The following is a 57,671-nucleotide window of genomic DNA, read 5'->3' as shown; positions in this document are numbered from 1 at the left end:
CGTTCCATCCGGCAGAGCTGGCTTTTGGCGCCCGCGGACGTTTCTTTGCACGCTGCATTGCAGTAGATGGTGCCGCTTCTGTAGAAGTATTGAAAGCAGCAGCTAACCATAAAGGCGCTTCTGTTGTAGAAGTTCTGCAAAACTGCGTGATCTTCAACGACGGAACTCACGCCAGTGTTGCTACCAAAGAAGGACGCGCCAAGAACGCTATCTACTTGGAACATGGCAAACCGATGTTATTTGGTGAAAACAAGGAGTTCGGATTGATGCAGGAAGGCTTCGGGCTGAAGGTAGTGAAACTGGGTGAGAACGGTATCACAGAAAAGGATATCCTTATCCACGACGCACACTGCCAAGATAATACGCTTCAACTGAAGCTAGCTTTGATGGAAGGTCCCGACTTCCCGATTGCACTCGGTGTAATCCGTGATGTGGACGCCCCGACGTACAATGATGCAGTTACAGAACAAATCGAAGAAATCAAAAGCAAGAAGAAATATCACAATTTCCAGGAGCTGTTGATGACTAATGAGACTTGGGAAGTGAAGTAATTCACTGCTCATCAATAATATAAAAGCTGGAGGAAGGATAAAACAATCACTTTCTCCAGCTTTCATTATAAATACACCTCAAGTTTGCTTAAAGGTCATCTTCAGTCATCCCACAGCATACTGGGCGTCACCCCACAAGCCGTGGTTTGTTTCATGCCATGAAACCATTTGTTTCTCACCGAGAAACGAAATGTTTCAAGCAGGGAAACAAAGTGTTTCACGCCGAGAAACAAACAGTTCCAAACAGGGTTGGAACTAAACGACTGCAATGAAATCAAAAGCGCTCCATTATCTCCATACGCATACGCCCGTTATGGTAAGGACATTTCCAAAATCCAGCTTTATCATCCTCACGGTTGACAGTCCCAACAGCCGAAAGGCTCCAGTACCATTCACCGAAGCAAGCCGAGCCATGTACTTGAGTTACTCAAGCCTCCTACATCATTTCACTGAGTTTGAAGTATGATTAAAACATCTCATTAAATCTATAAAAGTTTGAAGTATAATTAAAACTTTTCCGTATATTCGCAAGAGTTTAAAGTATAATTAAAACTTTCAGGCGTATGAACTTCCCTCGAATCCTCAAAAAAAGAAAAGGTTATATTGACCGAATAAAACCTTTTATGCAAAAATCTGTAGTCAAGGTGTTAACAGGGCAACGCCGTGTAGGCAAAAGTTTCCTCCTTTACCAGCTTATTGAAGAAATTCTAGGAGAAGAGCCGGATGCGAATATTATCTATATCAATCTTGAAGATTTTGCATTCAGTTCTCTACAAACAGCAGAAGATTTACACTCGTACATCATTTCTCATAGCAAAGAAAAAGCTAAGAATTATATCTTTATCGATGAAATACAAGATATTCCCGGGTTTGAAAAAGTCATCCGTTCGCTCCTGCTCAATGAAGATAATGATATATACATTACAGGTAGTAACGCCAAGATGCTTTCAGGAGAACTCGCCACTTATTTAAGTGGCAGATATATCGAATTCAAAATATATAGTCTCTCCTATTCTGAGTTTCTTGAATTCCACGGATTAACTGAAAGTGAAACGAGTTACGAATTATATAGCCGTTATGGCGGACTTCCCTATTTATTAAATCTCCCTCTCGAAGATGAAACGGTCAATGAATATTTGAAGAGTGTATATTCCACGATTGTATTTCGTGATGTTGTCAGTAGATACAAGTTACGCAATACTTTGTTCCTTGAGAAACTGATTCAATTTTTATCCGAAAACATAGGCAATCTCTTTTCGGCAAAGAATATCAGTGATTATTTAAAATCACAACATACCACCATATCAGTTAACCAAATACAAAGCTATACGGAATATTTAAACAATGCTTTCCTGATCCACCGGGTAGAGCGGTATGATTTGATTGGGAAACGCGTATTTGAGATAGGAGAGAAATATTATTTCGAAAATATGGGAATCCGGAACATTGTTGTCGGATATCGCATTACAGACAAAGCCAAAATATTGGAAAATCTAGTGTATAACCACCTTTTATACAAAGGTTACGATATTAAGGTTGGCTATTACGGAGATAAGGAAATTGACTTTATCGGAGAAAAGAATGGAGAAAAACTATATATACAGGTCGCTTTAAAAATAGATAGCGACAAGACAGCAGAAAGAGAATTTGGAAACCTGCTAAAGATACAGGACAACTATCCCAAAATAGTGGTAACAAAAGATACATTCAGCGGAAACAGCTACGAGGGTATACGCCATTGTCCCATACGCCAGTTCTTAATGGAGTAAACCATACGATATACGAAAAATAAATGCAGTACACCATCGGGTTACCACGAGCAATCAAATCGCCTTTGGTGTGCTGCATTTACATTTGAATCAAGTCATCTATAATACCACGGAGTTTGCTGCAAGACAGGTGGCAATGTCCATTGTTAGTTAGTAATAGACAGCTCGGTTACCTTATACGGATGCTTTACTGCTGCATGGGCAGCTTTCTGAGCAACAGCTTTCCTCGCCTCATCCAACCCTTCCGGGGCATAAGGATTCCCGACTACATTGTGTTTGAAGATGCGTTCGAACCAGGTACAGGCAGCGGTATAACGTCCAATCTTCACATCCAGATGATAGCCGTCCCTGTTCAGATGGTCGCCGATGAAAGAGGTGCGCGCATTTTGTATGGCAGTGCCCGAAGGGATGACAATCTTTATCTTATTCGCCTTAGCCGCTTTCTTCACTGCATCGGCAATAGCCTGATACATGGTGAGTTGATTGCAGTTGTAGTTTTTAAATCCACTATGCTTGGAAGTAGACGCATACGCCCAGGTTTGATGCAACATCAGCTTTGTTTTCTTTGGAAGGCGTGCTTTTACATATTCTATAAGTTCCGGCAGAGAGGCTTCATACGTCTCATACATTCCCGAAAAAGGACTTGCCTGTTGCAGGCTGACGTAATCCCAGTCTTCATCTGCCAGCACCGCTTCCAAAGACATCTTGCCCTTTTCCCGTTTCTTTCCATCCGTACCGATTTTCCGGTAGGCATAGGCAGGAGCATTGTCACGGGCATTTTTCACATGACGTTCCAGGGAACAGCCGCCGATAAACATATTGCCGATGATGGTTGAAATGCCTTCAGCTTCGGCAAGTTCATGCAGATATTGCTCCACGGCATCCTGGGAGAAACTGTTGCCGATAGCAAGTATCCTGACCGTTTTTTGCTGCGCATACACTCCTCCGGCAAGAAGGAGCAGTATGCACATACAAATCACTACATTTCTATATTGCTTCATTATAATCAAATATAACTAAACTTATCGGTTATTTCTCTTTTTCATGTAATAATCTCTCATCAGATACCACGCTTTCTTACGCATACCCTGGTCAGATATGAGTCCTTTGCGATTCCAGCCATCTTGATTGGTGGGGTGGAAACGGAACGGCGAACGGAAGTCGAACAGAATCCAGGGCGATACGCCACGCAGGTTCGGGATATTGTCGAACATACGGATATTGTCTCTATACAAGCGTGCCTGGTATTCTTCACTCCAGGAGCTGACTACGTTCTCATCACCGGACTGACCGTACAATGCTTCGCCGCCAAATTCCGAAATTATCAATGGTTTGTCCGTCACTACTTCCCATATAGCGTCTTTCGGTTCCACAGGCCACGGATGATACCAGCCCATATATTTATTGATAGCTACGACGTCCAGTTGGGAAGTAAAAGAATCCTCCATTACAAAACGCTGTTTTTCGCTATTGAAGTGCACAAGGTCGAAAGCGGCAACATACAGGCGGGTAGTGTCCAGCTGCTTTCCCGTTTCGAGCAGGGAAGTAAGGAATTCATTCCGTTCTTTGGAAGGCTGTGTTTCATTGGCAACACCCCAATAACCTACCGCGCAGCGGTTTTGATCGCGCTTAATCATTTCAGAAAGCATCCTCTGCGCTTTCTTACGGGTATCATCGTCTGTAAAGTCAATACCTTGCCAAATAGGAATCTCCTGCCAGAGAAGGAAGCCCATCTTTTCCGCCAGGCGTACCGTGTACTCATTCTGCGGATAATGAGCCAGGCGAATCATGTTCACGCCAAGCGCTTTCGCTTCATTCAGCAACATGGCTGCATCGGCTTCCGAGAAAGCACGCCCCATACGTTGCGGGATTTCTTCGTGGAAAGAGATACAACACATAAATGTCGGCTTCCCGTTCAGGTAGATATCAGTTCCTTTCACGGTGATATTGCGGAAGCCTATTTGCTCTTCCACGCGGTCGGCACTTGAAGATATAGTCACGCCATAGAGTTTCGGTTCTTCCGGCGACCAGCGTTGCAGCTTCTTCGCATTCAACACGGTTTCCGCCTTTCCTTCTGCATCGGTGGTGAGCTCCGCGTTGATTTTGAGTTCGGGGATGGCAACTGTTACTTTCTCACCTGCTTTTTTATCAGAAAGACGCACACGGGCAATTATCCGGTCGGGAGCATTTTTATCCAGTTGGGTAAAATAATCTTCTATAAATGTCCGGGGAGTTTTCACCAACAGCACATCTCTTGTGATGCCGCCATAGTTCCACCAATCGAATGCCATAGCGGGAATGGCGTCTTTGGTACGGCGGTTGTTCACTTCTACCGCCAGGAAGTTGTCGCCGTCTTTCAACAGGTCTGTCACTTCCACTTGGAAAGGAGTAAAACCGCCTTCGTGCTCTGCTATCTCTTTTCCGTTCAGGTAGACTTTGCAACGATAGCTGACAGCACCGAAATAAAGAAACTGGCGTTTGTCTGCCAAGCGTTTGGCATCAAAGTGACGAGCATACCATACAGTGCCTTCGTAATACTTCAATTCGGGCGATTGAGAGTTCCAGTCTCCCGGAACATTAAGACGCAACCCGCCTTCAAACGCGTATTCATAGAAATCGATATTTCCTTCCGGTTGCCGGTTCTCATAGATTTTCATCCGTTGCCCCTGGTCGTACAGGTCGATGATAGCATTCCATTTACCATTCAGCGAATGGATGTTGCGACCATATACATTCGTTATCAGCTCCTGTGCCGCAACGCTTCCAGCAAAAACGATTAGCAACAATAGACATAGACTTAATTTCTCACCTGTTTTCATTTAAGTATGTTGTTATAATTAGTGTATATAATAAGTTCAGGCACGGATTATACGGATTTCACGGTTTTTAGAATAGAATAGGTAAAACAACAGTGTTAATCCGTGTAATCCGTGCTATTTCGATTTATTTTTCAGGAAATTCATTACCCAGTTCCAGGCTGCGCTCCACTGTTCGGCATAGGCATAATGAGCAGTCGTCTCAGCTACAAACAGCTCTTTCGGAGCATTAATCACGTTGTAAGCGGAGTAAGTGGTGGTAGGCGGACAGACCATATCATTATAACCAAAAGTACAGAATCCCGGAACTTTGACCTGCCGGGCAAAGTTCACCACATCAAAATACTGAATGGTTTTCATCTTTTCTGGCGTCCGGTTCTTCGCATCCTTAAACAAATGCGGCCAACCGCCTGCACGACCGTGGGTATAACCCGCCATATCACACAAGGCTGGATAGAAAGAAACCAATCCCTTGACACGGTCATCGAGTCCGGCAATCACGATGGAAAGCGCACCGCCCTGGCTTCCTCCAAAGGTCGCCAGATTACCGTTAAATTCGGGAAGTGTGTAAATGAAATCAATGGCTCTCACACAGCCTGTATAAACCCGTTTGTAATAGTACTTGTCCCGATTGTCCATATTGAACGAGTGGTAATTCTTCAAAGCTCCGTTATAAAGCCGGTGATACACATCTCCCGTCAGGTTGACCGGAATGCCGTGGATACCGATTTCCAGAATGATAAAACCTTTTCCGGCACGTTCGGCTTCTCCGTTATAGGCACGGATACCTGCCCCCGGCACTTTCAGAATCGCCGGATATTTCCCGGAAGCCTTCGGAACACAAAGGATGCCGTACATACGGGACGCATAGTCATTGTTCGCGAAGGAAACATGATATACGTTCACCTTATCTGTGCATCTTTCCGGCAGTAAAGTCATTATCGGTTCCAATGCCCACTTTTCTGCGGCTTCTTTGGTGCTTTTCCAAAATTCCAGAAAGTCGGCGGGCAACGGAGTGGTCGGTTGCAATTTCTCAGGAGAGAAGCCAGCGGTAGCCACGCCTTCATACTCACGCCCTTGGCAAGTGACGAAAGCGCGGCAACGCAGGAACCCTTCTTTTTTCATAGTCCCTGCGTTAATTTCAAGCTTTTCATTCTTCAAAGGCTGTTTGCCTGTCTGATGAGGTTTCATCATGTCTTCCGAAATCTCATAGCGCACTTCCAGATTATCCTGCGGGATATTGCATTTCAATACCGCCACTTTGAATTTCACTTTTTCTCCCGGTTTATACAGCCAATTGGTGTGGTCGGGAGTGACCTGCACTTGAACCAGTCTTTCCTGTGGCTGCCCCCATGCAACTATCTGCATGGAGACAAATGCTATCAGGAGAAGAAGAAAACGTACACTTTTTATCATAGTTCCCTATTTTATTTCATTTGTCATTGCTATATTAATATTCCATTTATCAGCTATTAATACCCATTGTCTCAACTATTAATACCTATCCGCCCAGCTATTAATATCTGACAACTCAACTATTAACATCCAACAGCAGAGATATTAATGCTCCTCTCCACACATCATAACACTCTGCGAATCAGAAGTTAACACATCATTCGTGATTAGCGTAAAATACAGATAGCCGCCTTTTTATGGTTTTACTTCGTATTGATAGAGTGTGAAAGAGTTCTTGTCATTTAGCTCGAAACTTACTCTACCCTGTGCGCCGACTTTTGCGGCAAACTTTTTGCCACTTCCCATTACAGGGGTAAAAGTAACTTTCTTACCCTCAGGAAGCCAAGTGTCAATAGTCCCCCTAGCTTGCTCATTATCTTCGCGGTAAACTACAAGATAGCCTTGCGTGCCGGAAACAGTCGATTGGAATCCTGTCCACGAGCGTCCCGAAGGTTCTTCACCAATAGGCAGTATGACGCCTTGATGAAACCGGAGTTGCAAAGGTTGGTATTTCTTGAGCAGAGATGCCGTAATATAAGCCTCTTCGGGCAGGTTCGAAGCCTCCATCCAAGCCAACGGCTGTGCCGCCAAGGTGATGGCAAAGAGGTAATCGAAACTGTAACGGGCGGGGGCAAAAGGATCGGCAGCGTCATACTTGTCGGCATTGCGCCATTTATTAAGGAACTCTATCTGCATCTTCTCCGCCGGTACATAGCGAGACAGCATCCAGAGGTTGCGCAAGGTGCGATAAGGGTAATAGTTGCCCCAATCGGTATAGCGGTTTTCCAGAAAGATGTTGCCGTACTCGTTCATATAGTGATACCCGCCGCGACGACCGGCAGTGGCATCGAGGTTGAAAATCACTTCATAGTTGGTTTGCTCCAACACGGTATCAAACAGTCGGCGTAGATTCTGTTCGGCTGTCTTGGTAGGTATCTGCAGACCGTCTATCTTAAAACAGCAGATGCCGTACTTCTTATAAAGTCCGATAATGGCTTGCGCATCTTTTTGCCAATCGGCAAAATCATTCTGTATGCTGGGATTGAACCATAATCCGATGCGAATACCCAATTTCTTGCCTTTCTCTACAATAGGTTTCAGCCCATGAGGGAACTTTGTGGGGTTGGGCGTCCAGTAATCGCCACTTTTCCAGATATCCTTAAAACTACCTCCGGCAGTCTTCGAGTTAGGGCTTTTTCCGCTCTGCCAGCCATCGTCCAGTTGAAAGAGGGTAATGCCCATGCGTGCGGCACGGTCTAGTTCTGCCAGACAGAAAGCCTCATCTATTTTGGCATCCTGGCTACGGTCGCCCCAGGTATTGAGCATAATCATCTCATCCTGTGCGGCGGTGTGGTGGCGCAGTTGTTTCTGATAGAGGCGCAGGGCAGTAAGCGCTTCTTGCTCGCCACCGGTATAGATGCCGGTAACGCATCCATAAACGCGGGTCCAGCTATCCGGCTTTACATCATGAGACGCAATGCCCAGCCCCACTACCATAAAATCACTAAAGTCCGCCACGAAGTCAGAACCCGGATAATGTAATTGGGTACTGCTGCTAGGAGCCTCTTTCAAAAAAAAGAAGCCTTGACGCGTAACTACGTCATGAGCAAAAAGCAAATTACCACGATACGTATTGCGACGGTAAGGAAGCCAGGTACGCCCGGTCACCAGATTGTCGTTCCAATCGGTGTAGTCGAAAAACTCGATTGTGCGGGCACTCCAATGATTGCCGGATAGTTGCAACCTGTCGAGCGTGGGAGTTTTCACCCCCGTAGCCATATCGGCCGTGTGCTCTATATTTTTGCGGTCGGCGTTAGAGCGGTTATCCTCCTTATTCTGATAAAGTTCCACTTGCCCTTTCAGATAGGTATCGCAAGCAATGGCGGGACAGTCTGCATAAATGCGATAGCGACGCTCTATATTCAGCGAACCGATAGTGCAAGCCACGGTAGCCTGCAGATAACTGGCGTGGATGCCGTTCGTCGGTATCTCGTTCACGGTGAATGTGGCGTCCGTAGGGATACCTTTCACAATCGAGAAATCGGGTTGTTTGCCCTGTGCCGGAATGGTTTTTCCGTGTTGCTTGTCAGTAAGGCTGATGGTAACAGGCGCACCGTTATTCCACAGCATGGCGCGTTCCATATAGTTATTGCCTATACGTAGCGTGTCACCTTTCAGAAAAGCGTAATACTGTTCTCCTCCCCAAAGCGGCAAGGTACATATTGCCGATAGAAATATCGTGATAATATTTTTTTTGCTCATAGTTTGTCTACGGTTTGATGTAAGCTCCCGGAACTTCCAACAATTTGTTGGGTTCGTTGAAGCGTTGGTTATCGGGCACATCGCGTTTGCCCAGACCCGCTTGCATAAGTTGCTTCAGTTCCGGCAGGTGATGATGATAGATGTCGCGCGGCTCTACACTATGCTTGTGGCAGAGTCCGGCTGCCATACCTACTACTTCACCCATCATGCCGGTAGTACGCATCACACGTACCGTACCCAAAGCTACATGGGTGCAGCTCATATTGCGGCCTGCCATAAAGAGGTTGTCCACATTACGCGAATAGAGACAGCGATAGGGAACGGCATAAGGATGAATCCAACGATGCACCGTAGCCGACTTGAATTCATTGCCGGGAAAACGTACACTGTTCACGCTGTCGGGGAAGTGAAGGTCGATGCTCCAAGTTGTGGTAAACGAAGCATCCTCGTGCGCCACATTCTTGTCTATATCGTCCTGTGACAGTACGTAGTCGCCCAAGAGACGGCGTGATTCACGTTTGCCTGAAACATACGCCACCCAGTCGAGGGAACGGTTGACATACTTCTTATGGTCTTTATAGTGATTCTTCAGATAGCTCCAGTTGGAATATATCACCAAAAGTCCATAGTCGCGTACACGTTCAGCTTCGCTAACTTGATTACGGTTCATACCCGTTTCCCATTTCCACTCGCCCATGGTTACAGGCTCACAGTTTTCAGCGTCAAAGCGCACGCCATATTCAAAATGAGGGAATGAGGTTTTCTTCTTCATATCCTTACTATACCATTGTATAGAAGCCCCCATCACCAATGAGTCGGGTTGCTCGGGAGCAAGGCTCTCGCCATATTCATCGCGACCTTCACGCCCCATAGCCCAATCGGCACCGGCTAAATAGCCTATGGTAGCATCACCTGTGCAGTCGCTAAAGAGAGGAGCGGTAAGTTCAGTTTGTTCGCCCGTCTCGATGTGCTGGATAGTGACTGACGCAATGCGGTCTCCTTGCATCTTCACGGCTACTGCACGCTGAGAAGCATAAAGGGTAATGTTCTTTTCGGCATCTATAAAGTCTTCCTTCTTCCGGTCTTCATAGTAGTCGCCCGGTTGGGCATTGCCGGAACGCTCATGGCCAAACTCACGTATCATACGACCCAATCCCTGATTAGGTCCCATTTCGATGATACCACCGAGATGTACACGAATCTCCGACGAGTTATTGCCGCCCAATACAGGACGGTCGTTCACTAGTGCTACCTTACAACCTAATCGGGCAGCAGATGCGGCAGCACACATTCCGGCTATTCCCCCTCCTACTACCACAAAGTCGTATTGATGAGCGGGCACCGTCTGTTGTTGTCGCAGGCGGGTACGAAGTGCGGCTGTCTCTGCCGCATCCCAGGTAGCGGGCTGCGTGTTCGCATCGGTCGTAAGGTAAATGGCATCGCAACGACCATCGAAACCGGTGAGGTCTTTCAGCGCAAGGGTGGTAGTCCCTGCTTTCAATACTGTCTTTCCGGCAAATTGCCATTGCCAGGAATTACCTGTATGTCCTAATGTAGCTTTCAGCAATTTGCCGCCTAAAGCCAGGCGGAACTTTCCGGGGCCCTCGGCATCGGTCCAAGGTGAAGTCCAGTTGTAAGTACGGGCATATACGTAGTAAGTGCCCGCCTGGGGAATGTTGATTTCTGCCGTAGCATCCGCCACTGGGATGCCCATGCCATGTGCCATGAGATAGGGCGAACCCATTTGATCCATGAACTGCTGGTCGAGCACCCAGCCGCCTCGCTGGCTGAAGCTTTCTGCTTCGATGAGCAGTTCTTCGGCTACAGCCACAAGGCTACAGACTACGGCTATGCATGTCAATAAAATTTTTTTCATCACAGTACAGCGTTTTTATGATTATTGTCTACTATCTTCACAGAGGGAACAGATTATCTCGCCATTTTGTAAATTTCATTGCCTGCCATCAAAAAAGCACCAACTCCATAAACCTCCGTCATGTCACGAGTCACTTTCTTCGGGTCGGCACCGATTTGCTGCACATAACCCAGTTTCCCATTCGGTTCCACAGCCGAGACTAATGCATTCCAGCCTTTTATCATTACAGGAAGATAAATTTCCTTATCCAATAAACCTTCGTTTATTCCATAAGCAATGGAATAGACAATGAAAGTAGTGCAACTCGTTTCCGGTGATGGATAAGAGGCAGGATCCAAAAGACTGGCATGCCAGAAACCGTCCGGATGTTGTAATCCGGCAATACGTGTAGCCAATTTTACAAATAATTCCTCATAGAATTTGCGGTTCTTATCTTTCTTGGGCAGTTCCTTTAATATTTCAACCAGACCACCAAGCACCCAACCGTTGCCACGTCCCCAAAAGACTTTCTTACCATTGGCTTCGCGCTTATCAAAATAACGCCAGTCACGGTAGAACAAGTTTTCTTCTTTATCGAACAAGTAATCATAAGTCGCTTTATACTCACGATTCATAAATTTGATATACTTTTTCTCTCCGGTCAGCATATACAGTTTGGCATATACAGGGGGAGCCATAAAGAGAGCGTCACACCAAGTCCAACGTTCCAAGGTCTTTAAGTCTCCCTCCACCAGCTTGAAACTGCCTTCGGACGGATGATTGACAATCCATTCCGTACGGGCGAGCGTAGGGATAATCATTGCTTCGTCTTTGTACTTGCGGTATAAATCCAGAAAGGACTGTGATACAGCGATGTCATCAGCATGGTAAAACCGTTTATCCGGCTGCCAGCAATTCCGTCGGCCTATACGGGTAAGCCACTTATAATATGTATCATCATTATCTTCTTTTTCAGCTAATTCCGCCCAATCCACCATGCCGACATAAAGAGCGCCTTGCGGCCAGTTCAAGTCGTCATGTTCAGGAGCAGGGTGTGGATTGGCAATCTGCCAATCCGCCACCTTTCGCATGATAGACTTTATTTCTGCTTTTTGAAAAGGAATCTCTGTTGCCATTATAAAAACGGAACATAACAGAGACGCTCCCAATAAAAGTGTTTTTTTCATTATATATTTATTTGTTTATCATTCGGTCATTACAGTTCAACTGTAGCCTTTAAAGGCAATTGACTGGAAGCAGGACCGACTAAGATCTCAAAGTCTCCTTTTTCCACTACAAAGCGGTGTTGATTCATATCGTAAAAAGAGAATGCATCCTCATCCAGCACAACAGAAACCCGCTTCTTCTCCCCTTTCTTCAAGAATACCTTTTCATATCCTTTCAGTTCTTTCAACGGACGGGGAACAAAAGACTGTACATCATGCACATACACCTGTGCCACTTCCGAAGCATCCATCTTACCTGTATTCTCTATATCAAAGCTAACGGTAACCTGATGCTCACCCGTTTTCTTCGCAGCCATATTACTATAAACGAAAGTAGTATAGGACAAACCGTAGCCAAACGGATAGAAAGGTTCTTTTCCCGAACGGTCGTATCCACGATAACCGACAAAGACACCTTCGGAATAGTCTACACGCTTAATCTCCGCCTTTAAGTTCTCGTAATAACTGCCGTGCACCGGATTATCTTCCCATTTCCGCTCGATAGAAATCGGTAGCTTTCCGCTTGGAGAAATCTTACCGGTCAGGATTTCAGCTATCGCCTGGCCGCCTTCCTGCCCCGGATACCAGGCCATAAGAATCGCTTTTGCGGCATCATACCAGTTGGTGAAATCCACACCGCCACCGGCATTCAGTACAACCACAACATTGGGATGCATAGACGCAATCTTCTTGATAAACAATTCCTGATAGCGAAGCAAGGCAAACGGACGGTCAAAGCCTTCGCCTTCGGTATTACTATTGAAACCTGTGCAGAACACAACATTATCCACCTTTGCCAATCCTTGACGAAGTTTCGCCTCATTAAGGCTATAAGCATTAAAACGAATGATGGCCGAAGAAATATTATCAAAGAATTCAATCCGGAAACGGTACTCCTTACCACCCTCAACCGGCAGTTCCACTTCACGGCTAGAGTAGGAATGATTTCCCCAATCTCCTGTAATATGCTTGTCATTCACAAACAGACGATAACCGTCATCACCACCGATATGAAGTTTCAACTGACCGTCAGTTTGTGGCATGTAGCAGGCTGTCCAACGGACAGAGAATCCATCTGTCGGAAAGCCGTCCAAAGGTGCCCCATATCCCCAGTCATAATCAACAGAGGATTCCGTGCGTATTACTTCAGGCTGTCCCGAAAGGGTCTTGTTTTTAAAGTATTCAGCCTTGAAGCCTTTCATCTGACGATTAGCATCAGTATAAAACTCATGGACAATATCTTCATAAATCACATCATCCGTCAATAGTAACAGATTATTTTTCTTCAATTCTTTCAAGCCTTGAGCCACTGAGACGGTAGAAAAAGGAGTGACAAACCCACTGCCACCACCGGTAGGAATCAAATTTGCATTAGGCCCCATCACGGCTGTCTTCCCTTTCAGCGGGAGCAAGTTTCCTTCATTCTTCAACAGGACTACACCCTCGCGCGCCAGTTCTAAAGCTGTCTGGCGGGAGAAAGGATTATCCTCTGCGATGTTGCTGTCTTTCTGTTCCTTATCCAGCATACCATAAGCAATCAGAGTTTGCAGGATGTGTTGTACTTTCAGGTTGATGGTTTCTTCTGTCACTGTGCCAGTCTTGATAGCAGGCAACAGATTCTCCAAATTCATAAAACGTCCTTTCGGCATTTCGAGGTCAAGTCCGGCGTTAGCAGCGCCTACGGCGGAATATACAGAAGTCCAGTCCGACATCAGAATACCTTTGAAGCCCCAAAGATTGCGCAAGACATCAATATTCAGCCATTTATGTTCGGTGGCATGGACACCGTTCAACAGATTGTAGCTGTTCATTACGGCACCGACATTGGCTTCCTGTACAGCTTTCCGGAAAGCCGGGAAATAGATTTCCTGCAAAGTACGCTCGTCTATGTCAGAGCTGGCATGGTGGCGGCTCCATTCCTGGTTGTTGGCAGCAAAGTGTTTGATGGTGGCAATGACTCCTTCCGATTGCACGCCGAGGATATATTGTTTCGCCGTTTCACCTGTCAAGTAAGGGTCTTCACCGAAGTATTCAAAGTTACGGCCGCACAATGGAGCACGATAGATATTCACGCCCGGCCCCAACAGGATATTAACTCCTCTTGCCTTGGCATCCTGTCCCAAGCCTTGCCCTAACTTATAAAGTAATTCCCGGTTCCAAGTAGAAGCGGAAAGTATTCCGGAAGGATATAAAGTGCTCTTGGGAGCATGATTACGAATTCCCTGCGGCCCGTCAGCCAACTTGATTTCAGGTATTCCCAAACGGGGAATGGCACGCAGAGAAAAACTGGTATATCCGGAGATATACTCTATTTTCTCTTGCAAAGTCATTTTTGATACAATGTCCTTCGCACGTTGTTCGGCTTGGGGAGTGATTGTTTGTGCACAGGTTAATATGCTCCATGCAAGCATACATAAACCTATGCCTCCTATTTTCTTTTTCATGGTGATTCTGTGTTAATATAATATGTGTAAAAAACCAACTTAGCTATCAGCTCTTCACACACTTTTGTTCTTTACATTTTTAGTCTATCAGTTCTATTTTAACGGTCTGTCCTTGTACCAGAATATGATATTCGCCGGCTTCAAGGAAGCGTTTACCATCCTCATTGACAAAACCGAAATCACGTTCCAGATCGATGTCGAAACGGAAAGTCTTCGTTTCGCCGGCTTTGATAAGTTGTTTCTCAAAGTGTTTCAGTTCTTTCACCGGACGGGTGATAGAGCAATAAGGATCGGAGATAAACCAATGAACAGTCTCTGCTCCGTCGCGAGAACCGGTGTTGGTGACGGTCACTTCTGCTGACAGTTTATCGCCACGCTTCACTTTAGTAGCAGAAGGGGTAACAGTGCCATACTTAAATTCGGTATAACTTAATCCATGCCCGAACGGATATAACGGATCGCTTGTTATATCTTTATAAAATCCCTGATGTCCGCGTCCGCTCTTGCGGCGATTATAATAAATAGGAATTTGTCCTGTGGAATAAGGGAACGTCATGGCTAGTTTACCGGAAGGGTTGATACGTCCTGATAAAATACCTGCCATTGAACGTGCACCATTTATTCCCGGTTGCCATATCTCCAATATAGCATCACAAAGAGGTTCCATGCGATTTAACTCCAAGGGACGTCCATTAGAAAGTACCAATATAACAGGTTTACCAGCCTCCTTTAGTTCTTTCACCAATTCTTCCTGAATCTGTGGCAAAGCAATCGTAGAACGGGAAGCATTCTCACCACTCCAGGTAAGCATCTCGCCCAAACAAACAATGACTACATCAGACCAACGAGCAACGTCCAATGCGCCAGCAAAACCTGAACGGTCATTGCCCTGCGGTTTGCATCCCATTGCATAACGTAATTCGGCGTCTCCTCCAAACTCGGCAGTCAACCCATCATAGAGCATTTCCACATCCGTATCTTTTCCATGTCCGCACCAGGAACCCAATAAGTCCCAACCATTTTTTGCCATTGGACCTACTACGGCAATCTTTTTTTTGTTTGTAAGTGGTAATATCTGATTGTCATTTTTCAACAGCACCATTGATTCTGCTGCCAGTTGAGCGGCCACAGCCATACTTTGCGGACGGAAAAAACGATCCTTCTCATTAGTAACCGGAGTATAAGGACGTTCGAACAAACCCAGACGGAATTTTACACGCAATACCCGACGAACTGATTCGTCAACTTGTGCCATTGTTACCTTACCTTCCTCTACAAGCTCTTTCAGATGACGATCGTAGGCATGAGACATCATATCCATTTCAAGCCCCGCATTAAAAGCATACCGAGCAGCATCTTTCTTTGTAGCGGCTAATCCCTGATTCTTTAACTGTTCCACAGCCCCCCAGTCAGACACAATGAACCCGTCATGTTTCCAGCGTTTCTTTAATATCTCGGTCATGATATAAGGATTAGCTGACCCGGGTACTCCACTGATGTCATTGAAAGAACTCATCAAAGTGACCGCACCAGCTTTCACTCCCATCTCATAGGGCAGCAGATAAGTATCCCAAAGAGTTTGAGCTGAAATTTCGGTATAAACATAATCTCGCCCAGCCTCCGAAGCACCATAACCTACATAGTGTTTCAGACAAGCAGCCATACGGTTCTCTGCTGACATATCATCTCCCTGATACCCACGCACCGAAGCAGCGGCAAACACTCCATTTGTATAAGGATCTTCACCATATCCTTCGGCTACACGTCCCCATCGAGGATCACGTGCCACGTCGATCATGGGAGAAAAAGTCCAATCAACCCCAGACATGCGGGCTTCTTGTGCAGATACCGCACATGCCTGTTCTACCAATCCCGGATTCCATGAACATGCCTGCCCCAACGAAATAGGATATATGGTGCGAAATCCATGAATAGCATCGTAGCCAAAAATGATGGGAATACCCAAACGAGATTCTTCCATCGCTTTTTTCTGCATACTATTACGCAATTCTGGATTTATATCAAAGTATATCAAAGAACCAATCTCTGACGGTACTTTTTTCACTTCTTCGCCAACATTATTCACATTGTTATTTCGTCCCAATGTATATTGGTTTAGCTGCAAAATCTTTTCCTCCAATGTCATACGCGATATTAAATCATCAATACGTTTTTCAATTGGAGCTTTGGCATCCTTATACAAAGGAATACTCTTTTTATCTTTTGACGAAAGAGAATGTGTGACTCCCAATAGGCACAATCCCAAAATCAAAACTTTTTTTCTCATCAATGTTTTCGTCAGTTAATTATTATTTCTAGTTTTCAGATGTATATCAAGCAATACGTAAGCAAATAATTATTCCAGCCATTCCATACACTTATCATTTACCTAAGTACCAGTCACTTACAATCAGTTCATTGGAGATATATGCCCAACACGTTGGATCTATAGATCCAATATGCAGCATATATAGATCCAATACGTAGCATATATATGGCTAGCATCTTGGAAATATATCCCCAACGAACCGGAGAACTATGACCTGTCAATACACTCATTACCAACAATTAATGTATCTCGTAGCAATTGACTATGACTTACCGAGCGATAACTTCAAATAATTTCAACCAGCCGGCAGATGTTACATTGTTCTTTACAGCAAGGTGAATTCCAATCTCATTCTGCTTTGCCGTGTCAACAATCCCAACAGCCCACATGTATTTACCTGCCTCCACGCCTTCAACCCGGGTTGTAAACGTATATGATTTAGCCGTACCTTTCACCCAATCACAAGCTTCCGGTTCTCCATCAACAAATACATACTTCGGTTTATCATTCTTGGTGTCCAATAAAGCAAAAGCCACTTTATATTTATTCTTCCACTGGGGAATATTCGTCGGACAATATCCCCAACCAAAATTATTCCAACGATGTGCTATTTCAATCTGTTTACCATTAGAGATAGTTGTAGGCAAAGAAATTCTGTCCGGAAATAAACGGTAGCTTCCTTCTGTACAGAATTGTTTAACTAATTGGAAAGCTTCATTAAACCATGAATAAGTTTCTCCATTGCGAAAGTCTGAATTATAGCGTAAATCCATCATATTGACGCAGGCTGTTTTAGCCTCATCAAACTCACCCTGACGTACTTCTGCATAATTGGCATATCCATCTCCCTGAATCGAGTTTCCATGAGAATTTTTCACCCAGCCACCTTCCATTACTACAGGAACGAGATACTTCCACTTGGCTATAAAATTGCGTTCCCAAGTAGAATAATAAGTTTTCATACCAAACGCATCGTGACGTAATGAATATCCTTTAGCTACTGCTTTTCCTATTAATCTTTCAGTATCTTTATCATAATTATTGCCGTCCCATTCCTTACTTGTACCTATCCAACGATGATAATTTACAAACACAGGAACTTTATCAAATACTTGAGAATATAAATCTGTCACCCAATCGAAAACAGCCTCACGAGTCGGCAGCTCCGGTTTTCCCAACTCACGCACCTGATAGTACCATACACTATGATACTCTCCCCATTTTCCAAATCCTGAACCACTTACAAACTGTACTTTGTCGGGATCATTAAAATCCTTAGCCAAAGCCCTGATAAATTTCTCATAATATTTCTGGAAAATAGGATCATCCGGATAGGGAGACCATACTTTTACTGAACCTGTTTGTGTTTCATATCCTTTCGCGCCAGCCTCTTTTACAAAATTCGGAGTAAAATTATAGTGCTTATCACGGCTATCCACCACAAAAGTAAAGGCCAATTTCATATTTCTTTGCTTAGCTCCCTCTATCAACATCTTCAGTCGTTTAGCCGAAGGGGTATCACAATCGGAGTTCCATGCATATTTTCCTTCTTCAGGATTAAAATCAGCCCAGGCACCACGAAGGTATAAGGTATTTGCATAATCAGAGACCTTTACAGTGCCTTCCGATGACGGGAAATTATCATAATCCTGCCAGAATGTGGAAGATAAACCATCACCAATACCCGCATATAATACCCATCCGGAAAGAGGATTATGCAAAATGATATTTCGATTCTGCTTTACCGTGACAATGCTGTTTCCAGGAATAGAAGTATCTTCTACCAAACCATCATCACCATTACCACCTCCTTCTTCATCATTATCACTGCCGCAAGCGACTAATGATATAGCCATAGAAAAAATAAGCCCACAACTTATTTTTCTCAAACTGCACATATTTTGAAAATTAATCTTCATACCTATAGCTCTTATTTTTTTATGCTTACTTTCGACAATTTTAACCAGCCCGAATCCAATATATCCCCTTTGGCGGCAATATCCAGCCCTATGAGATCTTTATTACTCCGGTCAACCAGGCCCACAGCCCAAACATAAGTACCCGTTTCAACTTTGGACATATCCGGCTCAAATACATATTCAGCGGGACTTCCTTTTATCCACTTGGATAAATCTGTATTCGTATCCACAAATGTATATCGCACCTCATTCGTTTCAGAATCGAGCAAAGCGAAAGCTACTTTATATTTTTGATTCCATTGCGGAATATTAGTAGGACAGTACCCCCATCCCAAATTGTTCCAGCAATGTTTAATAGTCGGAGTTGTTTTTTTAGAGACTTCTAACGGCAAAGAGATTTCACTGGGATAGAGCCTATACCCCCCTTCCCGAAGGAATCGGCGTACTAAATCAAAAGCATCTTTAAACCAGGATTCTGTATCGCCAAAACGAAAATCCATCATATTGACATGTGCCTCTTTGCTGTCATCAAACTCACCGCGTCTTACGTCCTCGTGTGAATCCTTGCGATATCCTCTAGGATCCTGCCAATAACTATGTGATTTGACAATCCAGCCACCTTCCATAATAATGGGGCAGATATTACGATATTTTTTTGCGAACCTACGCTCCCAACTGCCATAATAGGTTGTCATGCCAAATGCATCATGACGCAATGAATATCCTTTCTTGATTGCTTCTTCCAACATTTCTTCACTGTCAACAGCAAAATGTTCATCATCTACCCAATCTTTTCCCGCACCAATCCATCTATGGTAGTTAATTACTACTGGAACTTTATCAAAAGCTTGAGAATATATATCTGTCACCCAATCGAAAACTGCTTTCTTTGGAGTATCATCACCTGTTGAATAAATCATTGTATGATATTCTCCCCATTTCCCAAGTCCGAATCCATCTATAAATTCAACCTTCGAAGGATCGTTGAAATCTTTAGCCAGGGCCTTCACAAATTTAGTATAGTACTTCTGAAAAACTGAATCATCAGAATAAGGTGACCATTTACCTTTATTCATAAATCCTTTTGCACCGGCATCTTTTACAAATTGAGGAGTAAATTCTGTTCTCTTATCACGACTGTCAACTACAACACGAAATGCCAAACGCATATTCCGCTGATAAGCTCCTTCAATATATGCTCTTAAATTAGAATCTATTTTCCAACCATATACATCTTCCTGTGGATTAAAATCTGTCCAACTAGCGCGAATATAAAGCGTATGAGCATAATCTGTCACACTAACATTGTGTCCTAATTCAGGAATATACATATGGTCATACTGTGCCCAAAAATCTGCAGCATCCACTCCCATACTTGCATAGAGCACCCATCCTGTAAGCGGGTTATGAAGAATACGCAAAGAATCAGGCTGAATCGTAACTATGTTATTCTTCGGTAGTTCCTTATCAAATGAAACGGCTGAATTCTCGTCTCCGAAAACAGGAGATAAAAGGAACATAAACAGACAAAGAGACACAATTACTCTATAATAACTAATCTTTCTTATAACCATACTACTAATTGTTTTTTAAAGAGTGCTATATCATTGTTCTCTTTATTCATATAAAAATCACGAAATTGATATAGCACTCTTAATTTTATCCTGCTTGATTATCTCTTATCAAAGAATACTGTCAGTTCTTTAATATCTAATTCTATGTAATTAACTCCTACAGGTACACTAAAGAAGGCATAGCGGTTGTGAGATTGCCCTCCGACTACAGTCTGTTTCTGATTGTAGTCACTCTCTGCAATATCAAGGCAACCGTCATAAGATCCTCTGATGGCATCTGCTGTTGAGCCAAAGGTATAGCAACCTGCACTTTGCGGTCCGACTTTAAAGTTCAATCCACCCGGATGTGCATTTCCATCTTTGTCTTTAATGGAGTTCTTTCTGGGTAACTCCGCTCCTTTGTATATAAACAAATAAGGATTTGCCAAACTAGGTGTCATAGAATGAGCCATAGTGAATCCTGTATCACCAGTGCCATCTTTAACCCATCCATCGTATGGTCCCCAAATAAAGACTCTTTCGATAGTGGTAGTCACCGTATTATTGTTCCATGTCCACGAAACAACCATTGGTTTAGGATCTGTTTCGGGGGAGTAAATCGTAACTTTTTTAGTATTTATGTTAATCACAATACGATAGACACCCGCAATCTTAATATTCCAATGATAACCAAGCGCAGCTGCTTCCGGACTCATTGTCGAGATATTCATTGCTGTACCATCTGTAAAATCGCCTGATTCTTCCGGAGCAATAGCCATATCTTTCTGTCCATTAAACAAGATCGGGAAATAAATAGTACCTGGTTGCAGTTCTGCATGGAACGCATATTGATTTTCATCTTCTATCGTGCGAGTCATCTCTACATCTGCGCTAACACAAGTTCCGGCAATATAGATTTTATCAGCTTCTATAAAATTACTAGCCAAACCTATAGTAACGGTACGTGTTTCAAAATCTACCACTACACGATACTGCCCATCTTCAGGAATCACCCAATATCCAGCATTATCTATCCCCTTAATTTTAGCTTCCATTGCTCCATCAGTTATCTGTTGTTCTGCAGCAACTGGTGAGATGGCATTAATCTTATTTTCATCTTTCCAAACAATCGGGAAGTGAAGATTACCTGCCTTCAAGTCACAAATGGAAACATAACGCTTCGGCTGACTTTCCATTGGCAAGATTTCAAGATCTTCACCATCAACAGCTGTGCCTGACATATAAAGATGGTCTGCTACAAAAGTCTTTTCAGAATACATCTTTACTTTTATAGTAACTGTAGAAACTTCCGGTTTTACAAACTTAGGTCCTTCTACAGAACCGATAATACGGGCTTGTAACTTTACTAAATCACCAGGCTGCTGCTTCCACTTTGACACCAATAAACTCTGCAATTCTTTATGAGTATAACTTTTAGAAAAATCATCATCAATATACTCCCTTATCATTGTGTTTGTTCCAAAACTGTTATTTTCCAGATTCATTTTATAAAGATAGGAAATATAATAGTCAGAGCCTATTGGGTCAGCTTCCGTCCAGTTTAACGTCAATGCAACCTCATCCGGGGTATCTTCCTTGAGTTCTATTTCATAATCAGAAGGAGTAAGAACTAAACTTGTACGATTGTCGAGCGAATTAGTAGCATCGTCATCATCATTGCATGCTACTATGAAACACGAAGCAAGTGTCAGGAAGAAGAACCGTAAAAGGTTCTTCTTAAATATATATCCGTTTTTCATATCTATATTCAATATATTAATATTATAACTATTTATTGGTTTCCGACGGTCCAGTCAGGAGTTTGTACCAAATTCCAATTCTTATCAATATCGTCCTGTGGAATAGGCCACCAATAGCTTATAAACTTACGTGTCTGATATACTGTACGAGTATAATATTTATTTCTATAGTCCGCATCGGATACTTTAATATAAGCATTCATGCCATAAAAATCACCATCCAATACTTTCTCGGCTAATTTCCAGCGACGCAGATCATTAAAACGAAGTCCAGATTCACAATTCAATTCCACACGCCTTTCTTGACGAATTAACTCGCGCATTTCTACAGGATCTGATGGGGCTGTTATCTTGCCTTCTTCAGCTGAAACACTATATTCGGGAATACCCGCACGCTCACGAATCAAATTGACATATTTCAGAATCTCTTTTTGATTGGCAGTATAAGTGCCCTTCTCAATGCTATATTCATTCAACGCCTCAGCATAACTTAAATAGATCTCTGCTAAACGACATAATGCACCATGACGGTTTTTATAATCTCCACTACCTTCTTTGGGATTTGCAGATGGATCTACTCTCTTACGTACCAGATAGCCGCTCCATGGAGCGTCATGAGAAGGACCACCGTCTTTACCATCCATATAGAAATCTGTATTTCTCTTACCACCAATATGCCATTGTTCGTTATGCAGTACTGAAATATAAAAACGAGGCTCGCGGTCACAATACATTTTATAGGTATTGGCATCTACAACTACATTTTCATCTTTATTACGATCTCCTTCTGAAGACCCATACTGCCACTTTGTAGAATAGGTCTCTTTTTGCGTACTAAAGCCTGTCTCTGAATAATTAGCATCAGGGTTAACTTTAGGAGAACCATCCGAATTATAACCTATAATAGGTCTTTGACCGTTTCTCATGAAAAAAGCATCAACCAAAGATTGGGTTATTCCGATCGCTCCCACTCCATTAATACCCAAACCACGTGGAATACAGTTTTTATCATACCATCCACCAGAATCCATTGTGCGAACAAACAGTAATTCTCTGTTAGCTTCGTTCCATCTCTTCATCACTGCATTCTGATAAGAAAGAAAAGGATCAATATCACCGTTATCCAAATATTCATAATGCAAATGATAGCCAGCGGCTTCCGCCTCATCGATAACCAGTTTACAAGCATCTACTGCTCTTTTCCATCGTTCCGGATCATGTGCAGAATTAAAGATAGGGGTTCCATCAATGTTTTTTATATTCGCCAATGCAGGATTACCATTCACCAAGTCGCTAGCAGCAAATAATAACATACGAGCACGCATTGCCAAACATCCAACAGAAGTCACACGGCCATATTTCTTATCTTCAGTTTGAGTGGCAGGCAATTGTTTTGAAGCTTCCAGCATTTCTTGATCTGCCCAATCAATTACATTATAAAACGGCTCTTGTTTCAACATCAGATCATCAGCCGAAGTACTTTCACTAGCCTCGCGAATAATAGGAACTGAACCATAAGCTATAGCCATCATAGAATTATAATAAGCTATAAAGAAACGGCATTCAGCTTTCATAAAGTCTACTTCTTCAGCCGGTACAGCCTCCAATGGGTGAGCATGTTTTATAAACAAATAAGCAGAACGAATATATTTGGGATAAGTATTCCAATAAGCAATTACCCCGGGATTGTCTGCTGTCCAGTTACCTTTTTGATATTGAATGGCTTTAAATCCTTGCGCTTCCCAACCAACTGAAGGAATCAGTTCATCAGCTATGGCATCCGGACCATCATAAGTATAATATTCGGGCAGGCCGCGATAAATATATGCCAGCCAACGTTCCATATTCTTTTTATTCTCAAATACTGATTCTAAATCCAACTGGTCATCCGGTTGCTTATCCAGATAATCAGAACAAGAAGAAAAAGTAAATGTCGTAATAATACTTAGTACTATAAATTTTAATATGCTATTTTTCATATGCGCTATTATTAGAATTTAATTTCAAAACCTGCAGATAACGATTTCATAATTGGGTACGCAGCCCCTGTAGTATTTTCGACTTCCGGATCCCACAAATCAAATTTTGAGAATGTTAAAAGATTTGTTCCTCTCACGAAAAGACGAATGCCTGATATAACTGTAGTATTTCTCCACAAATTCTTTGGTAAGGAATAACCAAGTTCAATGTTTTTTAAACGTAAAAAACTCATATTCCGCAGCCACCATGTAGATGGTTGGTTATTATTACTATTTATACCGTCATCCAATCGCGGATAAAATACGTTCTGACTTGGGTTGTCTACAGTCCAACGATCATTTGCATTAGTAAACATATTGCCTGTCACTCCTCTATTGGCACCCGGAATAATGCTTGATCCTAAAATATTCCAACTACGACCTATTCCTTGAAAGAGAGCTCCAAAATCTAGATCCTTATATTTCATATTCAGTCCAAAGCCATATACTATCTCCGGATCTTTTGTTCCTCCGATTGGCGATTTATCAAATACGTCCACTTTACCATCACCATTGACATCCCTGTATCTGATATCTCCCGGGCGGAGTTTGCTTACAAAACTTTGAGTCGGAATTCCTTCTTTCAGTTTACCTGTACTTACGTCTTCAAAATCGTCTTCTGTAAACAAACCTTCTGCTATATAGCCAGTTAATTGCCCTACCGGATGTCCTGTTTCAGCACGGTTAGTACCAACTACTGCACTAGGTTCATCCTTTTCTGTTATTTCATTATGAGCATAGGTAAATGTTCCCATTAAGCTGACAAATAAGTCTTTGCCAAACTGTTTATTAACATTTAAGGAAACTTCTACACCCTGATTAGTCACTTTTCCAAAATTCTTCCAAGGCTGCTTCATAAATCCAGCCGTCATCGGAACAGACTCACGTGGCATAAATATATCTTTACGGCGTTCGTCGAAATAATCTAATTGCAAATCAATCATACCATTCAGGAAACCTAGCTCAACCCCCAAATTCATCTTATTAACAATCTCCCACGTCAAATCTTGTACAGCAAACTCACCTTCCGCCATACCAGTTAAACCATAACTACTATCCAATCCCCATTTATACATGTTTAATGTATCATAGTCATCGGTAATTGTAGAAAGGTACGCAAAACGGCGTCCACCTAAATTAGCATTACCTACCTGACCATAAGACGCACGCAATTTCAATTTAGATATGACCTTACGCAATGGTTGCATAAATGCCTCTTCCGATACAATCCAGCCAATTGCTCCTGAAGGGAAAAAGCCATAACGTTTACCTTTGGCAAAATTTTCAGAGCCATTATAGCCAAAATTAAATTCACCTACATATTTACCCGAATAGGTATAAGATGCACGTCCTGCCAATCCCTGATTACGGTAAGGCAACTTGCTTCCATCATCATAATTACGACGATTAAACAATAACATTGCAGCAACGGAATGTTTCTCTGCGAATGTACGGTCATAAGACAAAGTTGCTTCCATATATACGCTCTTATTTCCATAGTCACCGCTTTTTGAGTAATCCAAGAAATTAGTACCATTGGATTTTGATGCTATAATCAAATTACCTTCATCATCACGTCCTGTAGCAGGTACATAATAATCCGGTGTCTTTCCACGAGAAACAGTACCTGAAGAAAACCTGTCAAATGAGAATGTACCTTTTACTTTCAATCCCGGAAGTAAGAATTTCAAATCTTGTTCTACAGAAAACAGTGTTTCAATCTTACTGTCGCTTCTTCTTTTATATCCACTTTGAGTAGCCCATGCCCAAACGTTTGGCTCCTCTGTTGTCGGTATCTGTCCACTGGAATACTGTGCAGGGAAAGCATGAGGTACAGCAACGAACGCTTTCTGGAAAATTTGAGATACATCTTTCGTTGTAGAATTTCTATCTTGCAAATATCCACCAATATTAAAACGTAATTGCGTAGTAGGACTTAATTTCAAATCCACATTAGAACGAACGTTATAACGTTGCAATTTAATAGTAGGATCCCAATCATAGCTTTTATCACGTTTCAAAATACCACGTTCATTATACGCAGCAGCAACAAAAGAATAACGTAATGTCTCTGTACCACCAGAAATATCTACTGTTACACGCTGATTCGAAGCATAATCATTTGCGATTGCATCCATCCAATTCACGTCCGGATATAAATCAGGGTCATAACCTGCACGAGTTTTTGCAATACGATCTGTATATTTAGGCTGTTGTCCTGTATCCATCAAGATATCATCCAAAACCTGCATATAATCTGCCGCACCCAAATACTCGGGAAGTTTAACTGGCTGTGTAGCTGCAAATTCAGCCTTTACAGTCACACGAGGTTTACCAACTTGTCCGCGTTTTGTATTAATTAAAATAACACCATTAGCTCCCCGCACTCCATAAACAGCACTTGCAGCAGCATCTTTCAACACAGAAAAAGATTCTATCTCTTCAGGATCAATATTATTCAAATCGCGTTCTATACCATCAATCAAAACCAATGGGTTTTGTCCGGCATCCTGGAATGTACTAATACCACGAATCCAGAAAGAAGAATTATCATATCCCGGTTCACCAGAACGTTGCACAGCTAATACACCGGCAACTGTACCAGCCAGATTATTACTTATTGAACGAGTAGTAGAAACCTTTAACTTAGCAGGCTCAATCGTTGTGATAGAACCAACAACAGACTCTTTCTTTTGTGCGCCATAGGCAACCACTACAACCTCATCTAATTGACCAACATCTTCTACCATTTGTACATTAACAACCTTCCGGTTATTAACTACCTCTTCTTTAGGAACAAAACCAATATAACGGAAAGAAAGCACAGATTTTCTTTCAGGAACAATAATACTATAATTACCATTCATGTCTGTCAATGCATGCACTGTGGAATCATTTTTCAAAATGATTGTTACACCAATCAAAGGCTCACCTTTTTCATCTGAAACGTTACCTGTTACCTTAATACCCTTTTGTTGTATAGTTTGTTGTACTTTAGGAGCTTCTGGCACCGAAATAGTAATTTGTCTTCCCGACATCTTATAATTCAGTCCTGTCTCTGAGAACAACTCTTTTAATACAGCATCTATTTTCTTATTGGAAACTGAAATGGAGACTTTGTTATTCAGATTTTTCTGAACATTAGCAGAGTAAATAAAAATATACTTACTATGTTTTTCGATATAATCTAAAATATCTTTAACTGTAACATTCTCATACTGTACTGAGAATAAATCTTCTTCGGAATTCCAACTAATAGAATTAGTACCGAATGAAGAGAATGGAATCATAAAAAAGACGTTTATAATGCAAAAAAGCTTAAGTCTTTTCTTTAAGTGTAAAAAAATAGTTTTCTTTACCATAAAAATTTCTTTTTAGGTTAACAATTTTGGATTTATTGATTTAACTAGGGAATTACTATCGGGTAAATACGGCAATATTTATCCGATTTTTTTTGTCATAATGGCAGTCTGTTCTTCATAGGCAAACATATTAAAAGATTAATTAAAAAAATTATTTATTTAAATATATACTAGTATCACTTTTTTCGATCGTGAATGGCAGGGTTTGCTGAATACATTCAATCACCTCGTCTATATCATCTTTCAAATCTAATTTCCCATACACTTTTTCTTTACCAATAATTGGATCACATTGAATAGATATACCATAGTAGATGCTTAGTCTTTGAATGATCTGCGACAAATCATTACCATTCAATAACATAATCCCCTCTACCCAACTAATATACTCTGCTACATCAACTTGCTTTTGATAAGCAATTGTACCATTTGCTATATTCAACAGATCATTAGGATTCAAACGTGCTTTCTTTTCATTCTTATCAGTAACTTCTACCGCACCTTCCACCAATACAATATTAGTTGTTCCTCCTTTATAATTCGAGATATTGAACCTCGTTCCTAACACTTGCAGTTTAAAATCATCAGACTCCACTATAAAAGGATGTTTCTTATCATGCGCAACTTCCAGGAAAACTTCTCCTTGGGCATAGATTTTACGAATGTCTCCTTTAAAACAACGAGGATAAATCACTTTTGACTGGGAGTTAACGACCAGCCGAGTCCCATCAGACAATTCTACTCTAGCCCTTTTCCCCGCAGGGACAAGCAACTGATTATATTCTTGTTCCTCTTTGGTTTTCTCTTCTTTCTCTTTTATCACTTGTGAATTGACAGCAACTTTCCCCTCTTTCGAATACTTAATGAAAACATCTTCATCCAAATTAAGCTGTTCCTTGGAAGTAATAAGAGTCACTTCCTCAACAGATTGGCTATCCATTTCTTCAGCAATAGCCTGGAAGTCTAAATTAACACTTCCATTCTGATTAAAAAAATAAATAGTTGAAATACAAATCAAAAAGGAAGCAGCAATAGAAGCTGAAGCAACTAAGAAATATTTCTTTCTGCGCTTCATAGCATCTTTTCGCATCTTTCGTTGAGTCTTCTCTATGATAGAAGATGAATCAATCTTTTCCTGCACACAATTTTCCCAAAAGAATTTCAACTTCTCAGCATCAGGCATAGAAGTAAAATCATCCTCAATATTTTCTTGAGAATTCAATTTACTAAATAAATCTGCGAGACGATGGTATTCTTTCAAGCTCATAATCCTATTTTAATGTTGTTCTATAGATAAAGACGCAACTAAAAAAAAAATCTCCCAGTCAAAAATGATTTTTTTTCATTTTTCGGGTAAAAAGAATAAAAGTGGAGTTAGCTATGTGAAAAAATAAAGCATTAATAAGCAGGAGAGTAAAGGAGAGTAAAAAACTTAGCTCTTGCGAGATTTCATATTCAATCTTTTAGCAATTTCATCTAACGCAAAAGCAATATGGTTATTGATAGTCTTCACTGATATGTTCAACATATCTGCAATATCTTTATAAGGAAGCCCGTCTATTTTTGCTAAGAAAAAGACATGTTTACACTTGGGAGGAAGTTGTTGAATGGCGTCATTAATTTTAGCCATTTCTTCCTTACTAATCATCTCCTCGGCTGGAGATTGAACCGGCTCAAAAATAAAATCTTCGATATCATCAAATGACAATTCATACTTTCCAGTTTCCTTCCGCAAAAAAGAAATCGCTTTTCGATAGGTGATTGTCTGGATCCAAGCATTCATATTGCCAATTTCAGCCAGACTTTTTCTATTTTTCCAAACTTCAAAAAAAACATCACTCACAATCTCTTCAGCTGACTCCTTCTGGCCAAGTAGCGCAAATGTATAGTGATATAAACGCGAAGAATAATGCTCCATAAAACGATTGAAAGCAATTTCATCGCCGTCTACTATTCTACATATTTCATTATTCTCAAGTTTCACAGAAGTATTTATAGATTATTTCCAATTAACAAAATTGAGCCAAATATAGCAGTATCGTATCAATTACGAAAATAAAACACCATAAAAAGGAATTAAAAGTTATCAATTATAGAAAAATGGCTATAATAAAAACATTACCATTTAGCTATAAAAGTCTCTTACTTAGATAACGTACAGGATACCATACGGAGAGAAAACCAACGGCTAAAACTGTGATAAAGATTAATACGACATCCCAAGCGTGAACGCTGACAGGATAGGCATCTACAACAAAAGTACCACCACCGCCTCCCAATGAAATTATACCGAATTTCTGTTGTATAAAACATAGGATTAAGCCCAGGACAATACCGGAAATAGCGCCAAAAAGAGAAATGAGACGTCCTTCAAAGAGGAATATTCGGGAGATGAGTTTATCACTAGCTCCAAGACTCCGCAAAGTTACTACATCATCCTTCTTATCCAAGATCAACATAGAAAGAGAGCCTATCACATTAAAACAGGCTATCATTAAAATAAAAGTGAGGAACAAATAAGAGATTAGTTTCTCTATCTCCATAATACGGAAAACATCTGCCTGCTGCTGATAACGATTCTGAACAACAAAATCATCACCTAGTATGTTTTCTATTTTAGATTGTACCGATGAAGTATTTACATTAGGTTTCAATTTCAATTCCATCGCAGAGACTTCTGTTGTATAATCCAGAAGCTGACGAAGAAAATCAAGAGAAGTCAGAATATATTTTCCATCATATTCTTGCTGATTCACCACAAATACGACACCTGGAGAATACAGATAATCACGGTTAAAAGAAGCGCCTGGATTTGCCATGTTCACTTTGGCATTTCGCTTGGGAAGATATACCTGAAGAGGATCGACAAACTCCAAACCAGTTCCCAAAGTCGCAACCAATTCCACTCCCATGACGCCATAATTCACGATCGAATCATGAAGAACGAATTCTCCCGCGCCATAAAGTATGCTGTCTATGGCCGTCAACTCTTCAAAATTATCTTCCACCCCTTTTAGTACAACCATAGCCTGACGGTCCTTGTATTGCACCATTGCATTCTCTTCGAGCGTCTCTGTAAACACTTCCACTTCAGGAAGCTCACAAACGGCACGAATCCGTTCATCTTGTGCATCAAAGACTTTTCCTTCACGGACCGTAATTTTCAACTGCGGATCAAAAGCCGTAAAAAAGCTGGCCACCATATCCTGAAAACCATTAAAAACAGAAAGAGTGCAAACCAAAGCAAGCGTAGCAAGAGCCACTCCACATACGGAAATGCCGGATATGATATTAATAGCATTATGCTTTTTCTTTGAAAAAAGATAACGCCTGGCTATATAAAAAGGGAAGTTCACCTCTGCAATGAGTTATTTCACTTCAGCAATGAATCTATTTTCTCAATATAATCCAATGAATCATCCACGAAGAATTTCAGTTCAGGAATGATACGTAGCTGGTGACGTACACGAGTCCCAAGCTCATAACGAATGGATTTCATATTGTTATTGATATTCTTCACCATCTCTTCTGCTTTCTCTGAAGGAAAAACACTGAGGTAGACACGGGCAATACTCATATCAGGACTGATGCGAACTGCGCTAACAGAGACCAATGTACCCGGCATGGACTTTGTTTGAAGCAGGAATATCTCACTTAGCTCTTTCTGCAACAGGCGAGATATCTTATTCTGTCTGGTTGTTTCCATAAAGTTATTTACTGTTTTACAATTTACTACTTATTATTTTCTTCCTTATGATCGTTAATCCGTCACGCAAAGGAAGTATTACTTTTTCCACTCGCACATCTTGTGCTACCAAATCATTAAAGGCTTTAATACCAATTGTTTGAGCGTCCGTATTGCGAGGCTGTTCAAGCACATGCCCGTCCCACAAAGTATTATCAGCAATGATATATCCGCCTTCGGAAAGATACGCCAATGTCATCTCGTAGTATTCAATATACTTACGTTTATCGCCATCAATAAAAGCCATATCAAAAGTAACACCTAAACGCGGAACAAGTTCTAAAGCATCACCTATATAAAAACGAATTTTATCAGCAAACGGTGATTTCTCCAGCCATGGACGGGTAAAGTCCTCTTGTTCATCATTGATCTCAAACGTATGCAACAGTCCACCTTCCGGCAGACCTTCCGCCAAACAAAGGGCGGAGTAGCCGCTATACGTTCCGATTTCCAATATCTGACGAGGCTGAATCATTTCTACAAACATCTTCAGCATCCGTCCCTGCAAATGCCCGGAAGCCATACGAGGACGAAGGAGCTTTATATGCGTATCCCGATAGAGCGATTTCAAGTAATCGCTCTCGGGATCAATATGCTGCAAAATATATTCGTCTATCGATTCGGTTTCCTGCATAAAACTTACCTCTCTAAAAATTAAAGATAACGGTTGTTGTTAGGTAATACAGTCTCCTCTGCATGCTTCAAAGCATCTTCCACTACATTGATTTCGAGGAATGAGGTCTTTGTTCCTGCCTTACCACTACTTAAATAACCTACCATATCGGAAGGCTGCAAACGGCCTTCTTTCAACAGACGACGCAATGCCGCAAAGTAATATTGCTGTCCGTTAGCCAATTCCGGCATATAGATAGCTTCCACACCATAAGACAAAGCCAAATGACGCATTGTCTTTTCTTTATAGCAGATAGCCAGCACTGGATACTTTCCACGGAAAGCAGCCAGATTACGAGCAGTGCGTCCGCTATAACTATCAGTGATAATAGCACGTATTTTTAGCTTAGAAGTAGCTTTTACTGCTTGTTTAGCAAGGAACGCCGTAACATCATTACTATTCTCATCTAACGGAATACGGATATCATTTTCTTCCAGTTTATCTTTTTCTGCCTGAGCCGCAATTTTAGTCATCGTTTTCACCGCTTCTACCGGATACTTACCATAAGCGGTTTCTCCGCTCAACATCAAAGCATCTGTACGATAGTAGATTGCATTGGCAATATCAGTCACTTCCGCACGAGTCGGACGAGGATTATTTATCATTGTATGGAGCATTTGAGTAGCAACAATTACCGGCTTCTTTGCCAGAATACACTTGCGAATCAATACACGCTGGATTCCCGGAATACGTTCTTGAGGCACTTCGATACCCAAGTCACCACGGGCAACCATTACGCCATCTGCCACTTCCAGGATTTCATCGATATTATCCACCCCTTCCTGATTCTCAATCTTAGCAATAATCTTAATATCACTATTATGTGCATCCAGAATTTCACGTATGTCAAGTACATCCTGACGGTTGCGTACGAAAGAGTGAGCGATAAAATCAATATCCTTTTCGATAGCATAAAGAATATTGTTACGGTCTTTTTCCGTTAATGAAGGAAGATTGATGCGAACACCCGGGACATTTACGCTTTTACGGCTTCCCAAAGTAGCATCGTTCTTAACTTCACACAGCAAATAACCATCCGTCTTATCAATAACTTCCAGTTCCAGATCGCCATCATCAATCAGAATCGTACCGCCGATATTCAGGTCAGACACAAAGTTCGGATATGAAACAGCAATACACTCACGAGTTGTTTCCAAATCCGGATTACCTACAATCTTTACTTTCTCTCCTATTTTATATGGAATCGGCTCTGCATTAGCCGTCGTACGAACTTCCGGACCTTTTGTATCCATCAAAATCGCAATACGGTTGGACACAGCACGTACATTTGCAATCAAAGCTTCAAAACCTTCACGGCTAGCGTGCGCTGTATTCATACGCACTACATTCATCCCAGCTTCAAACAACTGTTTTATAAAATCCACATCACAACGTCTATCCGAGATGGAAGCCACAATCTTAGTCTGTTTCAATAACATAGTCTTTCTACCTATTATATATTATTACCTTATTTATTATCTATCCAATAAAGCCTCCAAAGCCAAACGGTACGAATTTAGCCCAAAGCCACAAATCACTCCTTTACAAGCACAAGCAATCATCGATACGTGCCGGAAAGACTCGCGACTATGCACATTGGAAATATGCACCTCAATCACCGGAGATGTCACAGAACGAATAGCATCCTGCAAAGCTATGGAAGTATGTGTATACGCACCTGCATTCAAGATTATACCATCCACATCAAATCCCACCTGCTGTATGCAGTCTATCATTTCTCCCTCGATGTTCGATTGAAAATAGTCGATCTCCACGTCAACGTATCTTTTGCGAAGATCAGCCAAGTAATCTTCAAATGTAACGCTTCCGTAAATGGAAGGTTCACGCTTACCCAACAGATTAATATTCGGGCCATTAATAATTTGTATCTTCATCGCGCAATCCTGTTTTTTTATACCTTTGTATCTGAAAGAATGTGCAAAGGTAGAAAAAAGAAATGGAAATCAACGAAAAAAAGCATAAGAAGGAACAACAAGAGCTGATAATCAGGAAGTATCAGCAGTATCTCAAACTGGAAAAGTCCTTATCTCTTAATACGCTGGATGCCTATCTGACGGATCTGGACAAACTGATGAGCTTTCTGACATTGGAAGGGATTTACGTATTGGACGTATGCCTGTCCGATCTTCAACGTTTTGCGGCCGGATTACATGACATCGGTATTCATCCCCGTTCACAAGCCCGCATTTTATCAGGAATCAAATCATTCTTCCGTTTTCTCATCCTCGAAAACTATCTGGAAGCAGACCCCAGTGAACTATTAGAAGGCCCTAAAATAGGTTTCAAACTTCCTGAAGTACTGACTGTGGAGGAAATTGACCGGATTATCTCCGCCGTCGACCGCAGCAAAGCTGAAGGACAGCGAAACAGAGCTATTTTAGAAACACTATACAGCTGCGGACTTCGGGTATCAGAACTTATCACCCTTAAACTATCCGACCTCTATTTTGATGAAGGCTTTATCAAAGTAGAAGGAAAAGGAAGCAAACAACGACTCGTACCGATCTCCCCCCGGGCCATTAATGAAATAAAGCTTTACATCACAGACCGTAACCAGATTGAAGTGAAAAAAGGGCATGAGGATTTCGTTTTCGTCAGTCAGCGGAGAGGCAAAGGTCTTTCCCGAATTATGATCTTTCATATGATAAAAGAATTAGCACAAAAAGCGGGCATTACCAAAAACATCAGTCCGCACACTTTCCGGCACTCCTTTGCCACTCATTTACTGGAAGGTGGAGCTAATTTGAGAGCCATTCAATGTATGCTCGGACATGAATCCATTGCGACAACGGAAATCTATACCCACATCGACCGCAATATGCTTCGTAGTGAGATTATCGAGCATCACCCACGAAATATCAAGTATAGGAAAGAAAAAGAGGAGTTATTTCATTAAATTATGATAAAATCGCCCCCTTATCTATATAATTATATTAAGAATTAATATCTTTGCGTTACTTTTTCTGTGTGAGCAGAAGGAGGTTGGCAAATAGACGATATTTCAATTACAAACATTTAATTTATACCTAAAATGACTAAGAAGTTGTACTTGCCTTTACTCATGGCAATGGTTGTTGCATTATTCTCTTCTTGCAGCAAAAAAATGGGTGAATTGTCAGCTGATTACTTCACTGTTACTCCGCAAGTGCTGGAGGCAGTAGGTGGTAAAGTTCCTGCGACCATCAATGGTAAATTTCCTGAAAAGTATTTCAACAAAAAAGCGGTTGTAGAAGTTACTCCGGTTTTGAAATGGAATGGCGGCGAAGCTAAAGGCCAACCAGCTACTTTCCAAGGTGAAAAAGTGGAAGGTAACGACCAGACTATCTCTTACAAGATGGGCGGTAGCTACACGATGAAAACTTCTTTTGACTATGTTCCTGAAATGGCTAAGTCAGAATTGTATCTGGAATTCAAAGCTACTATCGGAAAGAAAGTGGTAACTATTCCTGCTGTGAAAATAGCTGATGGTGTAATCTCTACTTCTGAATTAGTAAACAATACATTAGGTAACGCTAACCCTGCATTGGGCGAAGACGCTTTCCAACGTATCATCAAAGAAAAACACGATGCCAACATCATGTTCTTGATCCAACAAGCTAACATTCGTTCCAGCGAATTGAAGACTGCTAAAGAATTCAACAAAGAAGTAGCTAACGTTAACGAAGCTGCTAACAAGAAGATCAGCAACATCGAAGTTTCTGCATACGCTTCTCCTGATGGTGGTGTAAGCTTGAATACTACTCTTGCTGAAAACCGTGAAGGCAACACAACTAAGATGTTGAGCAAAGACCTGAAGAAAGCAAAAATCGATGCTCCGATCGATGCTAAATATACTGCACAGGACTGGGAAGGTTTCCAAGAACTGGTTTCTAAATCTAACATCCAAGACAAAGAGTTGATTCTCCGCGTTATTGCAATGTACCAAGATCCTGCTCAAAGAGAAAGCGAAATCAAAAACATCTCTGCTGTATACAAAGAATTGGCTAACACAATTCTTCCTCAATTGCGTCGTTCTCGTTTGACTTTAAACTATGAAATCATCGGTAAGTCTGACGAAGAAATCGCTAAGTTGGCTTCTTCTAATCCTTCTGAACTGAACGTAGAAGAATTGCTGTATGCTGCTACACTAACTAGCGATCCTGCTAAACAAGAAGCTATCTATGCTCAAGCTACCAAACAATTCCCGAACGATTACCGTGGTTATAACAACTTGGGTAAATTAGCTTACCAAGCCGGTAACATTGACAAAGCAGAATCTTACTTCAAGAAAGCTGCCAGCGTTAATGCTACTCCTGAAGTTAACATGAACTTAGGTTTGATCTCTTTGATGAAGGGTGACAAAGCTGCTGCAGAAGCATACTTCGGTAAAGCTGCCGGCACAAAAGAACTTGGCGAATCTATGGGTAACCTGTACATCGCTCAAGGTCAATATGAAAGAGCAGTAAACTCATTCGGTGACTCTAAGACTAACAGTGCTGCTTTGGCTCAAATCCTTGCTAAGGACTACAACAAAGCTAAAAACACATTGGCTAACGTAACAAGACCTGATGCTTACACTGACTACCTGATGGCAGTTTTAGGTGCTAGAACTAATAATTCTTCTATGGTAACAAGCAGCTTGAAGAGCGCAGTTGCTAAAGATTCTTCATTAGCTAAGAAAGCAGCTACTGACTTGGAATTTGCTAAATTCTTCACAAATGCAGATTTCATGAACATCATTAAATAAGAGAATTATCACTCTATTTTAAATATTAAGAATTGCCTGTCATTATAAATGACGGGCAATTCTTTTTTTTTATCTGTAAAAACCGTACTTTCGCAGAAAAGAAATCAAAGCAATGAAAAAGAGTAGCATTTTAATCCTCATAATCATTTGTCTATGCAGTTGTGGTAAATCTTCAAAGAAGGTTAGCATAACCGGGGAAATCAAAGGTCTGGGCACAGATACGCTTTATCTGTATGGGATGGACGAATCATTCGACCGGATAGATACCATTTTCGCGAAGAACGATAAATTCTCTTATACAGCTTCAATAGACACCATTACTTCTGCCTTTTTACTTATTGACAATCAGACAGAATATCCAATCTTCCTTGACAAAGGAAATCAGATCAAAATAAAAGGAGATATCAATCACCCGGAATATCTGGATATCAATGGTAATATATATAATGAAGAGTTTACAAACTTTCAGAAAGAACTAAATAGCCTGCCTACCCCATCCGAGAAAGATTTAGAGCAAAAAGCAGAAGAATTCATCATGAAGCATCATTCTTCTTTTGTCAGCCTCTACTTGTTGGATAAATACTTTGTTCAGAAAGATTCGCCCGATTTCAACAAAATAAAGAAGCTAATTGAAGTCATGACAGGAATATTGCAAGACAAGCTGTATATCGAACAACTCAATGAAGCCATCTCACTGGCAGAGAAAACAGAAACAGGGAAATATGCTCCCTTCTTCAGTCTATCTAACATAAAAGGGGAAAAAATTACCCGGTCATCAGAAGATTTCAAGAAAAAGAACCTGTTAATCAACTTTTGGGCTTCATGGGGAGATAGCATTTCCAATCATCGAAGCAATACCGAGTTAAAAGAGATCTATCAGAAATATAAGAAAAACAAACATATAGCCATGCTCGGTATCTCCCTTGACATGGATAAACAAGAATGGCAAGATGCTATAAAACGTGATACGCTCAATTGGGAACAAGTCTGTGATTTTGGCGGACTAAATTCCGAAGTAGCCAAACAATACACCATCAAGCAAGTTCCCAGCAACATTCTTCTGTCGGCAGACGGTAAGATTCTCGCGAAAAACCTCAAAGGAGAACAATTGAAGAAGAAAATTGAGGAAGTAGTCACTGCTGCTGAAGAAAAGGAAAAACAAGACAATAAGAAGAAAAAATAATCAATAATCAAACGTGTTAATTAAAGTATTCGGAGCGGCTGTTCAAGGGATTGATGCAACACTCATCACAATCGAAGTTAACAGCTCGCGCGGCTGTATGTTCTATCTCGTCGGCCTTCCGGATTCTGCGGTCAAAGAAAGCCATCAACGTATTATTTCCGCATTGCTGGTAAATGGCTATAAAATGCCCACTAGCAATATAGTAGTTAATATGGCACCAGCCGACATCCGAAAAGAGGGTTCAGCTTATGACTTGCCTCTTGCCATCGGATTGTTAGGAGCTAACGAAACAATCTCTTCCGAGAAGTTTTCCCGCTATTTGTTAATGGGCGAACTAAGTCTGGACGGAAGTATACAACCTATCAAAGGTGCGCTTCCCATTGCTATCAAAGCGCGCGAAGATGGTTTCGAAGGACTAATCATCCCCCAACAAAACGCACGGGAAGCTGCCGTTGTCAATCAATTAAAAGTATACGGAGTCAGTAATATCAAGGAGGTCATCGAATTCTTCAATAATGAACGCGAATTAGAGTCGACTGTTGTTAATACACGGGAAGAATTCTATCAACAACAGACGAACTGTGACTTGGATTTTGCAGATGTTAAAGGGCAAGAGAATGTAAAAAGGGCACTAGAAGTTGCAGCAGCCGGAGGGCATAACTTAATAATGGTAGGTGCTCCGGGTAGCGGTAAATCGATGATGGCCAAACGCCTTCCTTCCATTCTTCCTCCTCTTTCACTGGGTGAAAGTCTGGAAACCACCAAGATACATTCAGTTGCCGGACAACTGAAACGCGGTTCATCATTGATTTCCCAACGCCCATTCCGCGACCCTCACCACACAATTTCCCAGGTGGCGATGGTTGGCGGAGGTAGTTTTCCACAACCCGGAGAAATCAGTCTGGCACATAATGGGGTGCTTTTTTTAGATGAATTGCCGGAATTCAACCGAGGAGTGCTGGAAGTGTTGCGTCAACCATTGGAAGACCGCCAGATCACCATTTCCCGCATCAAAAGTACTATCAGCTATCCGGCCAATCTGATGCTGATCGCGTCCATGAACCCTTGTCCATGCGGATACTACAATCATCCGACAAAAGCATGCGTATGCAGTCCCGGGCAAGTACAGAAATACCTGAATAAAATATCCGGTCCGTTATTAGATCGTATTGACATTCAGATAGAGATTGTTCCCGTACCTTTTGATAAGATTTCCGACCAAAGACAAGGGGAACCGAGCAGTATCATTCGGCAACGAGTGATAAAAGCCCGCCAAATGCAGGAAAGACGATATGCCGAATGTACGGGTGTCTATTGTAATGCACAGATGAACAGCAGACTGCTCGCCATGTATGCCCGACCGGACGAAAAAGGACTGGCGCTATTAAAGAGTGCTATGGAGCGACTGAACTTGTCTGCCCGAGCCTACGACCGAATCCTAAAAGTAGCCCGTACAATAGCCGACCTGGAAGGAATGGAGCAAATACGACCGAGCCATCTGGCAGAAGCTATCAGTTATCGGAATCTCGATAGAGAGAATTGGGCAGGATAATTGCAGCGAACATCATACAGAATGAAATTATTTCATCGTCAACGCTATCTTTTTTCATATATTTGTTTTACATTTGTGACAAACAAATATGAAATAAATATGAAAACATCAATCACAAGTCTTTTAATGATATTTTGTTTCAGCATACTGACCTATGCACAAACTCCTCAAGACAGAGCCACTGAATTAAAGGAACAAGCGCAGAGCAGCCTTCATCAAAAAGATTACATCAAAGCGCGTTACTTATTTAAAAAAGCATACGAAGCTTTTGCAGCCCGCGAGAACTATCCACAAGCCATCGAATGTGGCGTTCAAGCCAATGCGCTATATGTCAGAGAGAACTTCTACAAAGAAGGGTTCGAACTTTGTCGCGATATGGATCAACTTATATGGGCCGGAGAACAAAATCAGAAAAAAGTCTTTCATAACCTGCGCTTCCTCGTAAGCAAGGAGCGGTTGCAGATGTACACTGCACTCAAGAATCCGGCACAGGCCAAAATTCAACTGAACAAACTGGAGGAAACGGCCAATCTTGCCAAAAACGACTCGTTAACGGAGACATTACTATATACAAAAGCCAACTATTATTATACTTTCAATCAGAACGCACAAGGCGATGCCTGTTTCCGCAAACTTATCAGCCAATATAAGGAAAAGAAAAACTATGAAAAAGTGAGTGAGTGCTACAAGAATCTTATCGGCATCGCCCGCAAAGCCAATAATGCCCCCTTGATGGAGCGTACCTACGAAAGTTACATTGTCTGGACGGACTCCGTAAAAGCATTGACAGCTCAAGACGAACTAAATGTATTGAAGAGAAAATACGATGAGAGTCTACAGACAATACAGGAAAAAGAGGATACGCTATCTGCCAAACAGTATATTATTATAGGTCTCTGCGCCCTTGTGGTTATCCTTATAGCCGGATTAGTCATACTGGCTGTCATATTGCTGAAATTCATCGCCGGCAATCGTAAATTAAAGAAAAGCGTGAAGATAGCCAATGAGCATAATGAATTAAAAACCAAATTCATACAAAACATATCTTCGCAAATGGAGCCTACCCTGAATACATTGGCCCATTCGGCAGAAGAGCTGTTGCAGAAAGCTCCTCAAGAAGCCGGCCAGATGCAGGGACAAGTGGCCGCTCTGAAAAAATTCAGCGACGACATTCAGGAACTGTCTTCTTTAGAGAACTCATTGACTGAGTTCTATGAACTAGGAGAAATCAATGTAGGAACTTTCTGCGAAAATGTGATGGATAAGGCTAAGGAGTATATAAAAACAGAGGTTACTCCGTCGGTCAATGCACCGAAGCTTCAAGTAAAAACAAACAAGGAACAACTGGAACGTATTCTTCTCTACCTACTAAGAAACGCCGCCATCTATACCGAACAAGGACGCATCAGCCTCGAATTCAAGAAACGTGGCGCACACACGCATCAGTTTATCGTGACGGATACAGGAACAGGTATTCCGGCAGAACAACAGGAAAATCTTTTCAAACCTTTCACGGAAGTGAAAGACCTCACTACAGGAGATGGACTAGGGCTGCCGATCTGTTCACTTATCGCTGCAAAAATGAATGGTAGCCTGACGCTAGATACAGGCTATACCAAAGGAACCCGTTTTATCCTGGAGCTTCACGTGTAGGTTTTGCATATACAAGACTATTTGTATCATTAGTCCATATTTATAAAAAGTATTGTCCTTCTTCTTTTAATCTTTTACGTAAAAGAGCAATATCAATTTTGTGAACGTCATTCCTTGTCTGTTTGATAGCATGCACAGCAGCCATTCCGGCGGCTTCACCTGTCACCAGGCAAGGAGGCATGACCCGCAGACTTCCAAAAGCCTCCTCATCAGTGGAGATACAACGGCCTGCAGTTAATACATTCTTCAGTCCTTTAGGCGTCAGGCAACGATAGGGAATTCCATGCGATTCGCCTTTTTTATAACGTGTCTCTTTATGTCCCGGTTTATGGACATCAATATAGTAACAGTTACGCCCGATCTCATCTTCAAATGTCTTACGCTCCATCCAGTCTTGTACGGTGAAGATATAGTCTCCTTCTAGACGCCATAATAGCCTATTTCTAAATTATTACTTTCCCATAAAAATCTCCGCACGTCCCGGTGTGAACAACTCCCATAAGGAGGCAACAGTCCATCCCGGTGCAAAAATGTCATTATAATATCCCTTTCCATTCTTTCCGTAATCCCAACTGGTATGCTGAACGACTTCCGGATAATAACCTATCTTGGCAATACCGCACATGTGTCCTTCATAAGGCAATAGCTGCCGCATAGAAGTTGAAATCACCTCTGCAAAATTTGAAAAACGAGATTCATTATACTCTTTCGATAACCAGCGAAGTACATCGGCAAACTCAAAAACAAACACGTCAATATGATTATTCTCTACGGAAACATTTCCCCAACCACGTGTTTTCAGACCAATGTCACCTAGCATCTGCCCGGGCGCGAAAGGAACATCCCACAAATAATACCACGATAATGCAAAATAAGCGGCTTGCTTCGTCAGATCAGCATAATGCTTGTGTTCTTCTCCCTTAGTAACCAAGGAAAGATAATAAGTAGCAGTGGCAGCATAAAGCGAAGCCTCTTTATCTTCACAATTCGCATCCAGGGTAGATGAAAAATAATCCGCTTTAGAGATCAGTTCTTTTTCCAGATAATCCGCAGTTCGCTTAGCGCTATCCAGATAACGTTTATCTTTGAAGTACTCATATCCCATCACCAAAGGTAATGTAGCCGAAGGAGTACTTCCTCCACTCTTGTCTACGATAGAAAAATCATCCCGAAACTTCCGCGGAAAACTACCATCAGTATTCTGCAATTGCAGGAACATATCCAACATTTTTTTCAGCCGTTGCTCCCATTCCGAATGCTTACGTCCTTTTTCTTTTTCATAAGCCAGGAAATGAAACATTGCATAAAGCCCTTCCGATTGACGACGAATACTGTGGACCGGATCTTCAAAGTTATTGTCAAAGTTGACCGATTCCTTAAAGAAACCGGCTTCTGTAAATCCGTTCTTCAGATAACTGTCGAATATTTTAGTACTGTTAGTCTTTAAATCCTCCCGATTACATTCCCAACCATATTCCCAGGCGTTGAACGCATTAAGAAGAACACGACCTATAAAACCAACTTCCGCCTGCCCGTTAGAAATACACTGGTCCGTGCGGAGATGTATACCCGAATTATAAACCAATGGATATTTATCCACAAAACTGCTTACAAAAAATTGGCTAAGAGTTTGCTTCATATATTCAATGGAGTAAGAAGTATCTACTGGCTTGGGCAAATATGTATCATAACAATATTCCCAAGTATGCCGCACAAAATCAGAATAATCCTTAGCTTCACCTTCAGTAATTTGCCAAGTCAACAAAATCGTTTCTCCTTTTTTAAGATGCTGATAGGCTGTTACTGCCGGAGCCAATGTCAATTTACGGATATAACTTTTAGGGGCTTCTCGATAGGGAAAACCAAAAGAGAGCATAGATGCACCCTGACGATTCTCAAATCCGGTAAAGCCCAAAGAAGTTTTCCCTGAAAGAATGATTTCACCTTCTTTATGCGTAGCCAGAGCATCCATAGAGAAGTCACCCAAATGGTTTACTATCATAAACCGCTTTTCTTTCTCGCAAAAGATCCCCGTAAGCGGCGCACTCAATCTATCTTCGCGAACCAACCAACTATCTGATGTATGAAACGAGGGAGCTTCCTTAGGAGAACGTAGATTGCGGCGATACCAGAATCCAGGCATATAAAACTGACAGTTATCATGACGATAACCCGTATTCATCCATTGGTAATAGTTGAAGTAAACATCCTCTGCGGCAGTAAGTTGCACTGTCAGCCGCGTACATCCTTGCTGTTCTTCCACCTTATGAAAGACTGACACCGGAAGTTTACCTTCCGAACGCCATTCATAGTCAAAATAACTATTCTCCAACTTGCCTGGATACAGTTTGTAATCCACAGCATCATTACCTGGAACCTTTAAAGATAGTTCTACGTTCACATTTTCAGGAACATACCTTACCGCTCCCATACAGACAGTACCAAACAGAGCTACCGCACAACCTACAAATAACCTTAATATTGTTCTCATACCTATTATATATGTTCTATTATACTTCCATTCCCATTCAATACCTAATGAACTACCGGCCAGTATACCGCATAACGTTCAAAATGAACTTTATAAAAAGGTTCCAGTACTATATTCTCATAACCTTTCAAGTTTATGCTAAACTTCAATGTATTTCCTTCAAGAACAGCCTTTACATGAGCCGGAATCTGCTTGGCAGATTCTCTGAAAGCCGGGATTTTTGTCATCTCTATCTCGTTCATTGCCGTATTATTCATCTTTCCCCAAAAAGTAGCGGGCAGATTTTCCGTTCCCATACGTCCGGCAAGCACGTAAGGCCCATATAACAACGCGATATAACGGTCGGTGCCTATTAAGTTTTCCGTGTATATATGCATCGGAAGTCGCAATGTAATCACATTCTTCCGTTCCCATACCCTGTCTATTATCCAATATCCATCACTACCAAGCAGGGGCTGTTCTTCCTTTCCATTAATCATGAAAGTGGCTTTATCAGTCCAATCCGGCTTACGAATGCGTAGAACCAGTTTCTGCTTTTTCTTTAAATTTAATGCAAAGTCAACCTGTTCGGACTCGGGAATCCGGTTTCGCTGAATAAGTTCAACTCCACCTTCGTGCCAAGAGAGAGCTGAAGGAATGAACAGATTCACTCTAATTTCTTCTTCTTCATGAACATTTGTCACTTTATGACTGTAGATAAACTTACCCAATTTTGCCGGGCTTTCTAGTCCGGTATGTCCACAACACCAGAAGGAACTGTCTCGTGAAGCATAGATACGATAATGCCCCGGCCGCATAGAAGTAAAATAACAGCACATACCTTTCACCGGATCATATGCTGACAAAATATGGTTGAACAAAGTCCTTTCATAGTATGCCGCTTTAGTCGCATCTGGCTGCTGGCTGAACAGAGATTCAGTCAAACGCAACATATTTACAGAATTGCACGTTTCCGGCCCGCTAATATGGAGCATTCTCTCTATAAACTCTTTCTTGGAAAAGAAATGCTCTCCAGTACTGTTTCCACCTATCACCCAAGTATGGTTTTGCGTCACAATATCCCAAAAATTAATAGCTGCAGTAAGAAAACGTTGATCACCAGTAAACATATAGTACTTATGAAAACCTGTAAATTTCGGAATCTGCGTATTGGCATGCCAGCCAAATAAAATATCCTTTCCCTCGGACAGAGGAACCCACATAGCCCGATCATTCAAACGAAGAGCCCAGCCAAGAAAGCGCTCCTGTCCTGTCAACTCATAAGCCTCGACATAAGATTCATTAATCGAACCATATTCACAAACTAATAATTGTTGAATCTGTTCATCCGTCAGTTTGTCTAATACTTGATAGCCAAACCAATCAGCCAACCGAATCAACATCGGCAACGCTTCTTTCAAGTCACATTGGGTATATGCAGCAGCAAGCCCAAGCAACATCTTATTAATCAAATAAACAGGAGCCCAAGCACCATTGACCGTAGGGTTATTGGTCTTTATCTTCCCTGATGCCACTTCCCGGAATAGCTTTCTACCATCTTTTACCCCTAACAAAAAACCATCTTTGCCAGCTTCCTGACAGAGTTTCAATTCTTTCAGTACATATTTCAATCGTCTTAGCAGTTCTTTATCACCTGTCGACTGATACATCATCGATACTGAAGAAAGATAAAACCCGAGAAATCCTCCTCGTAAAGGACCTGCTCCCCATACATCCTGCGATTCCCAGCCGGCATAAGGTTCAGCTTTCGACGACAACCCCGCTTCTATCCGATAGAAATGAAGCAAAGAATCTGGATTCAGCCAAAGAAGATATTCTTTTCCTTTCTGTTGAAGAGTCTGGAAAGGGCTATCCAACAGACAAACTTCCTTCATTGGAAAATAAGCTTCCTTCTGTACAATCGCCACCGGATGATTCTGGGAGAACACCAATGTCCCTCCCAAAATCCAGCCCGACAATACCATAAACAATCTTTTTACCATTCTGTTATGATCAACCCTATCCATTTCAAACCCTTCTTTATAATTTTGGTCTCTTAGATTCAATCGAAGTAGAATTACCTTCCACCACAGGCCATCCACTTTTCCAATCAACCCTATCTAACAATAACACTCTTCCATGAGGATTGGCAACGCTCACCCCATGATACAAAATCCAATCATTACCAGCTTTATCCGTCATCAGTTCCGCATTGTGTCCTACACCGACAAAACTATTATTCTTATGAATCAGGATTTCGTGGTTGTTTTCCAACATAGGCTTCCCTTGCTTGTCCTGATAAGGCCCCCATAGGGATTTAGAACGTCCTACCACCGTCTGATAAGTACTCTTCAGTCCCTCACAGCAAGTACCGGTAGAAGCAAACATATAGTAATAACCCTTCTTTTTATGAATATAAGTCCCTTCATAAGCGGTTCCGGCTATTTGCTTCTTCTCCGCACCCGGTTTTACCGCTAATCCGTCCTCCGTCAGTTCCACCCCATAGATTCCACGGAAACTTCCCCAGAACATATATTTCTTTCCGCCGTCCTCTATATAGAAAGGGTCGATCGAGTTCTTGACTCCGATTTCATTGCTCCTGAACATCATTCCGTGATCCTTAAAAGGCCCTTTCGGACTATCGGCGGTAGCTACACCGATCCCGCAAGTCCATTCACCACCCCAACGGGACATTGAATAATAAAGCACATATTTATTGCCGATCTTATTGATATCGGGGGCCCACAAATTTCCTTTCGGTTCGAAAGTAGGGCGTGTTTCAGGGGTGAAAGCAGTACCTACAGACTCCCAATTCACCAAATCCTTAGAGCGGTGAATCGGCAAGTTCCGGATATCTTCCGTTGCATACAAATAGAAATAGCCATCATCTCCCTTAATCACACTGGGATCGGGTAGACTGTAATTCACCACCGGATTCTTGTAAGTCTTAGCAGGGCCTCCTGCCATAAGCGAAAGGCTTATGGCAAGAAGTGCTTCTATTAAAACCAGTTTCCTCATATACTTATTTTCCATGTTTCTGATGGTTTCCTTCTTTTCCCAATGCTTCTCCGAGCGCATCCAACATTCCATAACCAAAACGGTTGTCCGGCAACAAATAATGCCCTTCCGACCATTCATTGAAACAAGCGATAGTCAAAATACGGGGTACCTCCGGGTGCTTGTTCAAATACACGAAAGAAGACTGGACAAATGCCTTAAAGGAAGCAGGGTTCTCATTCTTAAAGATAGTACATGCAGGCCATTGGCTGCGATTCGGCTTTTCCGGACGACTGACAGGAGCAATATATCTCGGTGTAGAGTCCCAGCCCGGAGCCACTGCCGGAATATAAGGGATATCAAACTGACCATGATGCTCATCCCAAAGTTTGAACGCTACATCAGCCGCAACAGTTCCGTAGTCAGGCAATTCGATTTCTTTCGGTTGAAAACGACCGGCAATCCAGTCCATCGGGTTATAAGAACCAACTGTGCTATAACCTTCTTCTTTCATATTCCCACAACTGAAGCCAGTTACATGGAAATGCAATCCTTTATGTCCCAATTTCTTGGCATAATCTGTCAGCTCGGCAAATAATTGTTTCACTCCGGCAACTCCTAATTTAGATTCCAAACGACGGGCATCCCAAATACAGATAACAGGCTTGCCATCGATTCGCCAATAATTCTCCAAATGACAATAGCGGGAAATCATATAAGAAAGGCTTTTCCAACATTCTTCTTTAGAGAAGTCAGGAGCATCATAGCTAGGAGGATAAGCATTACTTCCATCTGTTTTCTTTGTCGGATATAGTACATACCAAGGATGATTAGTCCACATACAAGCAAACTTCACATCTTTTGCATTGTTAGCTTCCAGAAAACCATTCTCCAACGCTTCGTGCAAACAAGGTTTGCCGTCATACCAGTACCAGTCCCAAATCAGGACGTCAATACCACTTTGCTTGCAAAGCTTATTATAAGTCTCCCAGGTGGACGGCTTACTCTCGTCCAATTCGCCTAACAAAGGAGTACGCGGCTGTTGGTGTCCGTCAAACCAGGGACGCGCACTTCTAATCAGATTATATTCCGTCCATCCCTGCGAATATATTTTATTATGTAAAGCTGAAGCATGGTAATTCGGGAAAGCGTAAGCAGCTACTGTCAATCCTTCGGGCTTCTTCAATAAAGCAGGGTCGCCCGCAAGTGTTTCCAAATCATCTGGCAGACGATTCACTTTTTCTTTTCCTTTTTTCTGAGCGTAAGCAGGAAGTAATCCTACAATTAGTAGGAGAACGATTAGTTTCCCTACACGATTCACTAATTTCTTATTCATACATTTTTTATTATATATATTTATACTTGATATCTTTTACCTGTTTGTCTCCATATGTCCATACTCCGGTTGCTCATTTAGCAACATAGTCATAGCAGCAATACCTCTATTTTGTCATTCACTTTCACTGAAGTACCCCCTTTTTCTATGAATAAGAATTCAAGAAGCATAATAACAAAATAAGCGAACAACAAGATCCTTTCATCACTTTTTATTCTTGTGTTTATTTCCAAATACAGTTTTTACAGCTTCCAGGTAAGAGGTTCCATTCACAATATCCGGCTCCAAATAACTACCCTCTGTCCACTCATTCCAACAATTTATATTCAAAATATGGGGAGAAGCCGGGTCATTCAGCAAACGATCTTTTGTCAATTGTAATGCTTTCTTAAAATTTTCAGGGGTATTATTCCCCATTATATTGGTATAGGGATATACTTGGTTACCCTTCCACGGTTTGTTCTGATTCGTTCGCGGAGTAGGATCCCAGCCCATCGTTACATTCGGATAATATGGAACTTGATACGTATTTTTCGCTTTTTCCCAATGAGTAAAATACTGGTCCCTCACATAATTGTAATCCGTTTGCGGTTTGTTCAGCCACGCATGGTGAATCCACACATAAGAAGTTGCAGAATCAAAGCCCAGTACTTTAATCAGAGCCGGGATGTCTTTCGGAGCATCTTGTCCCGGAAGAATCGGCATACCCCATGCAATCAGATTCCAATGAACGCCTTTCAGACCTGCTTTTATCGCTTTCTCACGAAGCTGATCCATTGCTTTACGCGTAGCTTCCAAAGATCCAAAACTTTCTATAAACCGATGAATATCATAAATTGAAAAATATGCTTTCCCGTCTATTTTCCAATAGTTCGGCTGTGTAAAATAGTCGTGAATCAGTTCATTTCCGATTTTATCGAAACTTTCAGGAGTGACCTTTCCTGAATACAGCCAATCTTGCTTTTCACCTAATGTATATGGATATAAATCTTGCCAGTTATGATTCGCCCACATAAGAGCAAATTTTATTTTCCGACAGTTTTTCGCTTGTAAGAAACCCTCGTCTAAACAACGATTTAGAAAAGGCTTCCCATTATAATTATACCAATCGAAGATAAATACATCAATGCCATGATCCACGGCAGCTTGTATTTTCTTCTTCATTACTTTTGGATTCTTTTCATCAGTATATCCCCATGCTGGAACATTCGGTTGATGATGACCCTCAAAACGAGGTTTAGCCTGTTTCACCAACTCCCATTCAGACCAATCCTCCCAATGCTGGTTACTTATACGGAGGTCGCTCTTATCCCTAGTATGATAATTAGGAAAATAATAACATGCAACCACTATATCTTTTGAACCATTAGTCTTTCTTTCGGTTATCTTCCCTTGAGCAAAAAGGAACAAGCCATATAACAACATAGTTAAAAAGAAGAATAATTGTTTCATTGCATTATCTATTTTAAGATTACTAATACAAAAGTAGGTGCTTCTACACACATTAGGTAAAATAAACATCCCAATAAATGAAAAAAACGTCCCAAACTACAATTTCCTCCCTTTTTTATTTATTTACTATTTCATTGCATCATCAGGAGAAATATACCAGTAAGTAATAGAAGAAAAATCAATATTCGTATCAGCCCAATGCCATAATTCCATATCAAACCGAAAAGATTTATGGAAGGGTATCGCATCCAAAGAGCGATATCGCAAGTTTGTTACACGTCCAAGCTTTGAGGCTCCTTCACCGTTTGGCTGCGCCACAAAAGGATGATAGAAATTATTTCCGCTACACCAAGCATATCCATAATAATCTTCCGTACCCGTGCCAAAATGTGACGGAAAAGTTTCATCATCTATGTAAATCTTCTCATCACCTTCTCCCCACCAACGAGACGCCGTATTACGTAACGAAAGACCATCACCTGCAAATATCCCTTTGCCGCTTACTCTTAAAAAAATCACATCAAACGGCAAACTCTTCCGGTCGGGAATACTAAACTTTCTCGTAGATATATTCCTTACCTTAAACCAACTAGCCGCAAAATACATACTCGATTTATCCCAGGAATATGGAGATGATAAAATCTCCATATTCTCTAAAACAACTTCTTGAGCTCCCAAGTTCTCTATATTCACTTCACAGTTATTTCTAAATGGCATCACCCAGAAACATGACAATTCACCGTCACCGGTAACCTCAGAGTACCACGACTTATAAGGAGAAATACGAGAGCCTGTACAAAAAAAGCACCGACAGGCGCCCACACTGTTTTTTTGCCATCAAAAGAAACACTTATCATAGTAGAATCTAAAGCATGGGCCATATTATCAGCCTGCAATTTAATTTTCAACATACGGATAGCCTTTTTACCTTCTATCTTGCATGAGAAACTCTTATCATGAGATAGCCGCCTATTGCTGAATGACACCGGCGCTAAACCGATATCCAATTTCCTATCGTAAGTTGAAAGTGACATTTGTACTTGTTCCAATAAATGACGGTTCTCTACAAGGCTTTCCTTTGAGAAAGATTCAACCTTCACTTTCTTATCATATTCCCTATAATTGATATTATAATAAAGAATCTCTCCGGAATTATTTCCTATCCCTTTCAAAGAATCACTCTCATAAGTTATCTTACATGACTTTGCATACGGTATCGGCAAATACAAATTATGTCCCCTCTTCAAATATTCAGTCTCCGGAGATAAAGATTGATTCAGAGGACCGCTTTTTAAGAGAATATCTCCGCTAAGCACTTTTAAAAGTTCTCCTTCAACAGCCGGAACAGATTTATCATCGATATAGATTCTTAAAATACCTTTCTGGCTATATCGGGCAACAGTAGCCCAAAACCGGACAATGGCACCGGGGGGTCTTTCATCCATAAGAATATATTCCTTTCTACCATTTACAGAATCTATTCCCAGAAAGTTGTTTCTGTCAGAATTAGCAAACCAATTCGCGGAATCGGGAGAAACAGACAGCGGATCGGTGCTGGACACCTGCCAACAACGATAATCTGGATATGGAAATCTTGTCAGATGCTCTCTATTTACCATTTCTTTTAGCAAGGACCTCACAGATACCTCCTCTTTTACTCCTTTCCCCCATACAGAAATGAGGGAAAGGAATACAAATACCACTAAACACCCTAGATGTTTCATGCCAATTTCAATTTAAATATTATTCTTTAGCTCCCGGATAGCCTAGGTTCTGCGTTATATTTCCCTCTGCGTTAGCCACTATGGTCTCGTTAGGGATAGGCCATAGCACGTGATACGGACGTATAACATACTTATTGGTAGAATAGAAATACTCTTCCTTATAGAAGTTATTCTTTTCTATGGCCCTATCATAATAGTAGTTCTTCTTATGAAAGTTGTCCAGCGAATACCCATTCTTTCCTAACTGAGCCATTATAAACGCAATCCTTGTCAATTCACACTTTCTCGGCTCTTCAAAATAGAGCTCACGGGCACGTTCGTCCAAAATATCTTCAATGGATATAGATTCAAGTTCAGGAGCCTTGGCCCGTTTCCGAATCTCATTCAAATCAGCTAAAGCTTCTTCCGAACGATCAGCCCAATAATATGCTTCCGCCCTCAACAAATAAGTCTCCGCCAAACGAAATATATATTGGTCTGTGAAACCTCCCTTCGGGTTATTTCCTACATTGATTTCATCCTTTCCTACGAATATCTTATAATAAGGCCATGAGAAATAACAACGGAAAGTATCCCTTACATAAGCTTTCTGAACCTGCTTCTCATAATAATCCGACTTCGGATTATTATACCACAATCTAGATATATCATACCAATTCACACTATTATGGCGCAAATCATTCTTGCAATCCTTCCACAAGTAATATTGATAGAAGTTTGACGGTCGAACTCCGGCTATACCTCTACCTAACGAATCCATCAAAGCTACATTTTTGCCATCTACGCATCCTCTCTTTCCGTCAGGGTCCAAAACGTCAGGACCGCACCAGTAAGGAGTCCAGCCACGCATTCGTTGCGAGCCTTTATCTCCGGGACCGGTATTCCCTTCCATCCCAAACCGCTCCTGCACAACCAGAATACCTTCCAGATTCTCCTTTGAGCTTATATTGTCAGGATTAAACAGATCATTTACCACGTCATGAATCCCGTCATTCTTTCTTACTCCGAAACGTTCCCGCATCAAATCATGCCCATAATTTTTAATACATCGGCTTGCCGAAGCTATTGCATTCTCAAATTCCCCCAAGGACAAATAGATTTTCGTCAATAAATGCTCACCGGCAGCCCGGTTAACAGCCCCATATTCAGCTTTCTCAGGCAACCATTTTACCGCAAACTCCAGGTCATCTTTCATCTGCTTCAGGATTTCCAGACGAGGCGATGAGTTAAAGTCCATTTTAGGTTCCTCCACTTCTTGTAGGATCATAGGGACATCCCCCCATAAGTTGACCAAACGATAATACCAATATGCCCTATGGAAATACCCTTCGGACAGAATCTCATTTTTATCCTGTTCTGTCTTAAAATCGGCTTTCTCCTGTCTGGTAATCACAATATTCGCATACTTAATTCCTCCCCATGCCAACGACCATAATCTGGGTGTTGCAGAATAGGGGGTAAACTGTATCTCAAGATTATGGATATTCACAGCTTCCGGACAACCAAAAACTCCCAAATCAGAAAATGCATACTCATACATCGACGGGTTATTATCCCCAAACCATTCTAATTTCAATTGTTTCCTACAAGACACTAATATACTCTCAAAACCCGCCTTATCTACAAATGTATTTTCAGGGGCATAAAATGATAAGGGTTTAGGAGACAACCAGTCTTCACAGGAAATAAATAACGGACCTGTCAGAAATAACAATAGGATTTTCTTATATAACTTATTCTTCATAACTCGATCTTTTTATCATTAATACATTATAGTGTAATATTCACCCCGAATGTGAAATTCCGGGGAGCTATACCTCCCACTTCCGGATCATAATGTTTCCAACCTGTAATTACAAAACCGTTTTCCAACATTGCGCTTACTTTTAATCCTTCTATCGAAAATCTGCTCAAGAGTTTTTTGGGGAAAACATAAGAAACGGACAGGTCCTGCAGACGGACATAATCTCTTTTCTTCCAAATATTGAAACTCGGACTTCCCGAATTGGAACCTAACTTACAATACGAATTTGAAGGGTTATCGGGCGTCCAATAATCATACCGATAAGTATTCATTATCTAAGTATATGACAAAAATTTGAAGACATCGATTCGGTAGCGGTTTGTGTGGTTGACAAGGGACTGGAAGATGTAGTCCAGTCCGTACTTGAATAGACTTACAGCCCTCCGCTTGTGCTTCAGCACCGTTATCGGTTTGATGTATTCGTTGATATAGATTCCTACGAGGTAGCACCAGACATACGCAATCATGATGATGGCAAAGAGATTGGACATACGGGAATGGTCACGGACATGGGAGCCTTCGATATCGAAGCCACTTGATTTCATGCCCTTGAACATCGTCTCCACCTGCCACCTCAGTTTGTACATCTCAAATGCTTCCTCTGCATTACAGTACGAGACAAGGATCTGCAATTCGGGTGCACCCTCCTTGTCCTTGATTTTAGAGCCAGACAGGTAACAGGCCTGTCCATTAACGTAGTAGATACCGTCAAGATGTTTGCTTTCACCCAGTTTCAGTTCGTTGAACAGCCAGTGGGCCCGTGTTTCCTGACCATGCCGATACACACGGAAGTTCTCTCGTATCCTGATATGGTAGTGAATGCCTCTTGCGTTCAAATAGCCCAGCCATTCGCTTCCAATGAACTCACGGTCAGCCATCAGGTGGTTGATGGAGTTTTCTCCGGCAAGACGAATGAACCGGTCTACAAGTTCAATCCTCTCCTGGGTATTGGAGTTACCCCGCTTGTCCATCATTTTGAATACGATAGGAAAAGCCATTCCGTCGTAGATGATGCCCAGGGTAAGGATGTTTATGTTGGTATTGCTGAACTTCCAGTTCGTCCTGTCCAGCGTAAGGTTGTACGGGCCCTGTACCGGAATCAGCTTTAATATGAGTTTTGCTATGAGGTCGGTACTAATCTCGCATTGGGCAATGAGTCGCTGGATTCTCCGCAGGGAAGATTCAGATGCCGCATTGCTATCAAAGGCGGAGGCCAGCTTGGAATACGTAACCCGCTGCACCTTGCAGAGGGCGCATAACATCATGCTGAGAGCCTTGATTCGTGCCAGATTCATACTTTTACCAAAATGTTCGTGCAATATCGGATATAATTCACTACTTTTGTAGTGGACCTTAGAAGTTCGTAACATGGTGTTAATGTGAGAGTTAACATACCTTAAAGTTACGAATTTTTAAGGTCTTTTGCAATAGTAATTATCTAATAATCAGTATATTACAACAATTATTTTTTAAATTTTGTCATATACTAAGATTCATTATATTAAACTGTCGGCTATCATCATTCTTTGCATAATTGAATGTCCCGAAATAGTTAAATTCGCCACGCAACAAGAAAGATATATTCAGACAGTCGAACAATGTGAACTCATTCCGCAAGGACATTCTATACTTAGGAGTTTTGGAACCTAACCAAACCCTATCATTTTTCGAATCAATTACTCCGTCATTGTTCACATCCAGAAGTTTAGGATCACCGGGAGTCTTACCATATTTACTAGCTTCCTCTTCCTCACCTATCTGCCAAACTCCTACAAACTTATAATCATATATGTCATGAATTCCATGTCCGATATACCAGCCATTCGTTTCATCGTCCGCCTCACGTTCTCCTATGACATTACCTTTATCATCCAGCACATTGACCTTATTCCCATACAAATGTTTTATCTTATTCTTATTCATGCTATAGATAAACGTTGATGTCCATTTCAGCTTTTTAGGGATATTCAGATTTACGCTATTCAAGGTTAGCTCGGCACCAATATTCGAAACCTCTCCCATATTTGCAGCAACTGTAGAATACCCTATAATATCGGGTAACGCACGAGTTAACAAAAGGTCTGTTGTCTTCGTTTTATACAAATCAATAGTACCAAACAACCTGTTCCCTAATAATCCGAAGTCCAGACCGATATTTGTAGAAGCTGTCTTTTCCCATTTAAGCATACTATTAGCTAGATTCTCCGTCCACACTCCGGTAACGGGCATACCACCAATGATATTTTTGGTAGTCTTCAGCCTCGACAACGCTTCATATCTTCCGAACTCACGATTTCCATTCATGCCCCATGACAATCTCAACTTCAGATTATCTATTACCTTATTATCTTTCATAAAACTTTCTTCCGATATTCTCCAAGCACCGGCAAATGCGGGAAAGGTGGCATAAGGATTGGACTGACCGAATGCAGAGAAGCCGTCACGCCTGACAGATGCAGTCAAAATATAGCGATCCATCAATGCATAATTCAAACGCCCCAGGAATGCATTACCGGTTTGTACCTGGTCGTCTGTATTCAACTCCGGGTTCAGCCCTGCATTCATGTTATGGAATCCCAGATTTCCATTCGGAGTAAACCCGTCGTTCTGTTGTCTGGAAGCCCAACTCTGATATTTTTCCACATTAGCAACCAACGTAACGTCGAAGTTATGTATCTTATTGATTGACTTATTCCATTTCAGGATATTATCCACCATCCATTCATACTCTGAATAATCACGACGATACGCAAACCCACCTTCCACAATAAAAGGTATAGTCGAAGGATCGTAATAATAATCTTTCCCCCATGCGTAACGATTTTGATAGGACACTTGATAGGAAATGCCAAACGGCAACTTAATCTTAGCAAATAAAGTGGCTAAAAAAGTCTGCGTTTTATTGAATTTCTCCCGATTATAGGTATAAATAAAAGGATTCGTCAACTTCTCATAATCATGTGGATACCATTTTAAAGATCCATCAGGTTCATACATAGAGCCATAGGGGCTAGCCTTAGAAGCGCTGGTTAAATCAACCGCTACAGAACCATCCGTTCTATTGGCAAATTGTGCATTCACTCCGACTGACAGCCATTTGGAAATTTCACTTTCGATATTAATTCGCGAACGGACGTTTGAATAATTATCTCCAACCTTCACCCCCTCATTATTGACATATCCCATTGACATAAAATAATGTGTCCTACTCGATTTCCCGGATACACTTACATTATAATCCTGCCGTAACCCTGTACGGAAGGCTCTATCCATCCAGTCGGTAGTCAGTCCCTTTTTATAATTCTCAATTTCAATAGGTTGCAACGCAATACGGTTCAACCAAGTCTCAACATAATCTCCCGAGAAAGAAGGATCGTACTCTGACCACTGCTCTTTAGAAACTCCATTGGGCAAATCCTCTGGATTATCATAATAGCCTAACGGCTTCTTGCTCCCTGCAGGAGCAAAATAATCTTTTGTCTTATAATAGTCACTCCGCATCTTCAAATATCCTTCGGGAGAATATACTTCCGCAGCCTTTCCTACAGAGGTAAATCCGACACGGGTGCTCACTTGGATCAACGGTTTTTCCGATTTCCCGCGTTTTGTTGTTACCATTATGACTCCGGCAGCTCCTCGTGCTCCATAAATGGCGGAAGAACTGGCATCTTTCAAGACATCAATGGATTCTACATCACTAGGATTAATATCCTGCAACAAACCATAATAAATGGAGCCGTCAAGTACCACCAATGGTTCAGTATTTGCCTTTAAAGAATTAGGCCCGCGAATTTCCATTGTCCCTCCTCCAGAAGCTGTACCACCCAGGGAAGAGTTAAAACCAGCCACAGTACCTCTCAAGAATTCGACCAAGTTTGTTGCAGCCTTATTTTCTGTAACTTCCTGTCCTATACGCGTGACAGAACCCGTCAAATCTTTCTTCTTCATCGTTCCATATCCGACCACAACCACCTCATCAAGCATTTCCGTATCTTCGTGAAGGACAATATCCAACATACGGACATTTTGCCCAATTTCTTTTTCAACTGTCTTATATCCTATATAGGAAAAGACAAGGGTACCTTTACTTGCCGTAACTTTTATAGAGTATTTACCATCCAAATCCGTAATAGTTCCCCCAGTATTCCCCTTTAATAAAACACTGGCACCAATCACCGGTTCCCCAGCAGCATCCTTAACGGTACCAGATACTATCCTCCCGTTTGTTTGAGTCTGAGCCAGAACGTACGTCGGTCCCGCGCAAACAAGTAAACTCATCAACAAAGATAGATATCTGCTAAAGATAAATATCTTTCCACTTTTCTGTTTTTCAATTAGCATAATCAAATCTATTAAAATTATAAACCTCAACCATTTGTCTGCATTCCCTCGTAATCCGGGCATTTTTCTTTCACGCTATCACTCTGCTCATTCAGCAACATAGTCATAGCGGAAATCCCTCTATTTTGCCAGAGGTAATAAGGAACAGCCTTGAATTGTACCGCCTTTCCATGGACAAAACCTTCACCTTTCAGAATATGAGTCCCATTCAGAATAGTGGAATCATAAGCATATCCAACTGAAGATGATACCGGGAAATTCATTTCTTCAATATTAAATTGATTGTCCACTCCTTCCAAGCAAAACAATACCGGTCCTCGCATTAAAGCGACTTTTCCTGCGTTCGCCTTTATCTTGTCATTAGTATACACTCTATGAATAGGCATATCAAAAGCAACCTCCACTACATCTCCTTTTTTCCAACGTTTGTGCAGAGACAGATATCCATTCTCATCAGGTAGACATCCTACTGCTTTACCGTTAACCTTTACGAAAAAGTTTCCTTTATTGCCGCTACCATAATAATAGCAGGAGGAAGCAATATGAGTGTCTTTGTTCACCCAACGCGGCACCCTTATCTTCAGGTCAACAGCGGCGGCAGGGAAAACGCACGAGTGCTAATTGTTTAATAATCAATAGTTCCCTTCTCTTCTCAAAACTTATTTAATGGCAATA

At 41.6% G+C, this 57,671-nt stretch carries 39 protein-coding genes and 2 pseudogenes (1 of these 41 running past the window's edge); 7 read left to right on the top strand and 34 right to left on the bottom strand.

The genetic code is table 11. The features are described from left to right. Window positions 1–551: the 3' portion of a 2-oxoacid:ferredoxin oxidoreductase subunit beta gene (locus KFO40_RS11665; protein WP_074910543.1), read on the top strand. 460 nt of this gene lie to the left of the window's left edge; 551 of the gene's 1,011 nt are visible here — the last part of the coding sequence; its start codon lies beyond the left edge, outside the window; its stop codon occupies window positions 549–551. Between the two features lie 274 nt (window positions 552–825). On the opposite strand, the pseudogene KFO40_RS11660 reads toward KFO40_RS11665, so the two are convergent. Next, a pseudogene (locus tag KFO40_RS11660) lies at window positions 826–948 on the bottom strand (N-acyl-D-glucosamine 2-epimerase); the annotation flags it as partial. A gap of 166 nt (window positions 949–1,114) precedes the next feature. On the opposite strand from KFO40_RS11660, the gene KFO40_RS11655 reads away from it, so the two are divergent. Next, on the top strand, window positions 1,115–2,320 hold the full coding sequence (locus tag KFO40_RS11655) for an ATP-binding protein (RefSeq protein ID WP_074910540.1): 1,206 nt from the start codon (window positions 1,115–1,117) through the stop codon (window positions 2,318–2,320). Between the two features lie 146 nt (window positions 2,321–2,466). Here KFO40_RS11655 and KFO40_RS11650 read toward each other — a convergent pair whose 3' ends face one another. The 20 genes from KFO40_RS11650 to aroQ all read right to left on the bottom strand — a co-directional run bounded on the left by KFO40_RS11650 (window position 2,467) and on the right by aroQ (window position 33,632). After that, the gene (locus KFO40_RS11650; protein ID WP_074910568.1) at window positions 2,467–3,321 is read right to left on the bottom strand and encodes a DUF4886 domain-containing protein; all 855 of its coding nucleotides are present in this window, start codon (window positions 3,319–3,321) and stop codon (window positions 2,467–2,469) included. A 21-nt stretch (window positions 3,322–3,342) separates the two neighbouring features. Beyond that, entirely contained in the window at window positions 3,343–5,139 is a 1,797-nt protein-coding gene (locus tag KFO40_RS11645; RefSeq protein ID WP_211146385.1) for a glycoside hydrolase family 2 protein, read from the bottom strand. Between the two features lie 114 nt (window positions 5,140–5,253). Beyond that, window positions 5,254–6,552 carry an acetylxylan esterase gene (locus KFO40_RS11640; protein ID WP_211146384.1) on the bottom strand — a complete coding sequence of 433 codons (1,299 nt, stop codon included), beginning with the start codon at window positions 6,550–6,552 and terminating at the stop codon, window positions 5,254–5,256. 234 nt (window positions 6,553–6,786) lie between these two features. Further along, on the bottom strand, window positions 6,787–8,853 hold the full coding sequence (locus KFO40_RS11635) for an alpha-galactosidase (RefSeq protein ID WP_074910528.1): 2,067 nt from the start codon (window positions 8,851–8,853) through the stop codon (window positions 6,787–6,789). Between the two features lie 7 nt (window positions 8,854–8,860). Continuing rightward, window positions 8,861–10,729 (bottom strand): FAD-dependent oxidoreductase, encoded by a 1,869-nt coding sequence (locus tag KFO40_RS11630; RefSeq protein WP_074910526.1) that lies wholly within the window; start codon window positions 10,727–10,729, stop codon window positions 8,861–8,863. A gap of 53 nt (window positions 10,730–10,782) precedes the next feature. Next, complete coding sequence (locus KFO40_RS11625; RefSeq protein WP_074910523.1) at window positions 10,783–11,895, bottom strand: glycoside hydrolase family 105 protein; 1,113 nt, start codon at window positions 11,893–11,895, stop codon at window positions 10,783–10,785. A 29-nt stretch (window positions 11,896–11,924) separates the two neighbouring features. Beyond that, window positions 11,925–14,378 (bottom strand): beta-glucosidase, encoded by a 2,454-nt coding sequence (locus KFO40_RS11620; protein ID WP_211146383.1) that lies wholly within the window; start codon window positions 14,376–14,378, stop codon window positions 11,925–11,927. Window positions 14,379–14,457: 79 nt separating this feature from the next. Then, the gene (locus KFO40_RS11615) at window positions 14,458–16,665 is read right to left on the bottom strand and encodes a glycoside hydrolase family 3 N-terminal domain-containing protein (protein ID WP_074910517.1); all 2,208 of its coding nucleotides are present in this window, start codon (window positions 16,663–16,665) and stop codon (window positions 14,458–14,460) included. Between the two features lie 311 nt (window positions 16,666–16,976). Next, on the bottom strand, window positions 16,977–18,626 hold the full coding sequence (locus tag KFO40_RS11610; RefSeq protein ID WP_211146382.1) for a DUF4832 domain-containing protein: 1,650 nt from the start codon (window positions 18,624–18,626) through the stop codon (window positions 16,977–16,979). Between the two features lie 11 nt (window positions 18,627–18,637). Next, window positions 18,638–20,200: a DUF4832 domain-containing protein gene (locus tag KFO40_RS11605; protein ID WP_074910511.1), complete on the bottom strand. Its 1,563-nt coding sequence runs from the start codon at window positions 20,198–20,200 to the stop codon at window positions 18,638–18,640. A 98-nt stretch (window positions 20,201–20,298) separates the two neighbouring features. Then, window positions 20,299–21,939: a SusE domain-containing protein gene (locus tag KFO40_RS11600; protein ID WP_211146381.1), complete on the bottom strand. Its 1,641-nt coding sequence runs from the start codon at window positions 21,937–21,939 to the stop codon at window positions 20,299–20,301. Between the two features lie 32 nt (window positions 21,940–21,971). Beyond that, window positions 21,972–23,918, bottom strand: coding sequence for a RagB/SusD family nutrient uptake outer membrane protein (locus KFO40_RS11595; protein WP_008642445.1), 1,947 nt, complete (start codon window positions 23,916–23,918; stop codon window positions 21,972–21,974). An 11-nt stretch (window positions 23,919–23,929) separates the two neighbouring features. Then, window positions 23,930–27,319: a TonB-dependent receptor gene (locus KFO40_RS11590; RefSeq protein WP_049701336.1), complete on the bottom strand. Its 3,390-nt coding sequence runs from the start codon at window positions 27,317–27,319 to the stop codon at window positions 23,930–23,932. A gap of 151 nt (window positions 27,320–27,470) precedes the next feature. Further along, window positions 27,471–28,586, bottom strand: coding sequence for a FecR family protein (locus KFO40_RS11585; RefSeq protein WP_211146380.1), 1,116 nt, complete (start codon window positions 28,584–28,586; stop codon window positions 27,471–27,473). A gap of 165 nt (window positions 28,587–28,751) precedes the next feature. Further along, complete coding sequence (locus KFO40_RS11580; protein WP_008642439.1) at window positions 28,752–29,303, bottom strand: RNA polymerase sigma factor; 552 nt, start codon at window positions 29,301–29,303, stop codon at window positions 28,752–28,754. Window positions 29,304–29,448: 145 nt separating this feature from the next. Beyond that, the gene (locus KFO40_RS11575; RefSeq protein ID WP_087317352.1) at window positions 29,449–30,675 is read right to left on the bottom strand and encodes an FtsX-like permease family protein; all 1,227 of its coding nucleotides are present in this window, start codon (window positions 30,673–30,675) and stop codon (window positions 29,449–29,451) included. Between the two features lie 17 nt (window positions 30,676–30,692). Further along, window positions 30,693–31,025 (bottom strand): 30S ribosome-binding factor RbfA, encoded by a 333-nt coding sequence (rbfA, locus tag KFO40_RS11570; protein ID WP_004296522.1) that lies wholly within the window; start codon window positions 31,023–31,025, stop codon window positions 30,693–30,695. A gap of 16 nt (window positions 31,026–31,041) precedes the next feature. Further along, entirely contained in the window at window positions 31,042–31,698 is a 657-nt protein-coding gene (locus KFO40_RS11565; RefSeq protein WP_211146379.1) for an O-methyltransferase, read from the bottom strand. Window positions 31,699–31,718: 20 nt separating this feature from the next. Continuing rightward, window positions 31,719–33,176 carry a pyruvate kinase gene (pyk, locus tag KFO40_RS11560; RefSeq protein ID WP_008023274.1) on the bottom strand — a complete coding sequence of 486 codons (1,458 nt, stop codon included), beginning with the start codon at window positions 33,174–33,176 and terminating at the stop codon, window positions 31,719–31,721. Between the two features lie 36 nt (window positions 33,177–33,212). Beyond that, window positions 33,213–33,632 (bottom strand): type II 3-dehydroquinate dehydratase, encoded by a 420-nt coding sequence (gene aroQ, locus KFO40_RS11555; RefSeq protein WP_004311171.1) that lies wholly within the window; start codon window positions 33,630–33,632, stop codon window positions 33,213–33,215. A 62-nt stretch (window positions 33,633–33,694) separates the two neighbouring features. On the opposite strand from aroQ, the gene xerD reads away from it, so the two are divergent. From xerD to KFO40_RS11530, 5 genes are all read left to right on the top strand, one after another. After that, complete coding sequence (xerD, locus tag KFO40_RS11550; protein ID WP_004317151.1) at window positions 33,695–34,654, top strand: site-specific tyrosine recombinase XerD; 960 nt, start codon at window positions 33,695–33,697, stop codon at window positions 34,652–34,654. 135 nt (window positions 34,655–34,789) lie between these two features. After that, window positions 34,790–36,484, top strand: coding sequence for a tetratricopeptide repeat protein (locus tag KFO40_RS11545; protein WP_162613576.1), 1,695 nt, complete (start codon window positions 34,790–34,792; stop codon window positions 36,482–36,484). A gap of 112 nt (window positions 36,485–36,596) precedes the next feature. Beyond that, a complete protein-coding gene (locus KFO40_RS11540; RefSeq protein ID WP_087322162.1) occupies window positions 36,597–37,667 on the top strand; it encodes a TlpA disulfide reductase family protein in 1,071 nt (356 codons plus the stop codon). A gap of 13 nt (window positions 37,668–37,680) precedes the next feature. After that, on the top strand, window positions 37,681–39,219 hold the full coding sequence (locus KFO40_RS11535) for a YifB family Mg chelatase-like AAA ATPase (RefSeq protein ID WP_087322160.1): 1,539 nt from the start codon (window positions 37,681–37,683) through the stop codon (window positions 39,217–39,219). 99 nt (window positions 39,220–39,318) lie between these two features. Further along, complete coding sequence (locus KFO40_RS11530) at window positions 39,319–40,872, top strand: sensor histidine kinase (RefSeq protein ID WP_049702209.1); 1,554 nt, start codon at window positions 39,319–39,321, stop codon at window positions 40,870–40,872. Window positions 40,873–40,912: 40 nt separating this feature from the next. On the opposite strand, the pseudogene KFO40_RS11525 reads toward KFO40_RS11530, so the two are convergent. The 13 genes and pseudogenes from KFO40_RS11525 to KFO40_RS11465 form a co-directional block, all read right to left on the bottom strand. Continuing rightward, window positions 40,913–41,299 (bottom strand): annotated as a pseudogene (locus tag KFO40_RS11525) (FAD-dependent oxidoreductase); the annotation flags it as partial. Between the two features lie 24 nt (window positions 41,300–41,323). Next, on the bottom strand, window positions 41,324–43,363 hold the full coding sequence (locus KFO40_RS11520; RefSeq protein ID WP_049701343.1) for a hypothetical protein: 2,040 nt from the start codon (window positions 43,361–43,363) through the stop codon (window positions 41,324–41,326). A 44-nt stretch (window positions 43,364–43,407) separates the two neighbouring features. Beyond that, a complete protein-coding gene (locus KFO40_RS11515) occupies window positions 43,408–45,327 on the bottom strand; it encodes a beta-L-arabinofuranosidase domain-containing protein (protein ID WP_410489900.1) in 1,920 nt (639 codons plus the stop codon). Window positions 45,328–45,382: 55 nt separating this feature from the next. Next, window positions 45,383–46,360, bottom strand: coding sequence for a family 43 glycosylhydrolase (locus tag KFO40_RS11510; protein ID WP_049702210.1), 978 nt, complete (start codon window positions 46,358–46,360; stop codon window positions 45,383–45,385). Window positions 46,361–46,364: 4 nt separating this feature from the next. Continuing rightward, entirely contained in the window at window positions 46,365–47,675 is a 1,311-nt protein-coding gene (locus KFO40_RS11505) for a glycoside hydrolase family 99-like domain-containing protein (RefSeq protein WP_087322155.1), read from the bottom strand. A gap of 204 nt (window positions 47,676–47,879) precedes the next feature. Continuing rightward, window positions 47,880–49,127 (bottom strand): glycoside hydrolase family 99-like domain-containing protein, encoded by a 1,248-nt coding sequence (locus tag KFO40_RS11500; protein ID WP_083444133.1) that lies wholly within the window; start codon window positions 49,125–49,127, stop codon window positions 47,880–47,882. A 126-nt stretch (window positions 49,128–49,253) separates the two neighbouring features. Beyond that, window positions 49,254–49,949 carry a glycoside hydrolase family 172 protein gene (locus KFO40_RS11495; protein ID WP_087322223.1) on the bottom strand — a complete coding sequence of 232 codons (696 nt, stop codon included), beginning with the start codon at window positions 49,947–49,949 and terminating at the stop codon, window positions 49,254–49,256. After that, the gene (locus tag KFO40_RS11490; protein WP_211146377.1) at window positions 49,844–50,851 is read right to left on the bottom strand and encodes a DUF2961 domain-containing protein; all 1,008 of its coding nucleotides are present in this window, start codon (window positions 50,849–50,851) and stop codon (window positions 49,844–49,846) included. The genes KFO40_RS11495 and KFO40_RS11490 overlap by 106 nt, the downstream gene beginning before the upstream one ends. A 19-nt stretch (window positions 50,852–50,870) precedes the next feature. After that, on the bottom strand, window positions 50,871–52,595 hold the full coding sequence (locus KFO40_RS11485; protein WP_049701348.1) for a RagB/SusD family nutrient uptake outer membrane protein: 1,725 nt from the start codon (window positions 52,593–52,595) through the stop codon (window positions 50,871–50,873). Window positions 52,596–52,621: 26 nt separating this feature from the next. Next, complete coding sequence (locus KFO40_RS11480) at window positions 52,622–52,927, bottom strand: hypothetical protein (protein WP_049701349.1); 306 nt, start codon at window positions 52,925–52,927, stop codon at window positions 52,622–52,624. Between the two features lie 3 nt (window positions 52,928–52,930). Then, a complete protein-coding gene (locus tag KFO40_RS11475; RefSeq protein WP_225473964.1) occupies window positions 52,931–53,917 on the bottom strand; it encodes an IS4 family transposase in 987 nt (328 codons plus the stop codon). Window positions 53,918–54,134: 217 nt separating this feature from the next. Further along, window positions 54,135–56,933, bottom strand: a complete 2,799-nt coding sequence (locus KFO40_RS11470) for a SusC/RagA family TonB-linked outer membrane protein (protein ID WP_087323997.1) — start codon at window positions 56,931–56,933, stop codon at window positions 54,135–54,137. Between the two features lie 89 nt (window positions 56,934–57,022). Then, window positions 57,023–57,580: a beta-L-arabinofuranosidase domain-containing protein gene (locus KFO40_RS11465; protein WP_083444135.1), complete on the bottom strand. Its 558-nt coding sequence runs from the start codon at window positions 57,578–57,580 to the stop codon at window positions 57,023–57,025. Between the last annotated feature and the right edge of the window lie 91 nt (window positions 57,581–57,671).

Origin of the sequence: Bacteroides sp. 1001302B_160321_D4 (assembly GCF_015667765.1) — a bacterium.
Classification (GTDB): domain Bacteria; phylum Bacteroidota; class Bacteroidia; order Bacteroidales; family Bacteroidaceae; genus Bacteroides; species Bacteroides xylanisolvens.
This window is presented reverse-complemented; position numbering and strand designations above follow the sequence as displayed.

What these genes read in the sequence shown, in the direction of transcription:
- KFO40_RS11655 (WP_074910540.1), top strand. Translation starts at nt 1,115, where the DNA reads ATGAACTTCCCTCGAATCCTCAAAAAAAGAAAAGGTTATATTGACCGA.
- KFO40_RS11650 (WP_074910568.1), bottom strand. Translation starts at nt 3,321, where the DNA reads ATGAAGCAATATAGAAATGTAGTGATTTGTATGTGCATACTGCTCCTT.
- KFO40_RS11645 (WP_211146385.1), bottom strand. Translation starts at nt 5,139, where the DNA reads ATGAAAACAGGTGAGAAATTAAGTCTATGTCTATTGTTGCTAATCGTT.
- KFO40_RS11640 (WP_211146384.1), bottom strand. Translation starts at nt 6,552, where the DNA reads ATGATAAAAAGTGTACGTTTTCTTCTTCTCCTGATAGCATTTGTCTCC.
- KFO40_RS11635 (WP_074910528.1), bottom strand. Translation starts at nt 8,853, where the DNA reads ATGAGCAAAAAAAATATTATCACGATATTTCTATCGGCAATATGTACC.
- KFO40_RS11630 (WP_074910526.1), bottom strand. Translation starts at nt 10,729, where the DNA reads ATGAAAAAAATTTTATTGACATGCATAGCCGTAGTCTGTAGCCTTGTG.
- KFO40_RS11625 (WP_074910523.1), bottom strand. Translation starts at nt 11,895, where the DNA reads ATGAAAAAAACACTTTTATTGGGAGCGTCTCTGTTATGTTCCGTTTTT.
- KFO40_RS11620 (WP_211146383.1), bottom strand. Translation starts at nt 14,378, where the DNA reads ATGAAAAAGAAAATAGGAGGCATAGGTTTATGTATGCTTGCATGGAGC.
- KFO40_RS11615 (WP_074910517.1), bottom strand. Translation starts at nt 16,665, where the DNA reads ATGAGAAAAAAAGTTTTGATTTTGGGATTGTGCCTATTGGGAGTCACA.
- KFO40_RS11610 (WP_211146382.1), bottom strand. Translation starts at nt 18,626, where the DNA reads ATGAAGATTAATTTTCAAAATATGTGCAGTTTGAGAAAAATAAGTTGT.
- KFO40_RS11605 (WP_074910511.1), bottom strand. Translation starts at nt 20,200, where the DNA reads ATGGTTATAAGAAAGATTAGTTATTATAGAGTAATTGTGTCTCTTTGT.
- KFO40_RS11600 (WP_211146381.1), bottom strand. Translation starts at nt 21,939, where the DNA reads ATGAAAAACGGATATATATTTAAGAAGAACCTTTTACGGTTCTTCTTC.
- KFO40_RS11595 (WP_008642445.1), bottom strand. Translation starts at nt 23,918, where the DNA reads ATGAAAAATAGCATATTAAAATTTATAGTACTAAGTATTATTACGACA.
- KFO40_RS11590 (WP_049701336.1), bottom strand. Translation starts at nt 27,319, where the DNA reads ATGGTAAAGAAAACTATTTTTTTACACTTAAAGAAAAGACTTAAGCTT.
- KFO40_RS11585 (WP_211146380.1), bottom strand. Translation starts at nt 28,586, where the DNA reads ATGAGCTTGAAAGAATACCATCGTCTCGCAGATTTATTTAGTAAATTG.
- rbfA (WP_004296522.1), bottom strand. Translation starts at nt 31,025, where the DNA reads ATGGAAACAACCAGACAGAATAAGATATCTCGCCTGTTGCAGAAAGAG.
- KFO40_RS11565 (WP_211146379.1), bottom strand. Translation starts at nt 31,698, where the DNA reads ATGCAGGAAACCGAATCGATAGACGAATATATTTTGCAGCATATTGAT.
- pyk (WP_008023274.1), bottom strand. Translation starts at nt 33,176, where the DNA reads ATGTTATTGAAACAGACTAAGATTGTGGCTTCCATCTCGGATAGACGT.
- aroQ (WP_004311171.1), bottom strand. Translation starts at nt 33,632, where the DNA reads ATGAAGATACAAATTATTAATGGCCCGAATATTAATCTGTTGGGTAAG.
- xerD (WP_004317151.1), top strand. Translation starts at nt 33,695, where the DNA reads ATGGAAATCAACGAAAAAAAGCATAAGAAGGAACAACAAGAGCTGATA.
- KFO40_RS11545 (WP_162613576.1), top strand. Translation starts at nt 34,790, where the DNA reads ATGACTAAGAAGTTGTACTTGCCTTTACTCATGGCAATGGTTGTTGCA.
- KFO40_RS11540 (WP_087322162.1), top strand. Translation starts at nt 36,597, where the DNA reads ATGAAAAAGAGTAGCATTTTAATCCTCATAATCATTTGTCTATGCAGT.
- KFO40_RS11530 (WP_049702209.1), top strand. Translation starts at nt 39,319, where the DNA reads ATGAAAACATCAATCACAAGTCTTTTAATGATATTTTGTTTCAGCATA.
- KFO40_RS11520 (WP_049701343.1), bottom strand. Translation starts at nt 43,363, where the DNA reads ATGAGAACAATATTAAGGTTATTTGTAGGTTGTGCGGTAGCTCTGTTT.
- KFO40_RS11515 (WP_410489900.1), bottom strand. Translation starts at nt 45,327, where the DNA reads ATGGTATTGTCGGGCTGGATTTTGGGAGGGACATTGGTGTTCTCCCAG.
- KFO40_RS11510 (WP_049702210.1), bottom strand. Translation starts at nt 46,360, where the DNA reads ATGAGGAAACTGGTTTTAATAGAAGCACTTCTTGCCATAAGCCTTTCG.
- KFO40_RS11505 (WP_087322155.1), bottom strand. Translation starts at nt 47,675, where the DNA reads ATGAATAAGAAATTAGTGAATCGTGTAGGGAAACTAATCGTTCTCCTA.
- KFO40_RS11500 (WP_083444133.1), bottom strand. Translation starts at nt 49,127, where the DNA reads ATGAAACAATTATTCTTCTTTTTAACTATGTTGTTATATGGCTTGTTC.
- KFO40_RS11490 (WP_211146377.1), bottom strand. Translation starts at nt 50,851, where the DNA reads ATGAAACATCTAGGGTGTTTAGTGGTATTTGTATTCCTTTCCCTCATT.
- KFO40_RS11485 (WP_049701348.1), bottom strand. Translation starts at nt 52,595, where the DNA reads ATGAAGAATAAGTTATATAAGAAAATCCTATTGTTATTTCTGACAGGT.
- KFO40_RS11480 (WP_049701349.1), bottom strand. Translation starts at nt 52,927, where the DNA reads ATGAATACTTATCGGTATGATTATTGGACGCCCGATAACCCTTCAAAT.
- KFO40_RS11475 (WP_225473964.1), bottom strand. Translation starts at nt 53,917, where the DNA reads ATGTTATGCGCCCTCTGCAAGGTGCAGCGGGTTACGTATTCCAAGCTG.
- KFO40_RS11470 (WP_087323997.1), bottom strand. Translation starts at nt 56,933, where the DNA reads ATGAGTTTACTTGTTTGCGCGGGACCGACGTACGTTCTGGCTCAGACT.